Consider the following 57,671-nt stretch of genomic DNA (forward strand, 5'->3'; position numbering starts at 1 on the left):
GTTTGTGGTGATACGATGTTGTTCGGTTTCATCTTATTAATTTGCGGAGCAATTAACTCGCTTCCTTTTTTAATTACATCCGAAATTTTATAATCCTTTTTAGGTTTAATTGGTGGCTGGGGCGGCTGCGGTAATATATTCACTGAAAACTTTGTACTTTCTTTTCCCGCAGGTTTCTCTACTTTTTCTACAACTGGCGGCTTTTCAATTACAGCTGGCTTTTCAACGACAGGAGGCTTTTGAATAGGCACCTCTTTTTGAATTGGTTTTTCTTTTTGTATTGGTACTTCTTTCTGAATTGGCATTTCTTTTTGCGGCTTTATTTGCATTTCTTTTTGTGTTTGCTGCATAGCAGGTTGTTGTGTAATTGGTGCAGTTTGATAAGGAGCCTCTTCTTCATCTTCTATTCCAAGCGGCGTAGGTGTCGCTGCAAATTCTTTTTGTTGAACCTCTTTTACATATTCTTTTGGAGGGACTGAACCAACCCCCTTATTTTTTTTCACATGCACACTGCTAGATGGCACCTTTATTTTCATGCCTGGCATAATCAGATCGGGATTACTAAGTTGTGTGTTCGCCTTTTTTAACGTTTCAAAATCTACTCCGTATTTTTTCGCAATTTTCCAAAGGGTATCCCCTTTTTGCACGATATGAATTTTCAAATTTTCCCCCTCCTGTAAAACAAAAATAATATAAAATGAAGCGGTTCTCTATAGTTTAACACTGCTGTTCTTCTCCTCTAGTCATACGCAATATTACACGAATATGAAAAATACAATGATTCCCTCAACACAATGTATGACTGCAATTTGCTAATTATGTTTAATAAAAAAGCGACGGAAACCCGTCGCTTTTACACACGCTCTAACATACGATTTAAAGCAAGAACTGCTTCTTTTGTCACCTGTTTGTCTACTTGAATAACATTGATTTCTTCTCCGCGTTCTATCGTTTCTAGCGCCCATAATAAATGTGGTAAATCAATACGATTCATCGTTAAACAAGGACACATAAAAGGATTTAATGAAATAATTTCCTTATCTGGGTGCTGATGAATAATTCGATTGACTAAGTTCATCTCTGTACCAATTGCCCACTTACTTCCAGATGGCGCTTGTTCAATCATATCAATAATATATTTTGTTGATCCCGCATAGTCAGAAGCTGCTACTACCTCATAGCAGCATTCTGGATGGACAATAATATTCATATCGGGATGATTTTCCCGCACGCTTTCAATGTTTTTGACAGTAAAATTTTGATGCACCGAACAATGCCCTTTCCATAAAATTACCTTTACATCTTCTACATCCCCATCGTATTCTAATGAATCTGTATGTGGATCCCAAACCGCCATTTTATCTAATGGAATTCCTAAGTCATACGCTGTATTTCTGCCTAAATGTTGATCTGGCAAAAAGACAAGACGCTCCTTCTGCGTAAATGCCCAAGATACCATCTTTTTAGCATTAGAAGACGTTACTGTTGCACCACCATTCCTACCACAAAATGCTTTAATAGCTGCTGTAGAATTGACATATGTCAATGGAATCATCGTATCTCCAAATAACCGCGTCAGTTCTTTCCAAGCTCGCTCTGTTTGTTCAATATCTGCCATATCCGCCATGGAACAACCGGCACGCATATCCGGTAAAATAACAACCTGTTCATCTGTCGTGAGCATATCTGCTGTTTCAGCCATAAAATGCACACCACAAAATACGATATATTTTGCAGCTTTATTACTAGCCGCTACTTGGGCAAGTTGCAATGAATCCCCTGCAGCATCTGAAAATTGAACGACTTCATCCTTTTGATAATGATGACCAGGGATAAATAACGATTCCCCTAATTTTTCTTTAATTTCACGAACGCGCTCTTCCATCTCTTGCACTGACATGGTTTGATAACGCTCTGGTAACATCATTTCAATTGGCTGAACCTTCTCTAAAATACTCATTAAGAATCTCCCCCTCTAACCCTATCGCTTTAAACTTCAATATTAAAGCTAATATCTAATGCTCCTGTAGAATGTGTTAATAATCCGAGCGAAATGTAATCCACCCCTGTTTTACCGTACTCAGATAAGTTTTCAATCGTAATACCACCTGATGCCTCTGTTACAATTGCACTTGGAACAATTTTAGAAAACTCACGCACTTCTTCCGGTGTACGATTGTCAAACATAATAATGTCTGCTCCCGCAGCTACCGCTTCTCGAACTTGTTCTTCTGTCTCTGTCTCCACTTCCACCTTCACCATATGTCCAAGTTTTTCTTTTACAGATGTGACTGCATTTGTAATAGACCCTGCAAAAGCAATATGATTATCTTTAATCATGACACCGTCATATAAACCGAAGCGATGATTATACCCACCTCCGCAAACAACTGCATATTTATCAAACATGCGAAGCCCTGGCATTGTTTTTCTCGTATCACAAATACGTGTATGGTCACTTTCTAACGCCCGAACTGCTCGTTGCGTCATCGTTGCTATACCACTCATTCTTTGAATGACATTTAAAATAACACGTTCTGCTGTTAATAAAGAAGCAATCGGACCTTGTACAGTTGCTAATGTATCGCCTTTTTCTACAAAATCTCCATCTTTTTTATAAAATGAAATTTGAATTCTATCATCTATTAATCGAAATCCTTGCTCAATTACATCTGTCCCCGCAAACACACCTGTATCTTTCACAAGAAATGTTCCTTTTGCTTGTAAATTATCAGGAAAAATAAGTTGCGATGTTACATCTCTTTCCCCAATGTCTTCTAGAAAAAAACTCTCTAATGCTTTTCTTACCTTTAACGCGTTCATAAGATTCCTCTTCTCCCCATTACACAAGCTGTAATTTTTTATTAGCAAAAACAATTTCTTTCGTCATTTTATTTCGTCTTGGGTAATCACCACGATAATGACCACCTATACTCTCTTTTCTTTGCAATGCCGCTTCGATAATGAGCTGGCAGACCGTTAACATATTCATAATTGTTATATCTTCATTTGTAAAATCCCTATATTGCAGTTGAATGCTTTGCACATCATACTGTTCAAACCATTTCTTTGCACACAATAAACTCGTTTCTGTTCGTACAATTCCTACGTATTTCATCATCTGTTCTCGTATCTCTTTTTTCCTTGGTAATTGCGTCTGCGTAAATACTTCATCCACTCTTTCATATTTATTTTCTTTTCTTTGAACTGGATGAGATAAAATATGCGCCCCAATTCGTCTTCCAAACACAAGCCCTTCTAACAGCGAATTACTTGCTAATCGATTTGCACCGTGAACACCGTTACAAGCCACTTCACCTACCGCATATAAATGCGGAATAGATGTTTCTCCATCACAATTTGTTTTTACCCCACCCATATGAAAATGAGCACCCGGTACAACTGGAATTCGATTTTGTTTTACATCTATACCATTCTTTTTGCATAATGCTGATACAGTAGGAAATTTCTCTTCAAAGTGTTGAATAGAAGAAATGTCTACATACACACTTTCACCTGCAAGAAGCTGTTCATGAATCGCACGCGCCACTACATCACGCGGCGCAAGATCATGTTGGGGATGTACGTCCAGCATAAAACGCTGTCCTTTTTCATTTAACAGAACAGCTCCTTCACCTCGTACTGCTTCTGAAACCAACCCGCAGCACCGTCCATCTACATAAAGCATCGTTGGATGAAACTGAATGAATTCTAAATCAACAAGCTCTCCACCAGCTCGGTACACAACTGCTAGTCCGTCACCTGTTATCGTTTCATCGTTAGACGTAAATGCATATACGCCACCAATACCACCTGTCGCTAATACAGTATGTTCAGCATAATAACGTTGTATATTTCCTTCACTATCACGAGTCAAAACACCGTAACATGTTTGATTTTCTATTATTAAATCGAGCACCATTTCTTGTTCCACTACTGTAACGTAAGGGATGACTTCCTGAATCAAATGCTCTAATAAGTTTTTTCCTGTTGCATCTCCCCCGGCATGTAAAATACGTCGTTTTCGATGCGCACCTTCTTTTCCAAGATGGAGTCCTTTTTCATCTCCATCAAATTTCATCCCATTTGCAACGAGCTTATGAATCTCGTTTGGCCCCTCTTCAACTAAATATCGAACCGCTTCTTCGTTGTTATAGCTACAGCCAGCGGCTAGCGTATCTTCATAATGATCATTTGCGTTGTCGTATGTAGCTACAGCTGCTGCAATACCGCCCTGCGCTAAATGAGTATTATTATTTCGTTTTGACTTTTTTGTGATAATCATCACATTCTTTTCGTGACAAATCTCTTTCGCAACACTCAGCGCTGCGACACCGCTTCCGATAATTAAGACATCTGCACTTGGCATAATCATTGCCCCCTAGTTTACACTTTTCAACTGTCTTGACACCTATATTTACATAGTTTTAAAATAATGACAAGAGTTTTTTAGAAAGTAATAGTTTTACGAATTTCTCACGCTATATAAAGTGCAACTTTAATCAGTCGGGGTTTCGCCCCTTAATGTAGGATAAATCACTGCTATGAAGAAGAAAAAGAGGCTTCCACTCATTTTCTCTCTCTGTTTTTACTTGGCATGGGGCAGGAAGAGAATCTGACCGCTTCCATGCATGGCTGGATGCTCTATCCCATCTAAAAAAGGTTTTTCATTTACATTAAAAAACGAATGTAACTCTAATATAGAGGAGACTACACATTATGATATATCTTGACTATGCGGCTACAACACCGATGAGCAAAGAAGCAATTGACACATATACGAAAGCAGCACAGCAATACTTCGGTAATGAACAAAGCTTACACGATATTGGGGGATCAGCTTCATCTTTACTACAAGTTTGCAGGGCATCACTTGCACAAATGATTAGCGGAAAAGAACAGGGCGTATTTTTCACAAGCGGCGGTTCCGAATCTAATTATCTTGCAATCCAATCGCTCTTAAATGCTAAAAGCGGCAAACATATTCTTACAACACCGATGGAACACGCATCCATTCGCAGCTACTTTCAATCTCTAGTACATCGAGGTTACACAATTACCGAAATCCCTGTTGATTCATATGGGCTTATTGACCTAAAAGCATTAGAATCGGCTATTACAGACGATACCGTTTTAGCAAGTATTCAACACGGAAACTCTGAAATTGGAACCATTCAACCGATCTCAGAAATCGGAGCACTACTCAAACAGCACCATATTTTATTCCATACAGATTGTGTACAAACATTTGGTAAACTCCCAATTGATGTAACAGAGATGCAAATTGATAGTCTTTCTGTTTCTGCACATAAAATTTATGGACCAAAAGGTGTAGGTGCTTGCTATATCAACCCGCAAGTACGCTGGGAACAAGTCTTCCCAGGGACATCACACGAAAAAGGATTTCGCCCAGGTACCGTTAACGTTCCTGGCATTGCTTCCTTTCTAACAGCGGCAGAACATATATTAGATGACCGAGAAGAAGAAAGAACTCATTTTAAACAATTACGATCTTATTTTATGGAACAATTACAAGCAATTCCTCTTGAAATTCAAGTAGAAGGACATTCTACTTCTTGTTTACCTCATATTATTGGGGTTACAATAAAGGGAATAGAAGGTCAGTACACAATGTTAGAATGTAATCGCCATGGCATCGCTATTTCAACAGGAAGTGCATGTCAAGTCGGCAAACAAGAACCTTCAAAAACAATGCTTGCAATTGGAAAAACGTATGAAGAGGCAAAACAGTACGTCCGCTTTTCATTTGGACGTCACACAACGAAAGACCATATTGATACAACTATTCATGCACTACAAACAATTGGAAATCAATTTTATAGAGGTGTTAAATGATAATGAAACAAAATGATCGAAAAAAAATTTTAGGAGAAGAAAGAAGACAACTTATCCTACAATGGCTCCTTGCAGCTAATGAGCCTTTATCAGGGAGTGAATTATCTAAAAAAACAAACGTCAGCAGACAAGTCATCGTACAAGATATTTCCTTACTAAAAGCACGAAATGAGCCAATTATTGCAACTGCACAAGGATATTTATATTTAAAACCACAAGCAAAACAACAAGCCTTTGAACGTGTTATCGTCTGTCAACATAAACCAAATGAAGTCCGTCAAGAACTAACAATGCTTGTCGATCACGGAGTTACCATTAAAGATGTGAAGGTAGAGCATCCTGTATATGGAGATTTAACAGCTTCGATTATGGTGAGCAACCGCTTTGATGTTGAACAATATTTACAAAAAATCGAAGATACGAAGGCATCTTATCTATCTCAATTAACTGATGGGATTCACTTACATACAATCGAAGCAGATTCTATTGAAAAATTAAACGCTGCTTGCGAAGCGCTAGACCGCGCTGGATTTCTTGTTTATTGATACAAATCATCCCTCACCGGCCGTAAATGAATAAGTAGAAAGCACAAAGATTACCATTACTCTCTGTGCTTTTTCCTATGAAATGATATAATATTGAAATCAATTATAAGGGGGATAACATATGGGGATTAAACTCGTTCACTTTAGCATCGGTAAACCGAAACAAATGCAATACGGTGAAAATAAAGAAATGACAACGGGCATCTGTAAAGAGCTTACAGAAGAAGCTTTTCTATCAAAAGATGGATTTCGCGGAGATGGTGTAGCTGACTTAAGGTTCCATGGCGGGCCTGATCGCGCTGTTTGTGTCTACCCACATGAACATTACGCACTATGGGAGCAAGAATTTCAAACAGTGCTTCCCCCTTCCACATTTGGTGAAAACATCACCGTAACAAATATGTTAGAACATGATGTTTGCATCGGTGATACATATCAATTAGGAGAGGCGATCATCCAAATTACACAAGGCCGAGTACCATGTAGTACCATCTCAAAAAGAGTCGGCATCCCTAGCATTTTACCTCGCATTGTAGAAACCGGTTATACCGGCTATTTATGCCGTGTTCTTCAAGAAGGTATTGTTCGCAAAGACTCAACAATTCAACTACTAGAACACCATCCAAGTCAAGTTTCTATTCTATTTTCTAACGAAGTATATTTTCATAGACGGAAAGATAAAGAGGCGATGGAGAAAATCCTTGCTGTTCCAGAACTGGCAGAAGTTTGGCGTGAGCAGTTAACAGACCGCTTAGCGAAATTGAAATAACATAAAAAATCCCACCTTATCATCTGGTGGGATTTTTTATGGTTACAACCAATACGAAGAATAACTTCCTAGCACCGTAACAGAAAAGCCAAGCGCTTCAAGCTCCATCGTTACCCCTGGCAATAACACATCATCATATCCCTTATCAACATCAATTAAGAAAAAGTAATTGCCAAGACCGGTTTTCATCGGACGAGATTCAATTTTTGATAAATTTAATTTTCTCCATGCGAAAGCTGATAACACTTGATAAAGCGCTCCTGCATAGTCAGCAGGCAACGTTATCATAAGCGTCGTTTTCTCTCCACGGTTTTCACCATTGTTCGATCGTATCGCTTGTTTCTTTTTATGTAGCACGAGGAAACGCGTATGATTATTTTTATGCGTATGAATATTACGCTGTACAACTGCTAAATCATATTTTTCCGCTGCCGCTTCATTTGCAATTGCTGCAACTCTCTCTTTTGGATGTTCCTTTACATACTGCGCCGCTGCGCTTGTGGATGTCATATCACGAACTGTTACACCCTTTAATTCCCCATTTAAAAACTTATGGCACTGTGCAATCGCATGTGGATGAGAATGCACTGCGTATACCTCTTTCCAATTTTCTTCATGATCTGGATGTACAAGTAAATGTTGCTGAATAGGCACTGTAATTTCTCCTACAATGAAGAGCGGCTGCTCATGCACAAGATAATCAACAGTAATATTGACAGAACCCTCAATTGCATTCTCTAACGGTACAACTGCAAAATCTACATTTCCATTTGCTGCAGCATCTATACAATCTGGAATCGTACGATAGGGTACATGCTCTGCTTCCGGAAAAAAACGACTCACCGCCATATTTGTAAATGTTGCTTCCGGTCCTAAATATCCAACTCGAATCATCGTCTTTTCCCCTCTTTTTCATTTTCTTACTGTTATACCATACTTTTTAATATTCTTCTATGTAAATTTCGAATATTTAAAAAAAGACTAGCATTCGCTAGTCTAAATGTTTCCTATATTCTCTTTGAGCGAAGAAGAAATAAATGATGCATGCAGCGATATAAAACAGAATAAACAAGCCCACTTTTCTTAATGATCCATCCATAAAGACAGTATTATGAAACGTATATAACGCAACTGCACTATGCATACTCCCCACTATAATTGGCGCAAAAAATAGCATACATAATTGCCATCGAGAAATCTTCCACACTTCTCCCTTCGTCATCCCAAGTTTGGAGAGTGCCCCGTACTGCTTTCGATCCGATGCAATATTATGAAACCATTTAAAATATACGATGCTACACGAAGTAAGGAAGAATAATATACTAATGAATGAGCCTACAAATAGAGTAAGATCGCCGAACTCTTTCATATTTACATATAACTCCATATTACTTCGAAATGCATCATTTGTATCTTGTTTCATATGTTTCCGTAAATCTGCATTTAATTCCTTCGTATTTTCGATATTTGGTAACATGTAGCCTCTATATATCATTTTTTCAGAATCCGGCATTTTATGTGCAATACTGTCAAAATCTTCATCATTCATGACGAAAAACAGACCATTAATGTACGAAGGATGATAGTTAAATTGTACTCCTTCTTTCTGAGCGTTAAATGTGAATTGATGTGTTTGATTCATTACTTGTAATTGAATCTCTTTTTGATCATATACATTCGGATGATTACGTTTATTATCATAAACAAGTGTAACTGTTCCTTTTTTAGGATGATACGTTTTCTGTTTTTGTTGTCTTGCCTCTTGATTGTATTCACTTTCTTTTATAAGCGGTGCCACTTCTGTTTCTCCCTTATTGGACTGAAAAGATGCATACACTCCAACAAAACTCATATATTGAAAATCGTCATAGCCATATTGATGCAGTAACTTTTCAACCGTACCCTCCTCAAAGATTTCATGAGAAGAAACACCTTTTTCTATGTACGAAAAAGAGTGTACTCCTCCATCTCGCCACATATCTTGCATGCTAGAAAAATATAAGAATACCGCACCTGTCGCTGTAACTACAAACGTCGTTGCCATAGAAAGCATAAAGAAAAAGCGACCATTTTCCTTCATTCGATGTGACAATTGATTCACTATAAATAAATACGGATATGTATACATAATCTTTTTATTTCGTTTTATCACTTCTAACAATTGGACGATGCCATGTGTAAAAGAAAAGTACGTTCCAAAAAAGATAAGTATAGACACAGGGAAAAAGTATAATGCTATCGTTGGCATCGTCACTTGTAGGGCTAACGCATAACCCGTTCCTAAACAAGCAAAACCGAATAAGCAAAGCCACTTTGATGTTTTCTTCTCTCTTTTATCTGTGCGAAACTCTTTTAATAACCGAATAATTTTTATATTCCATATACGTAAAGCACTTATAAAAGATAAGACAATAAATACGACCATATATGTAACAAACGTTACACCAATCGCTTTCACGTCAAATAGGACAGGGAGTTCCTTCGGAAGACGAAGCAACATACTAAACACCATAAAAAAGAGTTTTAAAAAGATCATACCAAGCCCAATACCGAAAATATTAGCAAAAATCCCTATCAATATTTGCTCGGTCATAATCACTCCTATTACGTTAGATTTCGTCGCTCCCATTAACATATATAATCCTAATTCTTTCTTACGTGCTTCTATGAAAATAGAGGTAGAATACAAAATAAATATGACGAAAAAAGAAATAATTATAACGTTACATACGATAAGTCCCCAGCGTACATTTTGATACCACATCGTCTCTTGCATATACGGATGTACAATGACAGACATGTATGCATAAGAGGCAAATATTGCAAAACAGCTACTTAAGAAAAACACTTTATAATTACGCCAATTTCCCTTTATATTTTGTATCGCTAGCTGTCTAATATTCATCTGCATCCTCCCTGTAACTCGTTACACACGTAAAAAGCTAGAGGCTTCCCTAGCTTTTTACGTGTTTTAAATATCCTCTTTGTGCAATCGCAAAATAAATTGCTGAAGCTAACATATAAGATCCAATTACAATCGCGCCTGATTTCCATAAATCCAAGTAAAGCATTTTCCCTAATGTATGAAGAGCAAATCCACTATGGATCGCACCAATGAGAATCGGGATAAAGAAGATAACTCCCATTTGACGAATTGCAATTTTACGAATTTCTTTATCTGTCATACCGATTCGCTTTAATGACTTAAATTGAATTCGATCTTGTTCTTTATCGTTAAACCATTTAAAGTATGTCATGCTACAAGCGAAGAAGAAGAACAGTACTGCTACGAAGAAACCGATAAACATCGTAATTGCTCCTTGTTCCTTTATCGATTTATACGTAAGAACTGAATTTTGGAAATTCTGTTGTTGTTCTTGAGCAATTCCTTGTTTCAGGTCTACTACGAGGTCCTCTGTTCCTTTCCAGTCCTCAATATAATATCCGTAATATTTCGTCTTTTCTTCATCTGGTACCAGCTTTTCATATTTTACAAAATCTTCATCATTCACAATGAGATACCCTTCATCATTAAAAACAGATTGCGAAGTTGGGTCATTTAGCTTAATAGATTGTTTTTGCCCATTCAGCGTAAACTCAAACGGTTTTGTACGATCTACCTTCACAAAATCATTCATCATATCAATTAAAACCATCGTTGCACTTCCCGGTGCATTATGGACTTCCTCTTTCTTTTGCTTGCGTGCTTCGGCGTTATATTCCTTTTCTGAAATAACCCCTAAAGGCATCTCATGCTCACCATTAAACATCACTAGTTTTTGCTTTCCAGGAAGTTTTACATATGTTACTTTTCTTGCGTCTTCAAACCCGTGTTTTTTCAAAGTTGTTTGCATTTTCTCGTCACTAATGACATTATGCGTATTTACCCCTTTTTCCTCATATGAAATTGCATGAGGAGTACTTGCTACTGTTTTATAGCTCATATCTTGAAAGAATACGTAAAGCGTCCCAGCGGCTGAAGAAACAACAGCCGTAATAATAGAAATAACGAAAAGAAAACGAGCATTATCTTTCATTTTATAAATCAAATTGCTAAGTACAAACATATTTGGATATGTATAGAATGATTTTTTTCGTCTTTGTAACGCTTTTAATACAACTGTACTACCTTGTGTAAATAGTAAATATGTTCCTCCAACTGTTAGTCCTACAATCGGCAAGAAGTACATAAGGAAATTCATAAGCGTCACTTGGAAACAAAGGACATATGCAGCAATAATACATCCTATTCCCGCTACACATAACCACGTAAATGCAAAAGGCTCTACTTTTTGTTTTCTTGCTTCTCTTAATAAATCAATAATTTGTAAACGTCCTACTGTCCAAACACTAAACAATGATAGGATTAAAAAGAGGATGAAATATATGCCAGCTGTAATAAAAACTGCTTTACTATTCCACACAAGCGGCAGTGTTTTATCAATTTTTAGTAATACACTGAGTGCTTGGAAAAATAATTTTGAGCAAAGCATTCCAAGCCCGATACCTACTACAATTGCAATACTTCCTAACATGAGTTGCTCTAATATAATCATTCTGCCAAGTTGAGACTTCGTTCCACCTATTAATGTTAATAAGCCAAACTCTTTTTTTCTTGCTCGTAAAAATGTTGAATTTGCATATAAAATAAAGAGTGCTGAGAAAATGACTACAATATAATTCATTGATTTTAATCCTTCTGTAATCATCGTTTTCATACTAATATTACCGCTTACGACATCTGGATGATAAATGAAGGAAGCATACATGAAAAATACGACAATCGATAAACAACTACTAATCAGGAATGCTTTGTAATTACGCCAATTTCCTTTTACATTATTAAGCGCGAGCTGGCGAAAGTTCATGATATTCTCCTCCTAACATCGCAAGTACGTCTAAAATTTCTTGGAAAAAGGCTTGTTTTGTTTTTCCTTTATGAATTTCCGAGAAAATTTCTCCATCGCGAATAAAGAGAATGCGTTCACAATAACTCGCTGCTACTGGATCATGCGTTACCATCGCAATTGTCACTTTCTTTTGTTCATGTAAATCTTGCAGAGCCCCCATTAACGATTTTGCAGATTTAGAATCTAAGTTCCCCGTTGGTTCGTCTGCTAAAATTAATGTTGGTTCATGAATGATTGCTCGTGCAGCTGCAGCACGTTGCTGCTGTCCACCTGATACTTCATATACTTTTTTATTTAAGATTTCTTCAATGTTTAAGAATTTTGCAATCTCAAGTACCTTCGTATCAATTTCTTTTACAGAGCGTTTTGCCATTACAAGCGGCAAAATAATATTTTCTTTAATGGATAGTGTATCCAGCAAGTTGAAATCTTGGAATATAAATCCTAAGTGCGTCCGGCGAAATTCTGCTAGTTTTTTAGCACGCATTTGACTAATTTCTTCACCATTCACATAAACATGTCCTGAAGTTTGCTTATCAATTGTTGCTAATAAATTTAACAACGTTGTTTTTCCGCTTCCTGAAGGCCCCATAATTCCGACGAATTCGCCTTCTTCTATTTTAAAATTTATATCATTTAAAGCAGTCGTCGCTACTGAACCTTTCGATTGGTACACCTTCGTTAACCCTTTTACTTCAAGAACACTCATTTCTAATCCCCCTATGTGTTTTCTTCTTACATTTACTATAAGAAAAATAAGAAAAAGAAACGAGTGATTTCCCTTACAAAACGTTTTGTTATCTTACAATTTTGTCATTTTTCTCATCAATGCATGGTATTCTGCATCTTTTGCAAATTGGAACGTAAAGGTCGTTCCTTCTCCTTCAACCGATTGAACGTAAATTCCATGATGTAAATTATCGCAAATTTCCTTCGTAATATATAAACCCATTCCAGTCGCTTCTCTCGTTTTACGGCCGTTTATTCCCGTAAAGAACGGATCAAATATACGCTTTACATCTTGCTCTGGAATACCGATGCCATTGTCCTTAATATGTAATAACACCTTTTGATCTTTCTCTTCAATTTGAAATTGAATTTCTTTTTTCTCTGCTTCTGAAATTTTTGTATACTTAATTGCATTTACAACAATTTGACCAATAGCAATGTTCAACCATTTTCTATCAGATGCAACCATACAAGTATCTTCCTCAAACATTACTTTCGGGAATACAGACGATTGAATGAAGGATTTTCGATTTTCATTAATAATACATCGCAGGACCTCTATAACATTTACTACTTCTACTTTATAATCTTTTGCAAATTGCTCTAGCCTTGCCATATGTAACGCTAAATCTAAACCATTAAGTATACGGTTATTTTCTTCACGAATACTCTCAACTGTTCCTCTTGCTTCTCGATGGTCTTTACCAAATTTCTGCAATAGCAATTCAATAACAGATACTGGTGTTTTCATTTGATGAATCCATTGATTCATAAATATCATTTGCTGTTGCTCTTTCGCGTGCTGTTTATGAACTTCATTCATATATTGTTGCCTTAACAACGTAAAAGACTCAACGACCATCTCTTGCTCTGCCGTATACGAAGTATCAATAAGTAAAGAATCATGTAATGTATTTCCGCCAGCAACATATTTTTCGATTCTCTTTAAAAACACACTTCGTTTTCGGTAATCGTAAATGAGGTATACAGTAAAAACAACTACCCCTAATAAAAGTCCATATAACCACGTACTCCAATCAATTGATCTTTTTTCTAAAAGACTTTGCAACTGCAATACGAATCCAAATAAACAAAGGCTTACAATATAAGATAGAATTAAAGAAAAGCGGTCTATGAGGTAATGTTTAACCTTCATGCCCTTCGCCCCACGCTGTAAGAAGCGCATAACCGTATCCGCGTTTCGTTACAATTGCATTTTTAATGCCTAACTCCTCTAATTTCTTCCTTACGCGCTTTACATTTACGGTTAATGTATTATCATCAACAAAAGCCACTTCATCCCATAGCGCCTCTAATAGTTCTTCACGCGTTACATATTGATTCGCTTGTTTCATTAAACACTCTAATAAATAAAATTCATTTTTTGTCAGTTCAGTTTGTTGTCCCTGCCACTCTACTATATGTTGCGATGGGAAAAGTAACAGCCCATTCACACCTAAACAATCACTTTCTGCTACCAGAGCATATTCACCGTATCCACGGCGCAGCGCACTCTTTACCTTTGCCATTACGATATCTAAATGGAATGGCTTTGTAATATAATCATCTCCACCATTCTCAATCGCCATTACTTGATCCATTTCCCCTGTTCTTGCAGAAACAAAAATAATAGGTGCATTCGATGCAGTACGAATTTGACGACACCAATAGAAACCATCAAAATACGGTAAATTAATATCAAGTAACACGAGATGTGGATTTACTTTTACGAACTCATCTTTTATATGACGTAAATCACTTGCTCTAAATGATTGATATCCATACCTTTCTAAATGCTCCTCTAATATTCCCGCAATTTTCTCATCATCTTCCACAATTAATATTTTATACATGTTTTTCTCCCCATAAATATTCTTCTAAAATTACTCCTTTTTCTATTATAAATTGAAATTTTAATTAATGGGGATTTTTTCCTATACTAATCAAACTTTTGCAGAATAAAAAAAAGACCGCCATATTTTGGCAGTCTTAATCGATAAATTCAAACTCATATTCAAGAATTTTTACAATATCTCCATCTTTTGCACCGCGTGCACGAAGCGCTTCATCAATACCCATTCCGCGCATTTGACGAGCAAAGCGACGGACAGATTCATCACGTGAGAAGTCTGTCATCTTGAATGTTTTCTCAATATCGTAACCAGAGATTACAAACGTACCATCGCTTTCACGTGTAATTTCAAATTTAACACCTTCAGTCTCAAATTTGTACATTACACTTGCTTCAGATTCGTCTACAACATCATGTACTGGGAATTCTGGTGTTGTTTCTATTAAGTTTGCTACTTCAAATAATAGATCACGCACACCTTGTTTTGTTACTGCAGAGATTGGGAAGATTTGAACTTCATCTCCTACTTTCTCTTTAAACGCTTGTAAGTTTTCTTCTGCATCCGGCATATCCATTTTGTTTGCAACAACAACTTGTGGACGCTCTGTTAAACGCAGATTGTACTCTTTTAATTCAGCATTGATTGTTACATAATCCTCATATGGATCACGGCCTTCTAAACCAGACATATCAATTACATGCACGATAACACGTGTACGTTCGATATGGCGTAAGAATTGGTGTCCAAGTCCAACGCCGGCGTGTGCTCCTTCGATTAATCCAGGAAGGTCAGCCATAACGAAGCTGCGGTTATCACCCGTTTCAACGACGCCTAGATTTGGAACGATTGTTGTAAAGTGATATTCTGCAATTTTCGGACGTGCTGATGATACAACAGATAATAATGTAGATTTACCTACACTTGGGAATCCAACAAGTCCAACGTCTGCTAGTACTTTAAGTTCTAGGATGACATCACGTTCTTGACCTGGTTCCCCGTTCTCAGCGATTTCTGGCGCTGGGTTTGTTGCCGTTGCGAAACGTGAGTTACCACGACCACCACGGCCACCTCTTGCGATAACTGCCGATTGCTCATGCGTTACTAAATCTGCAAGAATTTGACCCGTTTTTTCATCTTTTACTACTGTTCCTGGTGGGACTTTTACGATTAAATCATCAGATTTACGGCCATGTTGGCCTTTGCTCATCCCATGTTGACCGCGATCAGCTTTGAAATGACGTTGGTAACGGAAATCCATTAATGTACGTAAGCCTTCGTCAACAACGAAAACAACGTCTGCACCTTTACCGCCATCGCCACCTGCTGGGCCACCTTTTGGAACATACTTCTCACGACGATATGCAACCATTCCGTTTCCACCGTCGCCGCCTTTTACATATATCTTGACCTGATCTACAAACATTATTTCACCACACTTTTTTCGATTGGTTGTAATATAACCGAGACTTCATCATCTCGCACTGTATAAGAAATGGAATACCATTTATTGTTTTGGTTTGTAAGCCACGTTTGTAGTTCTTCTACATTCGTTAGCTTGCCACGAAAATCAAAAAAGAAACGAGCATTCTCCGCGTCACATTCAATTGTGATACAAACATAATTTTCAACATAAACGTCTAAACTATGCTGAAGCATTGAGAAAAATTCATTCGTCCACGTACATACTTCTTCATCGTAATGAGATAAGTTATGTAAATTCCCTAATACTTCGTACTCCAATAAGCACGGCTGCTGTTTCCAATTATATGTTAAAATCCACTCTGAAAATAGAGGCATCGATAGCTCCATCAGATAAGATTCTTGTCTCGCTTCTTGGACAAAACGATCGATGAGCCCATGAATCTCTTCCACTCTTCCAAGTGAAAGGTTTCCTTTAATCATCTGCATACGATTAAGCCAATCATGTCTTGAATGGCGCAATGCGTCTATAATTGTCCATTTTTTATTCATCCAGATACTCCTTAATATAGAAAAACTCTAACCTGCACTCAGGTTAGAGTTTTCCGTGAGTTTCTTATGCTTCTTGAGCAACAGGATATACGCTCACTTGTTTGCGGTCACGGCCAAGACGCTCGAAGCGTACTACGCCGTCAACTTTCGCGTATAAAGTGTCATCGCCACCACGACCAACGTTAACACCTGGATAAATTTTTGTACCGCGTTGACGGTAAAGAATTGAACCACCTGAAACCGTTTGACCATCTGCGCGTTTAGCACCAAGACGTTTTGACTGAGAGTCACGACCGTTCTTTGTACTACCTACACCTTTCTTAGATGCGAAAAACTGAAGATCTAATCTTAACATACGTTACACCTCCTGCATTTTTTCTATTAAACGGATATACTTTCCGTAATCAAGTTCGATCGTCTTAAGCGAAACAACCAATCCTTCTAAAAGCGTTTGAGCTTTTTCCATCGTATGAGCATCTAAATCATTAGGCAACTCATACGTTAAGAATCCACCATCACTTCCGAGTTCAATAGTTGCTTGCACATTACAAAGTACTTCCACTGCATTTATAGATCCAAACACGACCGCAGTTGTTCCAGCACAAACAAGGTCTTGTCCATGTGGCGCATAATCGGCATGTCCAGTCATTTTAAATGATTGGATACTTCCTAATTTCGTGCGACTTATCGTAATTTTAATCATCTTAATCAGAATTAAGCGTTGATTGCTTCAATCACTAGCTTAGTGTAAGGTTGACGATGACCTTGTTTCTTACGATTGTTCTTTTTCGCTTTGTATTTGAAAACGATGATTTTCTTAGCGCGACCTTGTTTTTCAACTTTCGCAGTAACTGTTGCACCTTCTACAACTGGGCTACCAACTTTCACGTTTTCGCCACCAACGAAAAGAACTTTGTCAAAAGTAACAGTTTCACCAGCTTCAACATCTAATTTTTCAATGTAGATTTCTTGACCAGCTTCAACTTTAATTTGTTTTCCACCTGTTTCGATAATTGCGTACATACTTGCACCTCCTCATAATTACTAAGACTCGCCAAAACGAGGTAGACATAAAATGCCTTTTTGGAACCTGTCTTGCGCGGTTGTAGCATATAGCAGTTTAGGTGCTATAAACTATAACATAAAGATGTTATCATGAAACATAGACGATTGTCAATAAATGTTCTGCTAACTATTTTTCCGATTCAACATTTCTTTCTTCGTTCCAAATCGAATAATCGCATACTTCTCAGCCTTTTCATCTGTGAAATAAATTTGAAATGGTATATTCTTTGGCAATTCTTTTTGTAAAAATATTTTTTGTACTTCTTTTGGCGCTGCAATTAACACAGCTTCATCCTCTACATGTTTGTACGTAATAAGCTCTCTTTCTAGCTCATATGCAATTGTTTCATTTGAAAGGACATATCCTGTCGTTTTGCAATGTAAACAATCTTCTAGCAATACGTCACGTAGTGAGTGTTTCTTACGCTTACGTGTCATTTCTAAAATCCCGAGCTCTGTAAATCCGAGAACACGTGTATAAGTACGGTCTCCTTGTAAAGAAAAAATAAGTTTCTCTCTTACCTTCTCTTTATTTTCTCGTTTTTTCATATTAATGAAATCAATTAAAATCATCCCACCAATATCACGTAATCTTAACTGACGAGCAATTTCTTCCGCAGCTATTTCATTCGTTTGTAATACCGTATCTTGCAAATTCTGTTTTCCAGTAAATTTACCGGTATTCACATCAATTACCGTCATTGTCTCCATTTGTTCTATGATTAAATACGAACCATTTGGTAACCACACGATTTTTTGTAATGCTTTTTCAATTTCACGCTCAACACCATAGTGGTCAAACATAGACGTTTTTTCATTATGAAGCATAACCTTATCGCTTCCTACTTTATCTTCCACTTCCTTTAAGATAGTATGGGAATCTATTACTACCTTTGAAATGGATTCAACTGGATTTTCTTGAAACACACGATCTAAAAACGTCTCAGGACGGTGTAGGAGTAATGGAGCCTTTCCTTGTTCCTCTTTTCTTTTTAATTTTTCAAATAGCTCCTGCAAATATTTCATTTCGCTCTGCACTTCACTCACAGAACCTTTTTCACATGCTGATCGAAAAATAAAACCACCGGTCCCCTCGACTTGAATATCCATTAATTCTTGTCTTTTCTTATAATTTTTTATTTTCCGGGAAACAGCACGCATCTCATCATATGGCATATAAACGACATATTTCCCGGTAAATTCTATGTTAGCTGTTAGCTTTGGGCCTTTCGTATCAATTGCTTCCTTTACAACTTGCACAAGTAATGCTTGCCCTTCATGTACCCGGTATGATAACGGTACGTCATCATAAGAGAGGTATGCATGCTTTTCTAACCCAATATTTACGAAAGCTGCGTTCATCCCAGCAAGTGTACGTACAACGCGTCCAACGTATATATGTCCGACAATTTCTTGTGCTTCATTTCTTTTCCATAGAAGTTCGACAATCTCTTGATCTTCTTCGACGGCAACTCTCTTTTCTGAGCCAGTATAGTTGATGTATAACGTCTTCAAAATACTTTCCTCACTTTTTTATTTTCTTTTCCTCTTACAATATAAAAGGTTAGTGTCATCGTCAACACTAACCGATTAATTCTTCTACAGATGAAGTTGTTCGTTTCTCAGTAAAATACGCATAAAGCAATTCATTTTCATCTAATGTATAGTGCTCTTTATATTTGCCATGGACGATAATCGAGTGTTTATATCCTCTTCGAAACTTTGTGAAAATCGTATACAGTCGATCATCCGTTTCTACCTCAATTGGAGCAATTTTTTCAATATCTCGCTTATTTCCATAATACCGTTCTAGTAAAAAACGCATAAACGCATAACGCCGTTGCTTCCATTCTTGATATAAAGAAATAGCTAAAAATAAAAGAAGCACCCACATCATAATATTATTACTATTCCAAAGGAGCTGCCATCCTAATATCACACTAAAAAAAACACATGATATTTTCATCATCTTCTCATGCGCCTGTAAATAAGGGAATTGATGTGATAAAACATTAAACAACACTTTCCCGCCATCTAGTGGCCAAATTGGTAATAAATTAAACCCTAGAATAATTAAGTTGTTCCATACAAAAAAATGATACAATTCTTCACTAACCCATCCTGTCCTGGCCAAGACGTATGCTACCCCCAACATCCACACATGCTGAAGAGGTCCTGCTATTACAACGATTAATTCTTCCTTTAATGGTTTATTCCCATGTTCCTCAAGCTCCGCCACTCCGCCAAACGGCAACAACTGGATTTTCTTAATCCTCCATCTATAATGAGCAGCAGCAAAAGCGTGACCGAGCTCATGTATGAGAACAATGCAAAATAACAATAGCAATTCTTTAAAGCGCGCTGTAAAAATTCCAATCGCTATAATTCCCCAAAACAGTGGATGTACTGTAATTTTTGACAATACTTCACTATATTTATTCAAATGAAATCACCTGGATCGGATCGATAAATTTTTCATTCTTTTTGATTGCGAAATAAAATTTACCATTCTTATTATCTGCATTACTCCCAACTGTTCCAACCTTTTGTTTCTTTTCAACATAATCATATAATTTCACAGATGTCTCACCTAAATTTCCATACCAAGATTCCGTACCGTCTGCATGTTGAATCTCAACTATATTCCCAAATCCTTCTTTCTTACCAGCGAAAATGACAATCCCTTCATTTACAGATTCAACAGCTGTATTTGTAGCTGTTTGTACAAATACACCTTGACCATCTTTCTGAAAACTTTGCATGACTTTCCCCGAAGCTGGGACTGCATAATCTTTTTGCTGCACTGTCTGTTTCTTTTCACTTACAGGTAAAAATGATAGTGGTTTTCCAAATTGCCCTTCATACCATTTTGATACAGTAGCAAACTGAAATTCTTCTTGCATCACTTGTTTTACAACCGTTTTTGCTCCAACAAAAGGAGCAGGTGCCTTTTTAAATAAAATAGCTACTGAGAGAACAAGAATTGCTGCTAGTAAAACCTTAAATAAAAATACTTCTTTTCGAAAAAGAGGGTGTACCTCTTTTTCACCTTCTTCAATGAACATCGTTTCTCCATCAAAGTTTCCTTCTGAAAAATACTGCTCTTCCTCAAGCCTCTCTTGCTCTTCTTTTCTTTTTGCAATCCGCTTTTTAATCTCTTCTACACGTCTATTCTTCATCTTGTCCCCTTCCTTTTTCCGCTTCCTCTTGCAGAAAGCGAGTAAAGTGAAACTTCCAGTAAACGAAAGCTCTCTGTTTACCAAAATATAGTTTGTACATATGTATGAGCCTGAAAAGGAAGATATTCATGAGAAGAAAAAAGAAAAGCACCTCGCATACATGCGAAGTGCTTTTAACGAATTCCAAAGAAATTCTTTACTTTTGTAAAAACAGATACTTTTTCTTGTCCAAACGCTTGTAAAGGTACAGACTCACCTAACAAACGTCTTGCAATATTGCGATAAGCTAATGCTGCTTTTCCACTCGGCTGCAAGGCTACAGGCTCTCCTGTATTTGTGGCACGAATGACCTCATCATCATCTTCAACAACCCCAAGTAGATCGATTGAAAGTGTACGCACAATTTCATCTACATCTAACATATCTTGCTCATGCAACATATGACTACGCACACGGTTGATGACAAGTTTTGGTGGTTCGATATCTTCTTTTTCTAAAAGCCCGATAATACGATCCGCATCACGCATAGAAGATACTTCAGGTGTCGTTACAACAATTGCTTTATCCGCACCTGCCACCGCATTTTTGAATCCCTGCTCAATACCTGCAGGACAATCAATTAATATGTAATCATAATCTTGACGTAATACCTGTATTAATTCATCCATTTGTTCAGGTGTTACCGCTGATTTATCACTCGTTTGTGCTGCAGGTAATAAATAAAGCTCATCAAAGCGCTTATCTTTAATAAGAGCCTGAGGTAAACGACAACGACCTTCGACGACATCAACAAGATCAAATACAATACGATTTTCCAGCCCCATTACTACGTCTAAATTTCTTAGACCAATATCCGTGTCAATTAAGCAAATCTTTTTCCCCGATAATGCTAAGGCTGTACCAATGTTTGCAGACGTTGTAGTTTTACCTACTCCGCCTTTTCCAGATGTAATTACTATTGCCTCTCCCACAGCTATACAATTCCCCTTTCTAACTTTGTTAAATTAGGTCTAAGATGAGTGAGAAGTTGCAGGCGATCGACAACAATGTGATTGTTCTCATCAATATACGCACATTCTGCCGTCTCTGCTCCGTCTTCTTTCTCTTCCGGAGCCCGCATTGTCACATCACTAATTCGAAGTTGCATCGGATTCATAACAGATGCCGCAATGACAGCATCTTTATCCCCATGATATCCTGCATGTGCAATACCTCGCAATGCTCCAATGACAAAAATATTTCCCCCAGCGATAACCGTTCCGCCTGGATTAACATCTCCAATTAATAATAAGTTTCCCGTTACATGTAATACTTGACCTGAGCGAACAATTTTGGAAACAGGGACAATTTCTGTTTCTTCTTTCCACGCTATTGCTTCAGCTTTCGTGATAACATCACTCTCGATTGAATCCACAACAAGATTTTTTTTATTGCGAATCAAAGTTCGAATTTCTTCTTGCTGTACATCTGTCAAATAACGATTACCAACTTTAACATGCACTTCAATTAACGAACGTCCATCACCATCGTAATAGTGAGTGGAAAGTTTTTCATCCAGTTCTTTCAGTAACTCAGGAAATGCGCAGCAATCATCTAAATGTAATGTCAGTCCATCTTTTGTCCCTTTTATCGTTACATTCTGTTGCTTTTTTTCTTCCACTAAAGTTCACCCCAACGATTCAATTCGACATAAAATCAGAAAATCCTTTTTTCTTTTTCTTCCATCGCTTTTGAAAGACGTACAAGATATCGTCTCAATGGGAAACAAACTAGCAATAAGAAAATTCCATTTAACAATAAAGTGGCAAGGAGACGATCTGAGAAAAAGATATGCGCTGGTACATGAATGCGACCTAACAAAGTTAAAAATCCATATACATAATATTCTAATACCGCGATACCTGTTAATACAATAAAAGAAACAATGAATAGATTCAATTGCAACACTTTCATCGTACTATACACAAGATACACTAAAATTGGATAGGCAAAGATATACACACCAACAAGCTCTGTATATACGGTATCAAATAGAAAACCAAATAATAATCCATAATAAATCCCTTGCAAAGGACTAAAGTAAACCGTAATAAAACATAACACAATTATAAAGAAGTGCGGAACTGCAATACTATCTTTCCAAAATAATGCTGTTGGAACTACAGTAGAAAACATATTTTCGAATAAGAACACAAAAAGAAGCAGTAGAGGAAGAGTTGCCCTTTTCAAAATAGCCATATCTTCTTCCCCCCTACTGTTCTAACGCCGCTGTGGGCATAACTCTTTTTGCAACCATAACATGGTCCACATCATTTAAATCCGCAGCAGGTTTCACGTAAGCTGTTTGTGTTAATCCGTATTCATCTGGTGTAACATCTACAATGTTACCAATGATTAATCCATCAGGGAAAATACCACCTAATCCTGATGTTACAACCGTTTGATCTTTTTCTACTTTTACGTCAGATGGAATTTTTGTGAAAACAAGTGCTTGTTTTTCTTTGTCGTATCCTTCAATCAATCCGAAAATACGCTTATCTCCCTCTACTACAGCAGAAATACGATTTGTTCGATTTAGTGAGCTCAATAATTCTACAGTTGATGTAAATTGAGACACACTTTTCACTCGTCCTACTAAACCTTTTGAAGTCACAACAGCCATATCCTTTTCGATTCCTTGCTGCGCGCCTCTATCAATCCCGATTAAGTCATACCACTTGTCCGGATTGCGTGCAATCACTGTAGCTTGAATTTGCTTATGGTCACGAAGAGAAGTTTCTTTACCAATCGTTTCGCGAAGCTTCTCATTATCTTTTTCTAAAGCCTTTACTTTCACAGATAAATCCGCATACTTATCTAATTTTTCTTTTAATGTTTTATTTTCTTCATACGTGCGCTTTATATCTTCTACATTCTCAAAGAATCCGGCAACATAATTCGCAGGCTTTTGGAATACACGTTCTACAACACCGACAGTATCTTTTACAAACTGCTCTGGCCATGTTAGACTTTTTCTTTCTTTCAATGAGATTCCAATCAATGCCACGAGAAGAATAATACTAACTAGCAAAACAATTAATCTTTTGTTTAAGAAAAACTGTGGCACGTTCACACCCTCTTAATTTCATTGATTTTTATTTTGAAATATTATCGAGCAGTTTTGAAAAGGTCGATATTATCTAAAGCTTTACCTGTTCCAATCGCTACACAGTCAAGTGGGTTTTCTGCAACAAGAACTGGCATTTTCGTTTCTTCACTAATTACTTTATCTAAGTTACGAAGCAATGCGCCACCGCCTGTTAACACAATTCCACGGTCCATAATATCTGCCGCTAATTCAGGTGGCGTTTTTTCTAATGTATTTTTCACTGATTCAACGATTGCTTCTACTGTATCTTTTAATGCATCTGCAATCTCTTCAGGGTTAATTAATACCGTTTTTGGTAAACCACTTACTAAATCACGACCACGGATTTCCATTGGCTCAACACCTTCTGGCTCGCCAGCAGACCCGATTTCCATTTTTAATGCCTCAGCTGTTCTTTCCCCAATCATTAAGTTGTAGTTCTTCTTAATGTATTGAATGATAGAATCATCCATATCATCACCAGCAACACGAACAGATTGACTTGTTACAATCCCACCTAAAGAAATAATCGCAACTTCTGTTGTACCACCACCGATATCAACAACCATACTACCAGTTGGTTCCCAAACAGGTAAGTTTGCACCGATTGCTGCTGCAAATGGCTCTTCAATTGGATATGCATCACGAGCACCTGCTTGACGAGTTGCATCGATTACTGCACGTCTTTCTACAGCTGTAATACCAGATGGTACACATACCATTACATAAGGCTTACGAGAGAAAAATCCATTTGATTTTTGCGCTTGTTGAATGTAATATTTCATCATTGTTGCTGTTGTTTCATAATCAGCAATTACACCATCTTTCATAGGACGAAGAGCCACTACGTTTCCTGGTGTACGACCAATCATTTGTTTCGCATCGCCACCAACTGCAACGATTTGTTTTGTATCTGTTTGCAGAGCTACAACTGAAGGTTCGCGTAAAACTACACCTTTCCCTTTCACATATACAAGCGTGTTCGCTGTCCCTAAATCAATTCCAAGATCACGAGTAAAACCACCAAATCCAAACATGTCATCTATCTTCCTTTCTCATTTTCACGGACTCATTTTTTTACTTTATATTTATAATAAAACAGTACGTTTTTATAATTTCTATTCTTTATTGTAAGCGAATGCCTACAAAAAACTCATAAATCACATTATAAAACAAAATAAGTAAAAAGAATAGTCTTAAATATGACCTTTTTCTTTTAAACTCACGAATTTATGGTCACCTATAATAATGTGATCAAGGATTTCAATACCAATAATCCTCCCACAATCTACCAATCGTTTTGTTACTTCAATATCTTCGCGGCTCGGCGTGGGATCTCCTGAAGGATGGTTATGTAGACATATAATAGAGGCTGCTGCGCGGCGAAAAGCTTCTTTGAAAACCTCGCGGGGATGTACAATTGAGGCATTTAGACTACCAATAAACACGGTTTGCCGATGCATAACTTGATTTTTCGTATTTAAATATAAACAAACAAAGTGCTCTTGTTGCAAAAAGCGCATCTCTTCCATCATATAACGAGCACAATCTTCTGGACTCCGAATACTGTAGCGATTTTGGTACTCTAAACGCACCATTCTTCTTCCTAGTTCAAAAGCAGAGATTAACTGAGAGGCCTTAGCGATTCCTACACCATGAATACTTGTCATTTCTTCTATTGTGGCATCTTTCAACATTCGTAATCCGTCAAAATGGTATAAAATTCGATCCGCTAATGTTAGAACAGACTCTTCTTTAGAACCCGTTCTAAGTAACACTGCAAGTAGTTCCCGATTCGATAAGTTGCTTGCCCCTTCTACTAATAAACGTTCCCGTGGTTGTTCTTCTTTCAAAACGTCACGAATCCCGTTCATATTCTCACTCCTTTTTCATTTTTTTGCAAAGAAAACCCCATGCAATTTTAAGCATGGGATGCATCACTATCAAATTGTTTTAATTCACGAACAAGACGTGCGATTGGTAATCCAACTACACTGTAGTAATCTCCTTGAATATGTTGAACAAATATAGAACCCTTTCCTTGAATACCGTAACTTCCAGCCTTATCAAGTGGTTCTTTCGATGCAATGTACGCATCAATCTCTTCCTCTGTTAATTCCCAAAACGTAACTTCTGTACGCTCATAGAACGTTACTGTTTTTTCTTTTGAAATAAGTGCAACACCTGTATACACTTCATGTGTTTTTCCTGATAACAACTGCAGCATTTCTTTTGCCTCTTTCTCATCAGTAGGCTTACCAAGAATACGCGATTCATATGTAACAATTGTATCTGCTCCTAATACCACACATTCATCATGATTTTCTGCTACAGCAGATGCTTTTTGCAAAGCAAGTGACATGACAATATCAGCAGGCGATGAATATGCACCAATTGTTTCTTCTATTTCACTTACAACAATTTCAAACGATACATCTGCTAGTTCAAGCAATTCCTTTCGGCGCGGTGACCCAGATGCTAAAATAAGTTTCTTCATATGTTCTCCTTCCTTATATCAAGCAGCAAAATATATCTTGATCGTAACAAACAAATATCTTTCCTACAAATGATGGAAATACCTTTTTCTTTTTAGAAAATAATATTTTCTCACTATATAGTTATATATACTCCAAAAGAAAAGAAAGAAGTATACATACTCCTTTCCCTTTATTTCATTATCCTACTCTTTTGCTTTTTGCGAAACTACTTTTTCATAAGAAAGTAATCCATCAATAATAACTTGGTTCAATTTCACTACTGTGTCTTGATCAGTCTTCCCTTCTTTTATTGTTTGCATAGTTACTGATGCATACGTATATATTTTTTTTACATCCTCACGTTTAATCGATTTTCCTTCTTTTTCAATAGCCTTCCATTCCTGCTCAAGTGCTGCTACTTCTTTAGAATTACTTTTATCCCCAGCTTCTATACCTGTCAAATATTTTACAAAATGCATGTATAAGGGCTGCAACTTACTTAACAATGGACCCACTTCTTTATCGTTCTTCAGTAATGCTTGATCTGTAATTTCCCATTTCTTTTTCAAAACTGATACTCCATCTTTTTTATACTTTCCAACTAATTGATCTATGGATTGCTCATTACTAGAAATTCCAACTACAAGTGAATACTTATCCCCATTTGGTTTAATGGCTGCTATACTCCCATTATCTTTCCACTCCTGAATTGCTGCCTGTCCTTTTTCTTCAGAAGAATAAAGACCTCCTTGCACGAAATATAAGCTAATTGGTTCTAAAGCAGCCCCATTTCCCACTTTTGGTTTTTCTGCTTTTTTCTCTTCGGACGTTACTTCTTTTTGCTCTATTCCATTATTCTTTTCTCCACTTGTGACTGTAGCTTCACGAACCGTACCCTGACCCGTTACAAAGTGCAGCATTCCCATCCCTAACACTGTGCCAATAATAATCGCGGTAGCAACTGTGAAAATGAGTATATTACTCCATTTTTTGCGTTGCTGCTGAATAGACGGTAACTTATGTTTTTGAAACGGAACTACATTTTGCGCTGTTTCACTCTCTACTACCTTCCAATCAAATTCTTCTTTTTCTTTCTTCTTTTCCTTATACTTTGCTTCCGTTCCATTTACTTTAATTGAGATTGTTCGTGATTGCTTGTCCATACCCTCACACCTCACCTCTTATCGTTGTCCGCATCATAACATATTCCCTTCAAAAAAAATCGAGATATTTGTCGGAGAGGTTCGTCAAATTGTCCCATATTGTTATCTTATATGTATGCATTTGACTTCATTTGTAGAACAAAAAACTAGGACAGCAAATCGCTGTCCTAGTTTTTTTCACGAATATATTTTCGAACTTCTGAAATGAAGTAAAGAGAGCCTGTTATGATGAAAACATCATTTTCTTGCAGCGTGTTCATTTTTATATCAATCGCTTCTTTCCAGTTCTCAAAAACTTGTTTTGTTTCTTTACTTGAATGAGCAGCCAGTTCCTTAGCAGAAATCGCACGATCAAATGTAAATGTTGTGAAAATCATTTCATCTGCTACAGTTTCAAGTGGGCCAACCATGTTGTCTAATTGCTTATCACCAAGAGCCGTAAATAAAACGATAACATTTTTGTCATTATAATGAGCCTTCACCGTTTTCACAAGACTTGCAATTCCTTCTGGATTATGAGCACCATCTATAATTACATCCGGTTTACTTTGCAATTGTTCAAATCGACCAACCCAATATGCTTCACTTAATCCTACGCGAATACGCTCTTCCTCTAGTAAGAATGATAGGTATGTTTTCAGATACATAACCCCCATCAACGCTAATGCCGCATTTCCTACTTGGTGACTTCCTTTCATCGAAATCCGAATTTCTTCAAACGAAGCGAATGGACAAGAAAAATCAAAGTGTTCTCCATCTTCATCGGATCGCTGGTGAATTGCTGTAAATTGCTTTCCGAGTTCGTAAAGATTTGCATTTTTCTCTTCAGCAATTTTTTGAATAACATGAAGCGCCTCTTCATCCTGCACCCCCGTAATAATAGGAACACCTGATTTAATAATCCCTGCTTTTTCATACGCAATTTCCCCTAGCGTATTCCCTAAAATATGCATATGATCATGGCCAATATTTGTAATCATTGTAAGAACTGGATGAATAACATTTGTAGAATCAAAACGACCTCCAAGCCCTGTTTCAAACAAGACGATATCGCAGAAGTTGATTTTACCAAAATAGTAGATTGCCATTACCGTAATAATTTCAAATTCTGTCGCCTCTCCTAAATTTGTTCCATCTAACTTTTCAACAACCGGTTTTACCATCTTTACAAGCTCGGTAATTTCTTTATCTGTAATTGGTGCGCCATTCACACCAATTCGTTCATTGAATGTTTCAATATACGGAGACGTAAATGTCCCCACCTTGTATTTTTCTGCCTCTAGCATATAACGCATATATGTTAAGGTTGAACCTTTTCCATTTGTTCCTGCAAGATGAACACATTTTATATGACGCTCTGGATTACCAAGCTCTTCTAGCATCCACTGCATTCTTTCTAATCCTGGTTTAATGCCAAACTTTAATCGGCTATGAATCCAACCTATCGCTTCTTCGTATGTATGTATCACGTATGCCTTCCCCTTTCAAAAACAACCTTCTTAAACCCTATTATACGCAAATAAAAGAGACTCACCAATATGGTAAGTCTCTTTAAAAAGATTTTTATTTTTGAAGATCAGCTAGACGTTGGCGAACTGCTTCGCGTTTTTCTAAGTAATCTTGCTCTTTCGCACGCTCTCCCTCAATAACTGCTGCTGGAGCTTTTGCTACGAAACCTTGGTTTGCAAGTTTCTTCTGTACACGTTCTACCTCTTTATCGAACTTCTCAAGTTCTTTTTCAAGGCGTGCTTTCTCTTCATCAAGATTGATTAGATCAGCTAACGGTAAGAATAACTCTGCACCTGATACGATTGCAGTCATCGCTTTTTCTGGTGCTTGTAAATCCGTTTGAATTGTTAATTCACTTGGATTACAGAAACGCTCAATGTAAGAACTATTTTTCGTAAGTTGAGCAAGTACCGTTTCGTCTTTTGCTTTAATTTGCATTTGAACTTTTTTGCTCATTGGTGTATTTACTTCAGCACGAATGTTACGAACAGAACGAATGATATCAACAAGAAGGTGCATTTCTGCCGCCGCTTCTTTGTCCTGTAAATCTTCGCGAACTGTTGGCCACGCTGCTACTGTAATAGATTCACCTTCATGAGGTAAGTGCTGCCAAATTTTCTCTGTTACGAATGGCATGAATGGGTGTAATAGACGCATTGTTCGGTCTAATACGTAAGCTAAAATAGAACGCGTTGTTTTCTTCGCCGCTTCATCTTCACCGTATAGTGGAAGTTTCGCCATTTCGATGTACCAGTCACAGAAATCATCCCAAATGAAGTTGTATAATGAACGACCAGCTTCACCGAACTCATATTTATCCATGTTACGTGTTACACTTTCAATTGTTTCATTTAAGCGAGTTAAAATCCACTTATCTGCAACTGATTTTTCACCAGTTAAATCGATTTCTTCGTACTTCATGTCATCCATGTTCATTAATACGAAACGTGATGCGTTCCAAATTTTATTAATGAAGTTCCAAGTAGATTCTACCTTTTCCATGCTGAAACGTAAATCTTGTCCTGGTGCACTTCCTGTTGATAAGAAGAAACGCATTGCATCTGCACCGTACTTCTCGATAACTTCCATTGGGTCAATACCGTTACCAAGAGATTTACTCATTTTACGTCCTTGCTCATCACGAACTAAACCATGAATTAATACATCTTTAAATGGACGCTCTCCTGTAAACTCTAAGCCTTGGAAAATCATACGCGATACCCAGAAGAAGATAATGTCATAACCAGTTACTAAAGCATCTGTTGAATAGTAGCGTTTGAAGTCTTCATCATTTTCATTTGGCCAGCCAAGTGTTGAGAATGGCCATAATGCTGAACTGAACCATGTATCAAGTACGTCGTTATCTTGGTTCCAGTTTTCGATATCTGCTGGAGCTTCTGTACCTACGTATACTTCACCAGTTTCTTTATGATACCAAGCTGGAATGCGGTGTCCCCACCATAATTGACGAGAAATACACCAGTCATGAATGTTTTCCATCCAGCGTAAGTATGTGTTCTCGAAACGTTCTGGTACGAATGTTACTTTTTCTTCTTCTTTTTGTTGAAGTTCTACAGCCTTTTCTGCAAGTGGTGCCATTTTTACGAACCATTGTGTTGATAGGTAAGGCTCAACAACTGCACCGCTACGCTCACTATGACCTACTGAGTGCATATGAGGTTCGATTTCTACTAATACGCCAGCTTCTTGCAAGTCTTTTACTAACTCTTTACGACATTCGAAACGATCCATACCGTTATACTTACCAGCTTTTTCGTTCATTGTTCCATCTTCGTTCATTACTAAAATGCGTGGTAAATCGTGACGGTTACCTACTTCAAAATCATTCGGATCATGAGCTGGTGTAATTTTTACAACGCCTGTTCCAAAGTCTTTTTCTACGTACTCATCAGCAATAATCGGAATCTCACGACCTACGATTGGAAGTGTAACTGTTTTTCCGATTAAATGTTTGTAACGATCATCTTCCGGATGAACTGCTACCGCTGTATCACCAAGCATCGTTTCTGGACGAGTTGTTGCAAGACGAATGTGACCAGAGCCATCTGTTAACGGATAGTTCATATGGTAGAATGCACCTTGAACTTCTTTATGAATTACTTCAATATCAGAAAGAGCTGTGCGTGTTGCTGGGTCCCAGTTAATGATATACTCACCGCGATAAATTAAGCCTTTTTCATATAATTGAACGAATACTTTATTAACCGCATCAGATAAACCTTCGTCTAATGTGAAACGCTCACGAGTATAATCTAACCCTAGACCAACTTTTCCCCATTGCTCGCGAATGTGAGAAGCATATTCTTCTTTCCATTCCCATGCTTTTTCAAGGAATTTCTCACGGCCAAGATCGTAGCGTGAAATACCTTCTTCACGAAGTTTCCCTTCTACTTTCGCTTGCGTTGCGATACCCGCGTGGTCCATACCAGGAAGCCACAATACATCGTATCCTTGCATACGCTTCGTACGTGTTAAAATATCTTGAAGTGTTGTATCCCAAGCATGACCTAAATGCAGTTTACCGGTTACGTTTGGAGGCGGGATTACAATTGTATACGGCTGTTTTTCCGCATCTCCTTTTGCCTCGAAATATTGGCCTTCAAGCCACCATTTATAACGTCCTTCTTCAACGGACATATGATCATATTTAGTTGGTAAATTATTTTCCGTATTTGACATTATTTTCCCTCCTTAAAATAAAAAATGCCCCTCATCCAAAAAGGACGAGGGACATCGTGGTACCACCTTTATTTACAAACAAATTTAAAATTTGCTTATACTCTTAATTTGATAACGGACAGATCCGTCTTTTCCTAATGAGAATGACTCTGTTCAGAAAAGATGCTCCAGGGCTACCTTCTAACATGACTATCTAGAGAACCTCACAGCCAATGATTCTCCTCTCTGCAGACGTTTAATGTTATACTCTTCCCCTTCAATGCATTTATATAATTGTTATTTATTATATACAATAGTGTAAAAAACGAAACCCTATTCGTCAAGATAAAAATATTTTTCCGCAATTTTCTACAATTGATAGATTCCTTATTTTTTCATCATCCAAAAATCAGTGTGTAATCATCAATTAGCGTAAGCATTTTTTGTAACCTATGTACGAAAAATGAAAAAAGCAGCACAAGCACCCTAGGTACTTATCCTGCATATTATATTTTAAGATTTATCCCGTACTAACGGGCAGTAAAGGCTCGATTGGTTCAAATAATAATCAGCAGGAGATGAAGAACCCCCACTGATTAAAGTTTCACTTTATGTGTATATGGAGGAATGATTGATTATGCGACGATACCGACGCACCTACAATTTTTCAGCCCCTTCATGGGTTAGAAATTTGCAAACGATCTTTTCTGATTTTGCCATTCCACTTACTATTTTCCAAGGGATTCGTACATTGCTACTTCCAACCTTCTTAGATTTTATCATCCTTATCATCTTTGTTGTAGCAACCATCCGCTTACATTTTCAGCCGTAGCCTCACATTGCTTTGAGACTACGGCTATTATTCATTCCCTTGCTGTGCTGCTTGTAATTGTGAAATAAAATACTCTATATTACTTACAAGCCAATGTGCTTGCTGTAACATTTTCACACCTTGAAGTTCTTTTTTTTCATCCCGTTTCTGCTGTTTACTCGTATAAGATTGAATTTGTCTAATAAACGGGGACGGATATGTTAGATAGGCAAACATCAGGAGTTGTTCTTCTTTCGTAAATGGAAAATTCTTTTGATACACCTGATACCATTCAAAGCGATCACTTCTTGCAATTGGGTATGTGTTCAATGAGCGGGAATAAAAACGGACAAGATCTTGAACTGGCGTTGCAAACCCTGACCTTTCTAAACTAATAAAATACCCGTTTCGTTCATAATCAAATAAAAAATGATTCATTGATACATTTCCATGAATAAAAGAAACGCGTGTTTTTTCTTTCTCCTTCATCGCTTCATGCCACTCCGAAAGCTGTTTTGTGGCAAATTCACGTGCCCTCATCACATGATGAAAATACGTACAGTACTGTAGTTCAAATGGAGACATATACCACTTCGCCTCAGACTCTACAAGAAATTCCTCTAAGAGTTCCCCATCCTTCTCCCAACGATCAGAGATATTTGTATAATGATCCTCCAGTGCTTCTTCCGTATACTTCTCTTCTTTTACCGTCCTTTGATGAAGTAGTGCTAGCGTTTGAAACATTTTATGATATTGATCATTGTCCTCTCCATTTCCCTCGTCTCTTTCTAGCCAAGGCATTAAATAATAACTATATGTTTCGTCGCTCAAAATATGATTTCCATCTGTCGCATGATAAATCGGGGCATAATGTGTAAATCCCTTTTCACGCAAAAATTGAACATAATACATTAAATTATTTCGTTTCAATCGATAAGATGGTAACTTTTTCAATGCATATGGACCTTGATTCGTATAAATTTTTATGACACTTCCATGCTCTTCCATATGGTGAACATCCAATTGATACCGCTGTACGATCGGCGCGTAACGATTTCGCAATTCTATATCCATACGAATGATCCTTTCTCATTCAAAAACGTAAGATAAAGTGAAACTTTAATCAGTGAGGATTTTCCTCCTCCCCCACTGATTATTAGCCCCCCGCCTATCTTCCTCATCTTTCTTTGAATCTTAAGATACAGGGCTTACTGCCTAAAATTTGATTACAAGAAAAGAGATGAGTGGAGAAAATCCCCCACTCACTTTGTCTTCACTCTTGACACAGGTATATATATAATTTGCCCTGCAGTTAAATATACTTCATCCGTTTGATTCACGCGGTGTAAATGCTGAACAGACGTTTCATATCGCTCCGCAACTGATTCAATTGTATCCCCTTCTTGAACGAAATACATACGTAATTTCGTGAACTCTTCTTCCGGCTCTTTCGTAAACAATTTTGTTAAATATAATGCATTTTCATCCCGTTGTGAGTACGCTGCTTCGGCCTCCTCCTCTGCTTTCTTTTCCTTCTCTTTCTTAAAATCTTTTCGACCAAACAATTCAAACTGCGGTGTAATCTCTTTTACCGCTTCTTCTCTTGCTTCCTCTTCCTGTTCTTCTAGATCTTCTATTTCTTCTAACTCTTGTTCTTTACGCTCCTCTAATTGGAAAGGCTCAAATGCATAATCCTCCCATCCATCTGATTCTGGATGAGCTACCGCTTCTTCCACTAGTGTATCATCCTCATCCACCGCTTTTACTTCCTCTATTCTATCCTCTTCTACATCCTCTAGCTCTTCCTCATATGCTTCATTGTGTATTCTTTCATCCTCACATAATCCAGATATCGATATATCTGCTAATAATTGTAAACAACCGTTTTCCTTTAATTCATAATCAAATTCCTCAATGGACACATATAACTCTTCAACTTGTTTCACTCTGTTTCGTGGAATCGAAATTTCTAACGGAAAAGAATGTACAAGTTCATTTACACCATCTTCTCTCATTTCTACATAATCAATCGCTTTCGCCGGAGATAAATCTCGTAATGAAAATGCAGAATCATCTTGCCTTGCAACATATTCCCCCGTTAAGTCCAATTGCCCTCTCACAATTACTTCGTATTCAAGCTCTTCTATCTCAACGTCTGGATCTAACGAAATTGACAAAAGTTCTTCGACTTCCTGTCCTTTTTGGAACCAAACCGATTCTTTTAATGAAAAACGTAACGAATGATCAGTCGCCACTTCTTTTCCCCCTCCCAAACTGTATGTCATTACAGATTTATGTGCATGAGGGTTATTTTATGAGTAAAAAATCAAACTACACATGCAGGCTCTCTATTCATTTTTCATATAGCAGCGGGATATCATTACATCTATTGGCATTTTTATCCCGCACTAACGGGCAGTAATACTCCCACCTCAAAATTCGATACAAGCAATGTCCAGCTCTAGCGGCTAGAAACTCCGGTCGTTTCACCCCTTCGGACGAGGCAAAAAGCGCCTCTCTGTCAGGTGCGCGGGCCGCCTGCGATTCTGAATGAGCCGCTTCCACTTTTCTAAAGAAGTTAGGTGGGAGATAAACTGCCCGTAAAGGCCCGATTGGTGAGGGCTAATAATCAGTAGGGGATGAAAAAACCCCACTGATTAAAGCTTCACTTTATATCTCGACCATCAGGCGCTACTTATCAGCACTTCAACAATATGTAGCATAAAGTAAAAAGGTTGNNCAACCTTTTTACTTTATGCTTTTAATTTTGACATTGCAATTTCTGCCGCTGCAATTGTTGCTTCAATATCTGCATCACTATGTGCTGTTGATAAGAATAATCCTTCAAATTGAGAAGGTGGTAAAAATACACCTTGTTCTACCATTTCACGATAGTAAGCTGCAAAGAATTCTAAGTTTGAAGTTTTTGCTGCATCATAGTTAATAACTGGTTCATTCGTGAAGAAAATACCAATCATTGAACCTGCACGGTTTATATGATGCGGAATGCCATGTTTTTCAGCCGCTTTACGTAGACCGTTTTCTAACATTTCTGCTTTACGTTCAAACTCTTGATAACATTCTGGTGTTAATTGTACTAACGTTTCATAACCCGCTGTCATTGCAAGGGGATTACCAGATAAAGTACCTGCTTGATAAATTGGTCCACTCGGTGCAACTTGGCGCATAATTTCAGCTTTACCACCATACGCACCTACTGGCAGGCCACCGCCGATTACTTTTCCTAAACAAGTTAAGTCAGGCGTTACACCGTAATAGCCTTGTCCACAGTTATAAGCAACGCGGAATCCTGTCATTACTTCATCAAAGATAAGCAGTGCACCATTTTGCTCTGTTACTTCACGAAGCCCTTCTAAAAATCCTGGCTGTGGTGGTACAACACCCATATTTCCTGCTACTGGCTCTACAATCACACAAGCAATATCTTCACCAAACTGTTCGAAAGCATATTTTACACTCTCTAAATCGTTGTAAGCTACTGTAATCGTATTTTGCGCTACACCTTCAGGTACTCCAGGGCTATCTGGTAAACCAAGCGTCGCAACGCCAGAACCAGCTTTAATCAGTAGAGAGTCACCATGCCCATGGTAACAACCGATAAATTTCAAAATTTTATTACGCCCTGTATAACCACGTGCTAGACGAAGTGCACTCATTGTCGCTTCTGTTCCGGAGTTTACCATACGCACAATTTCAATCGATGGCACACGTTCGATTACAAGCTGTGCTAATTTATTTTCAATTTCTGTTGGCGCACCAAAGCTCGTTCCTTTTTCCGCAACAGCTTTTAATGATTCTACAACACGGTCATTTGCATGTCCGTGAATAAGAGGTCCCCATGATAATACGTAGTCGATATATTCATTCCCATCAATATCGTACACTTTAGAACCTTTTCCGCGTTCCATAAAGAGCGGGTTCATCCCAACAGATTTAAACGCACGAACTGGACTATTTACTCCTCCAGGCATTAAATCTTGCGCTGTTTCAAACGCTTCAATCGATTTATCGAACTTTTTCATTATTGTGCGCCTCCTTCTTGTAACCATCGTGCTGCATCTTTCGCATGATACGTAATAATTAAATCTGCTCCTGCACGTTTCATGCTTAATAGTTTCTCAAGCACAATGTCCTTTTCATTAATCCAACCATTTTGCGCCGCTGCTTTAATCATTGAATATTCTCCGCTCACATTATAAGCAACGATTGGCAAATTAAAATTATTTTTCACATCACGAATAATATCTAGGTAAGAAAGAGCCGGTTTTACAATTAAAAAGTCTGCTCCTTCCTTTACATCTGATTCAGCTTCACGGAATGCTTCCATGCGGTTTGCTGGATCCATTTGATATGTTTTACGATCACCAAATTGCGGCGCACCGTGCGCTGCATCGCGGAATGGACCGTAAAATGCAGATGAATATTTCACCGCATATGACATAACCGGTACATGTGCAAAAGCATTTTCATCTAATGCATGGCGAATCGCAGTTACAAATCCATCCATCATGTTAGATGGTGCGATAATATCAGCCCCTGCTTTCGCTTGACTCACTGCTGTTTTTGCAAGGACTTCTAATGATTCATCATTTAAAATGATGCCATCCTCAATAACGCCGCAATGTCCATGGCTTGTAAATTGACATAAACATGTATCCGCAACTACTACTAACTCTGGGAACTGTTCTTTAATTTGTTTAATTGCACGTTGTACAATGCCGTGCTCACAAAATGCAGACGATCCAACTTCATCTTTCTCAGCAGGTAAGCCAAATACGATAACAGAACGAATACCTAAATCTACAACTTCTTGCATTTCAGCTTGCAAAAGGTCTAAAGACATTTGATATACATCTGGCATAGAAGGAACTTCGTTACGAACATTTTCTCCCTCTAATACAAAAATAGGATATATAAAATCTTCTGTATGTAAAAATGTTTCACGCACAAGCGCACGCATATTTCCACTTTGTCTTAAACGACGGTGACGATTGAATTGTAAAGAACTCATAGATTTCTATCTCCCATTCTTTTATTGATTATGCATTTTGATTATATAAATCCAATTCGAGTTTCTAACAGCTACGTTATGGCTATGGAGAACAGACAGAGACTTTCACTCATTTTTCCCTTCTGTTTTCACATGGCATGGGGCTAAAAAAGGCACTGACCGCTTCTATGCATGGCCGGATGCTCTCACCCCTCTGAAAAGAATGGTTTGATGTTAGTTTTTTAATTTGGATTTATATGTTGAAATGCACTGTATTAACGCTTCTATTGTATATTCTTTTGGAACGATTACATCTGCAAAATAACGCCTTGCCTCCTGCTCTGTTATCGGTCCTATACAAGCAATTGTACATTTTTTTATCCATTCTCTCCAGTTTGTACCCTCAAGTAATTTCACAAAGCTTCTAACAGTAGATGGACTCGTAAATGTAACCACATCTATCTTACCAGATTCTAAAGCTACGATGAGATCTTGTTGTTTCGTATCATTTGTCTTTGTTTCATATACAACAAATTCCTCTAAGAGTACTCCTAATTCTCGGAGTTTAGTAGGAATCACATCTCTAGCTAAATTCCCTTTCGGAAATAAAATGTGTTCCTTTCCACTTAATTTTCTCCCAAATTCTTCTGCGAATGTTTCAGCAACAAACGATGTGGGAACAAAACAAACCTCATAACCCCTCTTTTTTAATTCTTGACCTGTTTTCACACCTACTGCAGCAATGCGAACCGTGGAAGGGATCCGCTCTCCTAAACCATCTAAAAAGAAACTTACCCCGTTCTTACTCGTAAAAATAATCCAGTCATATAAGTGTATCTGCTGCGATACACTTTGAAACACTTGCTGTGATACACCTTCCATACGCAAAAGCGGAATTTCCATTGGAATTCCGCTCTCTTTCTTCACTGCTACACTCATTTGTCTTGCTTGATGCTTTGCACGCGTAATCAGTACTGTTTTGCCAGCAAGAGCCTCCATGATTACTGTTGCTCCTTATTTGCAGCGAGAATGAGCTCTTTTGCTCCTTGCTTAATTAAACGATCAGCTGCTTCTAAGCCAACTTGCTCTGGATCCATACCTGTAACTGTTTCTTTTAACAAAACAGAACCTTCCACCGAACCGACAAGCGCTGTTAATTCAATTTCATTATTCTCCTGAAGTGTTGCATATCCAGCAATCGGTACTTGGCAGCCACCTTCAAGTTTATGAAGGAATACTCGTTCAGCTGACACTGTTCGTTCTGTTACACCATCATTTATATGTGATAATAATTGCAATAAGTCTTCATCATCTCCGCGACATTCAATCGCTAAGGCACCTTGTCCTACAGCAGGTACGCATAATGTTTCATCTAAATGCTCTGTAATCACATCATCATCCCAGCCCATTCTCTGTAATCCAGCTGTCGCTAAAATGATTGCATCGTAGTCTTCTTCTTTTAATTTACGTAATCTCGTATCAATATTTCCACGAATCCATTTCACTTGTAAGTCTGGTCTAGCAGCTAATAGTTGCGCACTTCGTCTTAAACTACTTGTCCCAAGTGTTGCCCCTTCTGCTAACTCTGCAAAAGATTCCCCGTTTTTTGAGATAAATGCATCACGCGGATCGACACGCTTTGGTATACAGCCAATTGTTAATCCATCTGGAAGCACAGCTGGCATGTCCTTCATACTATGTACAGCCATATCAATTTCTTTCGTAAGCAATGCGTGCTCAATTTCTTTTACAAACAAGCCTTTCCCGCCTACCTTTGAAAGAGTTACATCTAAAATAACATCACCTTTTGTAACAATTTCTTTCACTTCAAATTCATAGGGTAAACCAAGCGCTTTTAACTGATCAATAAACCAATTTGTTTGCGTTAACGCTAGTTTGCTCTTTCTTGAACCGACAATAATTTTGCGCATAATTTTCTCTCCTCATTATAAATACCAAAAGTGGAAGTTGGATAAACTGCTTAATAGGAAAATATTGATTAGCATAACGAGAAAGGAAGCAATGTTCCAATTTATAATCTTCTTACCTTGCAATATATCTGACCCTCGTAAATACAATCCCATACAATATACAAATAAAACAACAAAAGACCCGATTACTTTCGTGTCATACCAATGGAAATTATCTAGCTTTGTATATCCCCATATACATCCAAGTAAAATAGCTAACAAGAAAAATGGAACCGAAAATAGATTGAGTCCATAAGACATTGACTCTAGCTTCGGTAAATTCCCCAATCTTCTTAATCTCGCATTCCATTTTTTCTGTTTTAATAATCGATATTGCAGCAAGTACATAATAGAAAAAATAAACGATACCGTAAATGCCGCATAGGAACTAATCGCCATTCCTACATGTACATATACAAGTTCTGAAACTAATTGATCCGCAAGTACCGGCGACATTTTTCCAAGCGGAGTAAAAATAGAAAAAGCGCTTACGCCAAATGCAATGACATTTGTAAAAAAGACTAAAAAGTCAATGCGCATAAATCGATTGATTACGAGCGACATTGTAATTAACAGCCACACATAAAAATAAATCCCTGACAATAATGTTAAAATGGGATTCGTCTCTGATTCCGTAGCCCGAAGTAACATAAAAATAGACTGTAATATCCATACAATTGCAAGTAACCAAAAAGCAATTCGATTCGCCTTTCGGTTACTTTGGAAATAATCTATAAAATATAAACTAATGCTGCAAGCATATAAAATAATTGCGATATGATAAATAATACTATTATTTAAAAAGTCCATCCGATCATCCTTTCGGGTTATAAAGATGGAACGGATGCTGTCCACGCTCTTTTATGTTCTTGTTCTTCCGTTTGTTTCGCTTCCTCTTCTTGCACTTCTAAATCAAAAATTTTCGCGAACAAAGCGAGTTTTTCTGTAGCTTCCTCTTCAGTTGCCAATTCTTTTGCTACTAAAATTGGATCCTTGAGCATTTGATTGATAATGCTTTTCGTATGCTTACTAATCACTTTTCTCTCACGTTCACTCATCGTTGGAATTTTCCGTTCAAGACTTTGCATCGTCTCACTTTGAATGGCCAATGCCTTATCACGAAGAGCTGATATTAATGGAACAACACCAAGCGTATTTAACCACGCTTTAAATATAACAATTTCCTCTTCAATCATAAGCTGAATTTTTTCTGCCTCTTTTAAACGCTCTGCACGATTTGCTTCTACTACACCCTGCAGGTCATCAATATCGTACAGAAAAGAACCTTCTAACTCATCGATTGCCGGATCGATATCACGAGGTACTGCAATATCCACCATAAATAGCGGACGACCACAGCGCATCCGTTCCACTTTTGTCATCATTTCTTTCGTAATTACATAATCTGAAGCACCCGTTGAACTAATTAAAATATCTGCCTCTAACAGCGCGCATTGCAATTCACTTAACGGCTTTGCATGCCCCATATACTTCTCGGCCATTGTTTCCGCTTTCGTAAAAGTACGGTTCATAACAGTTACTTTACGCGCTCCACTTCCATATAAGTTTTGCAATGCCAGTTCACCCATTTTTCCAGCGCCAAGAATTAAAACATGACAATCTGTTAAATCACCAAAAATTTTCTTTCCAAGTTCAACAGCGGCATAACTAACAGACATTGCACTTTCACCAATTGTTGTTTCTGAATGCGCACGCTTTGCTAACGTAATGACTTGTTTAAACAATTCATTAAAAACTGTTCCTGTCGCTTTCACTTCTTGCGCCTCTAAGAAGCTATTGCGAATTTGACCTAAAATTTGCGTTTCACCAACTACCATAGAATCTAATCCGCACGTTACGCGGAATAAATGTTCAATCGCACCATCTTGCTCAAAAATAGACAAGTACGGCGAAACCTCTTCTATCTCAAGCTGAAACCAATCAGCTAAAAATTTCTTAATGTAATATCGTCCCGTGTGTAATTGATCGACAACAGCATAGATTTCTGTGCGGTTACACGTTGATACAATGACATTTTCTAACACGCTCTTTTGATTTTGTAATGTTGTCATTGCCTGCTCTAACTCTGCTGCTTGAAATGTTAGTTTCTCACGAAATTCTACAGGGGCTGTTCGATAATTTACACCAACAACAAGAATATGCACGCAGCATGTCCCCCTTCAACCGTTTTATCACCTTATCTACTATCATAATACAACTTTCCTGTTATGAATCTGACAATCGTGTGAACATCGATAAAATATTTTTTCTGATTCACACACCGAGTAGAAAATCAGTTTATGATCTACAGAAATATCTCACTTTGTAATCATTATAAAATAATAAGTCTATTTGTACGTTACCAAAAAAAATTGTCAGAATCAAGTGATGGAAACTATTCCATAAGAATTGAAAGGCTATCTTTTTTATCTTCTTTCATAATACAGAAAAATATGTATGATTGTTCCAAAATGTAACAAATTCTTTCGTGTGACACATTCCTCAAATTTTTTCGTTGCAATGTATTTGACATCTTATTTCTTTTTCGTTATATTGATTTTACAAAATTAAATTGTGCACAATTTAAAAAGGAGGTACTTATGCACGAGAATCCTTTACATCTTGATAATCAACTTTGCTTTTCTATTTATGCCTGCTCTAGAGAAGTAACACGCTTTTATCGACCTTATTTAGAAGAAATAGGTATTACGTATCCGCAGTACATTACATTATTAGTACTTTGGGAGCAAGATGGATTAACTGTAAAAGAAATTGGCGAACGTCTATTTTTAGATTCTGGTACATTAACGCCTATGTTAAAACGTATGGAAACATTAGAATTAGTTAAACGTGTTCGCTCTAAGGAAGATGAACGCAAAGTGTGCATTGAATTAACAGAACAAGGACACGCTTTAAAAGAAAAAGTATGTTCATTACCAAAAACTATGGCTACCAATTTAGGAATTACAGAACAAGAATATCGATCATTATTAATTCAATTAAATAAATTAATTGAAACCATGAAGACAATCAATGATAGAAAAGGGGAATAAACATGGAAAAATTATATACAGCAACTGTAACTGCAACAGGTGGAAGAAATGGAAAAGTTATTTCAGAGGACGGCATTCTCAATCTTGATGTAAAGATGCCAAAAGCATTAGGCGGTATGGGCGGCGAAGCAACGAACCCGGAACAATTATTTGCAGCTGGTTACGCAGCATGCTTTGATAGCGCTCTACAGCTTGTAATTCGTACAAAACGTGTAAAAGTAGAAAGTACAGAAGTGACAGCTCACATTTCAATCGGAAAAGATACAGATGGTGGTTTTGGATTATCCGCTGTACTTGATGTACGTGTAGCTGGCGTTTCACATTCTGAAGCACAAGAACTTGTTGAAGCTGCACATGGCGTATGTCCATATTCAAAAGCGACTAGAGGGAATATGGAAGTTACATTAAACGTACTATAAGAGAATGTTCAAAAAGTCCCATATTATAAGTAAACAAAAAACGTGTGACGAATCGTCACGCGTTTTTTGTTTTTGTAAATTTATGAATGGCTTTCCAAGCTTCTTCTTTTCCAAGCCCTGTTTCTGATGAGAATAAAACGACTTCATCGCCAGCTTCTACATCAAGTGTTTCCTTTACAACCTTCAAATGCTTTTGCCATTTCCCTTTCGGAATTTTATCAGCTTTCGTTGCAATGATAATGGTTGGAATTTCATAGTGCTTTAAGAAATCATACATCATTACATCATCGTTTGTTGGCGGGTGACGTAAATCAACTACTAATACAGCCGCATCTAATTGCTCACGCGTTGTAAAGTAAGTTTCAATCATTTTTCCCCATGCCGCTCGCTCTGTTTTTGATACTTTCGCATATCCGTAACCTGGAACATCGACAAAGTGCATCATTTCATTAATTAAGAAAAAGTTCAATGTTTGCGTTTTTCCTGGTTTAGAAGAAATACGCACTAACTTTTTACGGTTTAAAATTTTATTAATAAAAGAAGACTTCCCAACATTAGAACGACCTGCTAATGCAATTTCTGGTAAATCACTATCTGGATATTGTTCTGGTTTAACAGCACTAATGACAATATCTGCTTTTGTTACTTTCATTGTTTCACTCCTACTAATGCGTGCTCCAATACTTCATCCAAATGAGATACAGGCACAAACGTAAGGTTTTCTTTTACGCTCTCTGGAATATCATCTAAATCTTTTTCATTTTCGGCTGGCAAAATAATTTTTGTTAAGCCTGCACGATGAGCACTTAATGTTTTTTCTTTTAAACCACCGATTGGTAATACACGACCTCGAAGCGTAATCTCACCTGTCATACCAACTTCTTTACTTACAGGTACACCTGTTAGTGCGGAAATAAGCGCCGTTGCCATTGTAATACCAGCTGATGGGCCATCCTTTGGAACCGCCCCTTCTGGAACGTGAATATGGATGTCATTCTTTTCATGGAAATCTGGATCAATATGAAGCTCTTCTGCACGAGAGCGAATATAACTAAATGCAGCTTGTGCGGATTCTTTCATAACATCCCCAAGTTTCCCTGTTAAAATTAACTTTCCTTTTCCTGGTGATACAGACACTTCAATTGCAAGCGTATCACCACCAGCAGCTGTATACGCTAAACCAGTTGCCATTCCAACTTGATCTGTCGTTTCAGCTTGCCCATAACGGAATATGTGTTTACCAAGTAAATCTGTAATATTTTTTTCCGTTACAATAATACGTTTACGCTCTTCTGTAACGATGATTTTTGCTGCTTTACGACAAATCTTTGCAATTTGACGTTCTAGCGTACGAACACCAGCTTCGCGTGTATAATAGCGAATCATTTCAAGTAACGCGTCATCACGCACTTGGAGATTCCCTTTTCGTAAGCCATGTTCTGTTAATTGCTTCGGTAATAAATGTTCTCGAGCAATATGCACCTTTTCAATCTCTGTGTAACCAGCAATCGAAATAATTTCCATACGATCAAGAAGTGGACCTGGAATACTTGCAAGTGTATTTGCAGTTGCAACAAACATTACTTTTGATAAGTCATAAGGCTCTTCAATATAATGATCGCTAAAATTATGGTTTTGCTCTGGATCTAATACTTCAAGTAACGCCGCAGATGGATCACCACGGAAATCATTAGACATCTTATCAATTTCATCTAATAAAAAGACTGGATTGATTGTTTTCGCTTTTTTCATTCCTTGAATAATACGTCCTGGCATTGCACCAACATATGTACGACGATGACCACGAATTTCAGATTCATCACGAACACCACCGAGAGAAACACGTACAAAATTACGATTTAACGATGTTGCAATAGAACGTGCTAAAGATGTTTTCCCCACGCCTGGAGGGCCAACTAAGCAAAGAATTGGTCCTTTTAAAGAATTCGTTAGCTTTTGAACAGCTAAATACTCTAGCACACGCTCTTTCACTTTCTCAAGACCGTAATGGTCTCGATTTAAAATTGTTTCAGAATGTGCTAAGTCAATCATATCTTCTGTTGCTTCTGTCCACGGAAGTGCTAATAACCAATCCAAATAATTGCGAATAACACCGCTCTCCGCAGAACTTGTCGGCAACTTTTCATAGCGATCTAATTCTTTTAAAGCAGCTTTTTTCGTTTCTTCTGGCATTCCTGCCTCTTCGATTTTTTCACGAAGTTCTTCTACTTCGCCGCCCTTACCTTCTTTATCACCAAGTTCTGTTTGAATTGCCTTCATTTGTTCACGTAAGAAATATTCTTTTTGTGTACGTTCCATTGAACGTTTCACTTTTTGGCCAATCTTCTTTTCTAAGCTAAGTAATTCTTGTTCATCTTGAATGATAGCAATAAGTGTATGTAATCTTTCTGTTACAGATAGAATCTCTAAAATCTCTTGCTTTTGTTTTGTCTTAATTGGCAAATGAGAAGCGATTAAATCAGCTAATCGACCAGGCTCTTCCACGTCCACTACTGTTGCAAATGTTTCATTCGATACTTTTTTCGAAACTTTAATATATTGCTCAAAATGTTCTAGCAACGTGCGCATAAGAGCTTTTTCTTCTAGCGTGCCCTCTTCTTCTTCTGTTACTGTTTGAATAGAAACCTTTACTACATCTTCTTCTTCAATAAACTCTACTACTTCTGCTCTATGTAAACCTTCTACAAGGACACGAAGCGTACCGTTCGGCAGTTTTAGCATCTGCTTTACTTTCGCTACTGTACCCACACTATATATGTCATCTTCTTTTGGATCATCGATATTCATTTCTTTTTGCATCGCTAAAAAGATGATATTTTCATCCATTGCTGCCTGCTCTAGTGCTTGTATCGATTTATCACGTCCTACATCAAGATGCAGAACCATCGTTGGATATACGAGAACGCCTCTTAATGGTAGGAGGGGCACAATTCTTTCGTTCGTATTCATACTAGACATAGCACCTCCATAATAAATTAAACTCCTGTTCAACTATTTTATATTACAATACCTCTTGATGCAATTGCAGAGATTCCTTACAATTACAAATTCCTTACTTTTTTGTTCCATAAAAGAAAAAGGGACCTCGCTTAAGCATACAAACTTAAACGAAGTCTGGCAAATATTATTATATTCTAGTTTATGCTCAGCTTACATGAAGTCGTCTATTAGAGACTAATCCAGCTTTACCTTACATAGATTGTACATCACCTTCATCAACCTGATGACGTACATCGATTTCACGATGCAAGTTTTTCTGTACAAACGTTAACTCAAAGACTTCCTTCAATTTTCGAACAGGTATAATTTCAATACCTTTTATCGTATATAAAAATGGTTGCATATTTTCAGCAGGAATAATTACCTTCTTCGCCCCCGCTTTTTTTGCAGCTTTCACTTTTGCATATACGCCACCTACCGGCTTCACTTCACCATGAATACTTATTTCACCCGTCATTGCAATTTCATTATTCACATACACTTTGTGCAGTGCTGAGTATACTCCCGTTGCCATTGCAATTCCTGCTGAAGGCCCATCAATAGGAATACCACCAGGGAAATTAATATGTATATCATACCCTTCTGGCAATAAATCAAGAGAGCGAAGTACAGTTAATACATTATCAACTGAACCTTTCGCCATACTTTTACGCCGAATGGATTTCGTTTGACTACCAATACTCTCTTCTTCTACAATCCCTGTAACATTAATCGTACCTTTTTCTACAGCTCGTATTGCTGTTACTTCAATTTCTAATAGTGCCCCTGTATTGGGTCCATATACAGCAAGACCATTTACAAGACCAATCTTCGGAATTGGATAAATACGCTTTTCATATTTTGGAGTAAGTTGGCTAGAATGAACAACCCATTCAATATCCTCATCTTTAATGAATGAGCGTCCCTCGTTTATCGCCATCCCTGCTGAAATTTGCACAAGATTAATCGCTTCTCTTCCATTCCTTGCGTACATTCCAATTAATTCAATACCTTGCTCCCCAATTTCCATCTCCACTTTTTCTGCCGCATTCTTCGCTACTTTTTGAATTTCTTCTGTATCGAGTTCACGGAAGAAAACTTCTAAACAACGAGAACGAATAGCAGGAGGTATTTCATCTGGAGAACGAGTTGTTGCTCCAACTAGACGGAAATCCGCTGGTAAGCCTTTTTGAAAAATATCATGTATGTATGTTGGAATCATTGAATTTTCTTCACTATAATATGCACTTTCCAAAAATACTTTGCGATCTTCTAATACTTTTAACATTTTATTCATTTGAATCGGATGCAATTCACCAATTTCATCAATAAATAAAATACCGCCATGCGCATCTGTTACAGCACCCTTTTTCGGTTGCGGAATCCCCGCTTGTCCCATTGCACCCGCACCTTGATAAATCGGGTCATGCACGGAGCCAATTAGCGGATCCGCAATACCACGCTCATCAAATCGAGCCGTTGTTGCATCCAGTTCAATAAATGTCGCATTCATCCGAAATGGTGATTTTTGATTTTTCTTCGCTTCCTCTAACACAAGACGGGCCGCTGCCGTTTTTCCTACCCCAGGAGGACCATATATAATAACATGCTGTGGATTCGGTCCACAAAGTGCCGCCTTTAATGATTTAATCCCGTCCTCTTGCCCAACAATATCCAAAAACGATGTAGGACGTACCTTTTCAGCAAGTGGTTCTGTCAAAGAGATCTCGCGCATTTTACGAAGTTGTTCTAATTCCTTTTTCGATTCTCGATCAATTGAAACTTTTTGTGTTCGCTGATTTCGAAGTAAATGCCAAAAGTATAATCCAACAATTACCCCAAAAACAAGTTGAACAAGTAAGAATATATTTGTCCAGCTCATGATTCATTTCCTCCTGCTATGTTTTACCATTTAGTATTTCCTAGGAGGAAAAGTGCTAAACATAATAAAAAACAGCAATTATAAAAATTGCTGTTTCTCATGTACACTATGCAGATGTTTTTGTATCGAGTACAGTACCGTCTTGTAACACCAATTTTGGCGGTGCGTTATCCACTACTGTTTCTTTTGTAAGAATACACTTCTCAATATCTTTACGAGATGGAAGTTCGAACATTACATCTAGCATTAAGCCTTCAATAATAGAGCGAAGTCCACGAGCACCTGTTTTACGTTCAATTGCTTTCTTCGCAATTTCAATCAGTGCTCCTTCTTCAAATTCAAGCTCAACATCGTCAAGTTCCAATAGTTTTTGGAACTGTTTTACAAGTGCATTTTTCGGTTTTGTTAAAATATCAACAAGAGCACCTTCATCAAGTGGTTCTAGGTTTGCAATAACCGGAAGACGACCAATAAACTCTGGAATTAAACCAAATCGTAAAAGGTCTTCTGGTAATACGTGAGATAAAACATGCTTTTCATTTACATCAGCATTTTTCTTCTCTGAACCAAATCCAATTACTTTTTCACCAAGGCGACGCTTAATAATAGGCTCGATGCCATCAAACGCACCACCACAAATGAATAGGATGTTCGTTGTATCAATTTGAATAAACTCTTGATGTGGATGTTTACGACCACCTTGAGGTGGAACGCTCGCTACAGTACCTTCTAAAATTTTCAGAAGGGCCTGCTGCACACCCTCACCAGATACATCACGTGTAATTGATGGATTTTCTGACTTACGCGCCACTTTATCAATCTCATCAATATAAATGATTCCTTTTTCCGCTTTTTCTACATCGTAATCAGCAGCTTGAATAAGTTTTAGTAAAATGTTTTCTACATCTTCCCCTACATACCCAGCTTCTGTTAAAGATGTCGCGTCCGCGATTGCAAATGGAACATTTAAAATACGTGCTAACGTTTGTGCCAATAGCGTTTTACCACTACCTGTTGGCCCGATAAGCGCGATATTACTTTTCGACAATTCTACATCATCAATTTTGCTGTTAGAATTGATGCGCTTGTAATGGTTATATACCGCTACCGCTAGTGCTTTTTTCGCATTATCTTGTCCGATGACATACTCATCTAAGATTTCACGAATTTCTACCGGTTTCGGTACATCTTTGAATTCTACTTCTTCATCTTTTGCAAGCTCCTCTTGCACAATCTCTGTACAAAGCTCAATACACTCATCACAAATGTAAACACCTGGACCAGCAACAAGCTTTCGAACTTGCGTTTGTGTTTTACCACAGAAAGAACATTTTAATTGCCCTTTTTCATCATTAAATTTAAACATATTTTCACACCCCTTACAAAGTGCTAATCTCTTGCCTTCGTATGTACACGATAAATGTATCGTATGTAAATACATATTATGTCACTACGTGGCGAGAAATACAAATAATATGACTAGTTATGTACAAATAAAAATTTTTAAAACTTTTGAAATATGTATATTCGACTTTAGAAGGTACTTTTCCTTCTTCATCGAAAAGTTTTATAAATATATTTATATCTATATTTATAAAACAAGGCACGATTAAAATCGCGCCTTGTTATTTTATTATGCAGCTTTGCTGTTATCTACTAAGAAGTCTACAGCTTTACGAACTTTAAGATCTTCAGATAAAGCGTCTACGCTTCCAAGAGCTTGCTTGATAGCATCTACTGGCATACCGTACATTTCAGCCATTTTCTCAACTTCTGCAGTTACTTCTTCTTCAGTAACTTCGATGTTTTCAGCTTCAATGATAGCTTCAAGAACAAGGTTGATTCTTACACGTTTTTGTGCATCTTCTTTCATTTGTTCTTTTAACTTGTCAGCATCAGTACCTGTGAATTGGTAGTAAAGCTCAAGGTTCATACCTTGTTGGCTTAAACGTTGCTCGAATTCACGAACCATACGATCTAACTCAGTTTCGATCATAGCTTCTGGGATTTCGATTTCAGCGTTAGCAGCAGCTTTTTCTACTACTTCGTCACGAACTTTGTGCTCAGCTTCGTGCTTTTTGCCTTCTTCTAAGTTTGTGCGAAGTTTCGCTTTTAACTCATCAAGAGTTGCAACTTCTTCGTCTGCATCCTTAGCGAACTCATCATTTAAAGCAGGAAGTTCTTTTGTTTTAATTTCATGAACTGTTACTTTAAATGTTGCTGGTTTACCAGCAAGTTCTTCTGCATGGTACTCTTCTGGGAATGATACTTCAACGTCTTTTGACTCGCCAGCTTTTAGACCAATTATTTGCTCTTCAAAACCTGGGATGAATGTACCAGAACCGATTGCTAGAGAGTAGTTCTCGCCTTTTCCGCCTTCGAATGCTTCGCCATCAACGAAACCTTCAAAGTCGATTACAGCTGTATCGCCGTTTTCAGCAGTACCTTCTTCTTTAACAACTAGTTCAGCTTGACGCTCTTGTAAAGATTTTAATTCGTTCTCTACATCTTCGTCAGTTACAGTTGTTTCAACTTTTTCTACTGCTAGTCCTTTGTATTCACCTAATTTAACTTCAGGCTTTACAGTAACTTTTGCAGTGAAGATTAAGTTTTCGTTCTTCTCGAATTTCTCGATGTCGATTTCAGGATGAGCAACTGGGAAGATACCAGTTTCATCGATTGCTTCACCGTATGCTTTTGGTAAGATAATATCTAAAGCATCTTGGTATAAAGATTCAACACCAAAGCGTTGTTCGAATAACGGACGAGGCATTTTTCCTTTACGGAAACCAGGTACGTTAATTGTTTTTACTACTTTTTTGAACGCAGCGTCGATAGAGTTGTTTACTTCTTTAGCATCAACTTCAATTGTTAAAACGCCAACGTTACCTTCTAATTTTTCCCATTTTGCAGCCATTTTATTCTTTCCCTCCAACTATAATAATGTATGCACATACCTCTACAGATTGAGATTTCCATTATTTCTTTTTTGGAAATAATAAAAACGTGAAAACCCATTGATTCAAGATTTAAACCACGTAATTCTCAATCTTTTATTTGTCTATAAGACAAACACGGTATATTTTGTTCGAGAATAATATGAAACATATTAAGTAAGAGAATTATACTTCTCTCCTCTTACAAACAGGCATAATTCAGCCTTTTGCAACCCTTACATTATAACATAGAATATTCTCGTTTCAATAACTGAACGATTCTTTTTCGTAATTATACTGGTAAATGCCCTTCTCTTTCCACACGTAAAAACCATTGATAAGCAATATGGAACTCTTCCACGGTAATATTATATACCGCCATCAGTTCCTCTTCATCAATTATCAATCCAAAACGTTTTCTTCCGATTCTCTCTAAAACAGCAGCCCATACTTCATGCTTGTCCATTGGTAACGGAAACGGAAAGATACTCGTTTGCATTTCTCTCCAATATGTAATAATTGCCTCAAACATATTTGGATTATCACTTTCTAAACGATTCGATAATATATGTATAACTTTCTTCGAATACTCATCATTATGACCTAAATGATCTGGAATAACCACTATTCTTTCGCCAAATTTCTCTATTTCTATTTCTTCTTCCACACGCTTCTCTACCATTTTGTATATAATGGAAGTTTTTAAATACGGATGTCGCGTATCATCAATAAGAAATTTCTGTAAAGCTGGCAAAGCTTTTTCAAGGTTTTTAAGTAATAGAGCATTAATCACTTGCAATTGTTGCCCAAAACTTTCCACAAACAGATTCTCCGAAAATTCTTCTAAATCAAAATCTGATTCTATCGGTGTTACATCCTCACCACTTAGCATACTCTCGGCAAATTGGGCAAGTTGCGCTAATTTTTCTCTTTGCTCTACGGTCAATTCTTTTCTCTGCAAAACCTCTTCAACAGTTTCAATTACACCTACATAATCATTTGTTTGAACTAAAATTGTCACGTACGTTTCAAGAATATCGCCAAACAAAACAGTTCCTGTTTCAAGCAACTGTTCACATCGTTCTTTCGCTTCTTCCATTCGCTTTAATTCTAATAAACAAATAACCGAAGCCAATTCTGTTTGTTCTGTTTCTCCGTTATACTGACGCAATACTTCAAAACAGCGCAATGCATCTTCGAACTTCCGCTCCCGCAGCGCCATGAACCCTTGATCAATATAACGCTCTGACAACTGTGGAAACAATACGACCGTATTTTCTTTTTTATCCATACGTCCGCCTCTTTTTTTAGATTTTATATCTCTTCAAAGTAAATATAACAAATGACTGTTAAGAAAACAACATTCCAAATATATTTATTTGAAATATGAAAATATTCAACTTTTCTAATTAAAATCAAAAATCACACTAGAAATTTCTCTTTATACACATAAAAACCCTCAGCAAATATCGCAGAGGATTTTCTCATCAATGGAAAGCTTTTATAATTGTAGGATATACGAAAAGAGTAATCATTTGGAGAACAATAATTGTAACAACAATCATGCTAAAAAAGAAGATTGGCTTACTTTGTTGCATCAAAAACATAATAATAAGCATAATACAGGCGAGTAAACACAAAAAAACTAAACTTGTAGTAGAACTTAATATTCCACTTGGGACAAATAACAATAGTATAACACTACAAACACCTATTATTCCGAATAAACGTTCCATTCATCTACCCATTCCCTTTCCCTCACATAACAAATCATCTCTACGCTACTAAATGTTTTACGATATCAATCACATCTGTTAATTTCTCATATGCAACAAATCCAAAAGCTACCGTTAAAGCTGTTACAACTAATCCTTTCATCTTTTCTTCCTCCTCGTTTCATCTTCGTTACCTTCATTATAAAGAACTCATATTTTGTTACCATCGAACTTCCTTACATCTACCTTACAGAATTGTAAGATTTCAAAACAAAAGAAAAACCACCTAACATTATTACAAGTGGTTTTACGGGAGTTCTCTATACTCGTTCGCCAATTTAATGTTCTTTTCTTGCTGATTTTTCGGAGGATCTATTCGTAAACTAATTGATTTACTAAATAATTTCGGATTTAAATAGTAGCACAAATCCGTTTGAGGGCAGTATACACAGTAAATATCTATTTCTTCTTTATCTACACTCTTTATAGCTACCCCGCTACTCGTTGAATAACTAGAGCGAAACCTGATTTCAATTATCCCCTTCTCATTTAACTCTCGATATTTAACTTGGACTCTCTTAAATACCCCATCCTTGTAGATCACGAGATCAAATGGAGAATGTTCTGTATGAGGAACTAAGATCATATATCCCTTTTCATACAAATCCACCTGAGCTTTTAAAACACCTAAATCACCTTTTGTTTTTGTATGATGATACATATATCGATCCAACACCTTTACACTTATTCGCTAAATTAGATTCGGCAACTCACTCCCAATCCCTCCTTCAAAATTTTCATTTAAAACATATAAATTTTTCGCAAAAAATGATAATATATTTTCGTACAATTCAGAATACAAAAGGGGATGAAATATATGTTCAAAAAAGTAGCAGCTGATGTTCTTGGACTAAGCGATGTAGGTTCTGTAATTACACCGAAAGATTATGATAAAGTCGATGCGGATGATTATGTGATGCATGAAGATGGAGAGAAAATTTATTTCCTAATTAAATCAAAATCAGATGAATATTGCTTTACAAACAAAGGGCTGCTTCATTTAGATGGAACGAGTGCAGCGAGTAAAAAACGTACGCTTCGCCGCTTTAGTTATAGTAAATATCCAATTAGAAATGTTGCGTTAGAAACTGCTGGTACAATCGATTTAGATGTAGAAATTAAATTCCATATGGGTGATGAATATTACTCAATTGATGTGCATAAAAAACATATCGAAGAATTAAAAGACTTGTATAAAGCGCTTCTCAAAATCGAGGAAATTTCATACGAGAACGACATTACATTACAATACGCTCATAGAAGTTTAGATATGGCCTCTAACACATTTAGCCGCATTACAAATGCACAAGTTAATTTAGCAGAACAATTTAAAGAAATGAACCAAATTGCGTTTAATTGGCTTGTAGATACGAAAAAGCAATATAACGTGAAAGATTATGGGTTTGTGTTTGAAAAGTTTATTAATAACTAATTGAAAACAAATAAAAAACCTTGTTATCAAAAGATAACAAGGTTTTTTTAGCGTCCCAGGAGAGATTCGAACTCCCGATCCGTCATTTACCTACGATATATAAACGATTCTTTTCTTCGCTTGCTGAGCGTTCATTTGTGCGGTCAACTGACCGTTTTTATTAATTAATATTATACGCTATATAGTAGTTCTACGTCAATGTTGAATGCCTTTTTGTTCTATCAATTCCCTATCGAAAATTCTGACGCATTTAGATGCATCCCTTATCCACGGAATAAAAAATAATCGTCTTAAAATGCGAATCTCGGCGTACCTTTCCGCACTATTTTATATATTTTGATCGCAGTCTTAATATATCTTCCTCTTCGCGAATACCTGCCGATCCTTTCCTCATATTTTTTACGACAGTCCAATTCGGGTTAGTTTCATCACCGATATTCTGTACTGTAAAGTTGCCGTCACCATATTTTCGGTGACCTTCTGCCAATTTCTCCGTTAAATCATTCTCATTTGATCTCGCCATCTTTGCGCCATCTCCCTTTTTTATACAACCTTCTTAAACTGTCCAACCAATCACACGTCCAGTCAATTGGAGATTCTCGTTTTCCGCTTCTATTAAGTGTAACACACTGTCGGGGATAAGTTCCGATAATAGCTGCTTAATCGCACTAGAAACGTTATTTTCTTCGAATGTGAATGAGCCAACGGCAGTTACGCTAAACGATGCGATTCCTTGCCGCTGCATTTTGTTTGTATGTGATTTATCTAACGCTTGTTTTACGGCTCTAGCTCTATCGTATTTATCTTCATAGCATCGCTTGCAAATCGGCTTAAATCCCCCACGCCCATTTCGATAATAGCTATCTAGCGGAAACTTTTCAGCGCAGGATTTACATTGCTTTACTTCGGTTTCCTTACCGTCTATCTCGATAAATTCCGTCACGGTATATTCGCCCGTTGTGCGTGTCTTTCCGTTACAGATTTTACAGCGTGCCTGTAGCCCGTCGGGTGATTTCGTCTCTTTGTGGAAACCATCCGCAGCTGATTTCATCTTTCTACAGTATGTACATCGTTTCATCCATAGCTTCTTCATTTTAGTTCTCCCTCTCTCTTCATAAATAGATTAGTACAAACTACGAAGCCTATTAAGCCCCGCCATGCCCTCGTTAGTCTACTAATTCTATTCGGCTGATTGCGTCGAATCCGATTTTGATATCTTCTAACATACATTGTAAGTATTGCACTTCACTTTGTAGCGCTAGGATACGTTTTAATGCTTCCGCTAGTGCTTGTTCGCTTACGGTTGCCCCTTCATCGCTATTTACAATCGTAGCCATTTCGGCAACCTCGCTGTACATTTCTTTTCCCGCGTGTAACTTCTCTTTGATTACTCCGACTTTCTTCGCATTTTCCTTCGATAACATAAATACATCGCTCCTTTTAGTTTAGTTTAGTAAGGTGAAGCTATTGCACTCCGCCAAAAAGTACGCTATCTTCATCGCAGCCGTTTCGAGCTACATAAGCAGTCATGCCGCCGTCACCTTTCACAACCTTTTTATGTGACTTCCACTCTTGCGCGTTGTGATCATACGTGATTAAGTACCCGTTTTCTCCGAACTCTTCACGAGCCTTTGCAATAATCTCGGGTAATTGTTTATGTACATTTGGCGCTTTAGTTTTAGTAGTTGTTGTCGTTGTCATTTTCCTTCGTCCTCTCTTCGCTTATGTTTATGAATACATGAAACTGGCGGGCAAAGTCCGCTAAGACCTCGCCCAGTTATCTAGCCTTTTCTTCCTGTCCCTTGCGTTGTGATAAATATGTCGCATAAGTCGTCATGTGTTTTCTGATCTTTTTTCATATTCGCTTGCCCCCTATCGCTCGAATTGTACAGCCTGCGCTACTTCTTCGATGCGCTTCGTATGTACTTGCTCGTATCTCTCGATATCATTCGCATACTCTAGCGTATCTTTTGAGATTTCCATTAGTGCATTTCCTAGCACGCCAGTACGAACGAACTCATGCTGTAATCTTTGTTCCGCCGATTCTAGTAACTCGCGCACTTCGTGCATATCTTCGCCCACTTCTGTGCGTTTTGTAAGGTCGGCGTGAATGCTCCCTAATGTGCGGCGAACCTTTTTCGATGCTTCTGCGCTTCCTGCGACTTGACTTAATACACCTTGCGATAGCTGCATAACCATTTCGTTAATTTGTCGAGCTAGTGCAGGCTCGTCCGCTAGTGCTACTAATTCATTTAGATGTCTTAGAGCCGTGTCGGGATTAGTTGCGAATGCAATCTTTCCGCGTAGCGCATCTAATTTAGAATCGAATAGTTTCTGCTTTAATGCATCGACCTTCGCAGGCTCACGAGTTAATTCAAGGTGTGCCATGCTTCGCACCTCTTCGAGTAACTTCGTAAATTCTCGTTTTTGCTCCGAAATATGATTAAGTAATAACACTTCTTGCTTTCTTCCTAGCTTGTCACGCTCGCCTTCTTTACCGATTTTTGTTAGATTGAGATTTCGCTCAATCTTCGCTCGGTCTTCACGTACCTTAGGTAAGTATTCTTTAGCGAGATAGCTAGTTAATCCATTTTGGATATCTACAGCTTTCATAATTTTTTCTTTCATAGTAGTTTTAGTATTTGTCATTTTAGTTTCCCCTTTGAGTTAGTTTAGTGTTTTATATAAACGGCAATGCCGTCAGTAACTTGCCTTATTGTTTGGCTGGTAAGCCCAGTCGGCGCATAAATCCCGCTACCTTATCGCGCATTGTTTTAAAGAGTTGCTTTAACTTTTCTCGCGCTGATCTTTCTTTTGTTTCTTGTTTGTCTTGCTCTTTCTCGCTCTCGACCTCGTTAATATAGATATCGTCTAGCGCCTCCTGTGTTCGCTTATCGTCCATAATTACGGCACATTCGTTACACGCTGATTTAGGTTTCATTTGTGCTAGTACATACGCACTGGATAGCGTTTCTTTATAGATATCGTTATTGCAGGTATGTAAGTCATATGCAACGGGCGATTTTCTATCACAGCTCGCTTCGACTATTTCGGTAATCTTTCCAGCTAGGCTCGTGATTTCTTGCATAGGCGCTATAATCTGCCCCACTGTTTTGCCCCCATCATATATATGCACAACTAAAAACGTATGCTCGCGATAATCTTTTAAATCAGCTATTACTAGCGGTCGATTGACTCTATTTAGCTGTATGCCCGTCTTTCCTTGTGCTGCGTCTTGAATCGCATCGTTTATCATTTCCTCATTTCCCCTCTCTTTTCTCTTCGACTCTTCTTCGTAGGTCGTCCGATGCTTCTAGCAACGGTAAATCGTATAGTAACTTTGATTGAATAACGCGAAGGTTATCGTATCCTACTAATCTTTCTAGCTTCTTTATGTTCTCTTGCTTCGGTTGCGTGTGTCCTCGCTCCCACTTATTTACAGTGAGAAGAGAAACGTCTAATAGCCTACCGAACTGAGTTTGACTAAGTCCCGCTAGTTGTCTAACTGCTTTGATATCCTGCGGACGCATTTGTATCACCCTTTCTTAGT

58 protein-coding genes and 2 other annotated features are annotated in these 57,671 nt (G+C 37.5%); of the genes, 7 read left to right on the top strand and 51 right to left on the bottom strand.

Translation table 11 applies throughout. The annotated features are described in order from the left end of the window. The 4 genes from safA to nadB form a co-directional block, all read right to left on the bottom strand. Positions 1-662, bottom strand: a 662-nt coding sequence (gene safA, locus CN373_RS06760) for a SafA/ExsA family spore coat assembly protein (RefSeq protein ID WP_133116033.1), incomplete at its 3' end; no start/stop codon positions are given. Positions 663-853: 191 nt separating this feature from the next. Further along, a complete protein-coding gene (gene nadA, locus CN373_RS06765) occupies positions 854-1,960 on the bottom strand; it encodes a quinolinate synthase NadA (RefSeq protein WP_000025281.1) in 1,107 nt (368 codons plus the stop codon). A 29-nt stretch (positions 1,961-1,989) separates the two neighbouring features. Beyond that, complete coding sequence (gene nadC, locus CN373_RS06770) at positions 1,990-2,823, bottom strand: carboxylating nicotinate-nucleotide diphosphorylase (RefSeq protein WP_098358978.1); 834 nt, start codon at positions 2,821-2,823, stop codon at positions 1,990-1,992. A 19-nt stretch (positions 2,824-2,842) separates the two neighbouring features. After that, positions 2,843-4,369 (bottom strand): L-aspartate oxidase, encoded by a 1,527-nt coding sequence (gene nadB, locus CN373_RS06775; RefSeq protein WP_001138573.1) that lies wholly within the window; start codon positions 4,367-4,369, stop codon positions 2,843-2,845. A 347-nt stretch (positions 4,370-4,716) separates the two neighbouring features. Between nadB and CN373_RS06780 the strand changes: the two genes are divergently transcribed. From CN373_RS06780 to CN373_RS06790, 3 genes are all read left to right on the top strand, one after another. Further along, on the top strand, positions 4,717-5,856 hold the full coding sequence (locus tag CN373_RS06780) for an IscS subfamily cysteine desulfurase (protein ID WP_098358979.1): 1,140 nt from the start codon (positions 4,717-4,719) through the stop codon (positions 5,854-5,856). A 2-nt stretch (positions 5,857-5,858) separates the two neighbouring features. Beyond that, positions 5,859-6,401 (top strand): transcription repressor NadR, encoded by a 543-nt coding sequence (locus tag CN373_RS06785; RefSeq protein ID WP_002057884.1) that lies wholly within the window; start codon positions 5,859-5,861, stop codon positions 6,399-6,401. A 121-nt stretch (positions 6,402-6,522) separates the two neighbouring features. Next, positions 6,523-7,170: an MOSC domain-containing protein gene (locus CN373_RS06790; RefSeq protein ID WP_098358980.1), complete on the top strand. Its 648-nt coding sequence runs from the start codon at positions 6,523-6,525 to the stop codon at positions 7,168-7,170. A gap of 42 nt (positions 7,171-7,212) precedes the next feature. Here CN373_RS06790 and pheA read toward each other — a convergent pair whose 3' ends face one another. From pheA to CN373_RS06910, 24 genes are all read right to left on the bottom strand, one after another. Further along, positions 7,213-8,064, bottom strand: coding sequence for a prephenate dehydratase (gene pheA, locus CN373_RS06795; protein ID WP_000621714.1), 852 nt, complete (start codon positions 8,062-8,064; stop codon positions 7,213-7,215). Between the two features lie 97 nt (positions 8,065-8,161). After that, entirely contained in the window at positions 8,162-10,075 is a 1,914-nt protein-coding gene (locus CN373_RS06800; RefSeq protein ID WP_098358981.1) for an ABC transporter permease, read from the bottom strand. A 49-nt stretch (positions 10,076-10,124) separates the two neighbouring features. Next, positions 10,125-12,038 carry an ABC transporter permease gene (locus tag CN373_RS06805; RefSeq protein ID WP_001011388.1) on the bottom strand — a complete coding sequence of 638 codons (1,914 nt, stop codon included), beginning with the start codon at positions 12,036-12,038 and terminating at the stop codon, positions 10,125-10,127. Then, positions 12,013-12,789 carry an ABC transporter ATP-binding protein gene (locus CN373_RS06810; protein WP_000114536.1) on the bottom strand — a complete coding sequence of 259 codons (777 nt, stop codon included), beginning with the start codon at positions 12,787-12,789 and terminating at the stop codon, positions 12,013-12,015. The genes CN373_RS06805 and CN373_RS06810 overlap by 26 nt, the downstream gene beginning before the upstream one ends. Before the next feature lie 93 nt (positions 12,790-12,882). Continuing rightward, the gene (locus CN373_RS06815) at positions 12,883-13,965 is read right to left on the bottom strand and encodes a HAMP domain-containing histidine kinase (protein WP_098358982.1); all 1,083 of its coding nucleotides are present in this window, start codon (positions 13,963-13,965) and stop codon (positions 12,883-12,885) included. Then, positions 13,955-14,662 carry a response regulator transcription factor gene (locus tag CN373_RS06820; RefSeq protein WP_000276714.1) on the bottom strand — a complete coding sequence of 236 codons (708 nt, stop codon included), beginning with the start codon at positions 14,660-14,662 and terminating at the stop codon, positions 13,955-13,957. Before CN373_RS06820 ends, CN373_RS06815 begins: the two co-directional genes overlap by 11 nt. Before the next feature lie 136 nt (positions 14,663-14,798). After that, positions 14,799-16,085 carry a GTPase ObgE gene (gene obgE / locus CN373_RS06825; protein ID WP_098358983.1) on the bottom strand — a complete coding sequence of 429 codons (1,287 nt, stop codon included), beginning with the start codon at positions 16,083-16,085 and terminating at the stop codon, positions 14,799-14,801. Continuing rightward, complete coding sequence (locus CN373_RS06830; RefSeq protein ID WP_001037002.1) at positions 16,085-16,633, bottom strand: Spo0B C-terminal domain-containing protein; 549 nt, start codon at positions 16,631-16,633, stop codon at positions 16,085-16,087. Before CN373_RS06830 ends, obgE begins: the two co-directional genes overlap by 1 nt. Before the next feature lie 64 nt (positions 16,634-16,697). After that, entirely contained in the window at positions 16,698-16,988 is a 291-nt protein-coding gene (rpmA, locus tag CN373_RS06835; RefSeq protein ID WP_000944957.1) for a 50S ribosomal protein L27, read from the bottom strand. A 3-nt stretch (positions 16,989-16,991) separates the two neighbouring features. Continuing rightward, positions 16,992-17,336 carry a ribosomal-processing cysteine protease Prp gene (locus CN373_RS06840; protein ID WP_002057922.1) on the bottom strand — a complete coding sequence of 115 codons (345 nt, stop codon included), beginning with the start codon at positions 17,334-17,336 and terminating at the stop codon, positions 16,992-16,994. Positions 17,337-17,347: 11 nt separating this feature from the next. Further along, positions 17,348-17,656 (bottom strand): 50S ribosomal protein L21, encoded by a 309-nt coding sequence (gene rplU / locus CN373_RS06845; RefSeq protein ID WP_000270909.1) that lies wholly within the window; start codon positions 17,654-17,656, stop codon positions 17,348-17,350. Between the two features lie 14 nt (positions 17,657-17,670). After that, positions 17,671-17,748: a sequence feature (ribosomal protein L21 leader region), on the bottom strand. Positions 17,749-17,821: 73 nt separating this feature from the next. Then, positions 17,822-19,213, bottom strand: a complete 1,392-nt coding sequence (locus CN373_RS06850) for an Rne/Rng family ribonuclease (protein ID WP_000855421.1) — start codon at positions 19,211-19,213, stop codon at positions 17,822-17,824. Between the two features lie 67 nt (positions 19,214-19,280). Further along, positions 19,281-20,141: a M50 family metallopeptidase gene (locus CN373_RS06855; protein ID WP_001046410.1), complete on the bottom strand. Its 861-nt coding sequence runs from the start codon at positions 20,139-20,141 to the stop codon at positions 19,281-19,283. Then, the gene (locus CN373_RS06860) at positions 20,134-20,877 is read right to left on the bottom strand and encodes a M23 family metallopeptidase (RefSeq protein ID WP_000797478.1); all 744 of its coding nucleotides are present in this window, start codon (positions 20,875-20,877) and stop codon (positions 20,134-20,136) included. Before CN373_RS06860 ends, CN373_RS06855 begins: the two co-directional genes overlap by 8 nt. A 173-nt stretch (positions 20,878-21,050) precedes the next feature. Further along, positions 21,051-21,848, bottom strand: coding sequence for a septum site-determining protein MinD (gene minD / locus CN373_RS06865; RefSeq protein WP_000503306.1), 798 nt, complete (start codon positions 21,846-21,848; stop codon positions 21,051-21,053). A gap of 2 nt (positions 21,849-21,850) precedes the next feature. After that, positions 21,851-22,537 (bottom strand): septum site-determining protein MinC, encoded by a 687-nt coding sequence (gene minC / locus CN373_RS06870; protein ID WP_000391527.1) that lies wholly within the window; start codon positions 22,535-22,537, stop codon positions 21,851-21,853. Between the two features lie 35 nt (positions 22,538-22,572). Beyond that, complete coding sequence (gene mreD, locus CN373_RS06875) at positions 22,573-23,115, bottom strand: rod shape-determining protein MreD (RefSeq protein WP_000996200.1); 543 nt, start codon at positions 23,113-23,115, stop codon at positions 22,573-22,575. Between the two features lie 13 nt (positions 23,116-23,128). Then, the gene (gene mreC, locus CN373_RS06880; RefSeq protein ID WP_001135468.1) at positions 23,129-23,983 is read right to left on the bottom strand and encodes a rod shape-determining protein MreC; all 855 of its coding nucleotides are present in this window, start codon (positions 23,981-23,983) and stop codon (positions 23,129-23,131) included. A gap of 41 nt (positions 23,984-24,024) precedes the next feature. Beyond that, positions 24,025-25,041 (bottom strand): cell shape-determining protein MreB, encoded by a 1,017-nt coding sequence (gene mreB, locus CN373_RS06885; protein ID WP_000466734.1) that lies wholly within the window; start codon positions 25,039-25,041, stop codon positions 24,025-24,027. Between the two features lie 159 nt (positions 25,042-25,200). Then, positions 25,201-25,878, bottom strand: a complete 678-nt coding sequence (radC, locus tag CN373_RS06890) for a RadC family protein (protein WP_098358984.1) — start codon at positions 25,876-25,878, stop codon at positions 25,201-25,203. Positions 25,879-25,925: 47 nt separating this feature from the next. Next, entirely contained in the window at positions 25,926-26,501 is a 576-nt protein-coding gene (locus tag CN373_RS06895; protein ID WP_000733534.1) for a Maf family protein, read from the bottom strand. 183 nt (positions 26,502-26,684) lie between these two features. Further along, entirely contained in the window at positions 26,685-27,644 is a 960-nt protein-coding gene (locus CN373_RS06900; protein WP_000360973.1) for a hypothetical protein, read from the bottom strand. 167 nt (positions 27,645-27,811) lie between these two features. Then, positions 27,812-29,113, bottom strand: coding sequence for a bifunctional folylpolyglutamate synthase/dihydrofolate synthase (locus CN373_RS06905; protein ID WP_098358985.1), 1,302 nt, complete (start codon positions 29,111-29,113; stop codon positions 27,812-27,814). Between the two features lie 94 nt (positions 29,114-29,207). Continuing rightward, positions 29,208-31,853 (bottom strand): valine--tRNA ligase, encoded by a 2,646-nt coding sequence (locus CN373_RS06910; RefSeq protein ID WP_098358986.1) that lies wholly within the window; start codon positions 31,851-31,853, stop codon positions 29,208-29,210. Positions 31,854-31,890: 37 nt separating this feature from the next. After that, positions 31,891-32,122: a binding site (T-box leader), on the bottom strand. A gap of 347 nt (positions 32,123-32,469) precedes the next feature. On the opposite strand from CN373_RS06910, the gene CN373_RS06915 reads away from it, so the two are divergent. After that, entirely contained in the window at positions 32,470-32,664 is a 195-nt protein-coding gene (locus CN373_RS06915) for a hypothetical protein (protein ID WP_079999563.1), read from the top strand. Positions 32,665-32,691: 27 nt separating this feature from the next. Here CN373_RS06915 and ysxE read toward each other — a convergent pair whose 3' ends face one another. From ysxE to hemA, 8 genes are all read right to left on the bottom strand, one after another. Beyond that, positions 32,692-33,717: a spore coat protein YsxE gene (gene ysxE, locus CN373_RS06920; protein WP_033664279.1), complete on the bottom strand. Its 1,026-nt coding sequence runs from the start codon at positions 33,715-33,717 to the stop codon at positions 32,692-32,694. 188 nt (positions 33,718-33,905) lie between these two features. Then, positions 33,906-34,928, bottom strand: coding sequence for a stage VI sporulation protein D (gene spoVID / locus CN373_RS06925; protein ID WP_111901873.1), 1,023 nt, complete (start codon positions 34,926-34,928; stop codon positions 33,906-33,908). Between the two features lie 468 nt (positions 34,929-35,396). Next, a complete protein-coding gene (gene hemL / locus CN373_RS06930; RefSeq protein WP_098358988.1) occupies positions 35,397-36,686 on the bottom strand; it encodes a glutamate-1-semialdehyde 2,1-aminomutase in 1,290 nt (429 codons plus the stop codon). Further along, positions 36,686-37,675, bottom strand: a complete 990-nt coding sequence (gene hemB / locus CN373_RS06935; RefSeq protein WP_098358989.1) for a porphobilinogen synthase — start codon at positions 37,673-37,675, stop codon at positions 36,686-36,688. The genes hemL and hemB overlap by 1 nt, the downstream gene beginning before the upstream one ends. Positions 37,676-37,888: 213 nt before the next feature. Continuing rightward, positions 37,889-38,653: a uroporphyrinogen-III synthase gene (gene hemD, locus CN373_RS06940; RefSeq protein WP_000387660.1), complete on the bottom strand. Its 765-nt coding sequence runs from the start codon at positions 38,651-38,653 to the stop codon at positions 37,889-37,891. A gap of 2 nt (positions 38,654-38,655) precedes the next feature. Beyond that, positions 38,656-39,585: a hydroxymethylbilane synthase gene (gene hemC, locus CN373_RS06945; RefSeq protein WP_098358990.1), complete on the bottom strand. Its 930-nt coding sequence runs from the start codon at positions 39,583-39,585 to the stop codon at positions 38,656-38,658. Between the two features lie 15 nt (positions 39,586-39,600). Next, a complete protein-coding gene (locus tag CN373_RS06950; RefSeq protein ID WP_000346915.1) occupies positions 39,601-40,434 on the bottom strand; it encodes a cytochrome c biogenesis protein in 834 nt (277 codons plus the stop codon). A 17-nt stretch (positions 40,435-40,451) separates the two neighbouring features. Then, positions 40,452-41,789: a glutamyl-tRNA reductase gene (hemA, locus tag CN373_RS06955; protein ID WP_000547840.1), complete on the bottom strand. Its 1,338-nt coding sequence runs from the start codon at positions 41,787-41,789 to the stop codon at positions 40,452-40,454. 435 nt (positions 41,790-42,224) lie between these two features. Here hemA and CN373_RS06960 point away from each other — a divergent pair, with 435 nt between their 5' ends. Further along, the gene (locus tag CN373_RS06960; RefSeq protein ID WP_000545035.1) at positions 42,225-42,677 is read left to right on the top strand and encodes a MarR family winged helix-turn-helix transcriptional regulator; all 453 of its coding nucleotides are present in this window, start codon (positions 42,225-42,227) and stop codon (positions 42,675-42,677) included. A gap of 2 nt (positions 42,678-42,679) precedes the next feature. Next, positions 42,680-43,096: an organic hydroperoxide resistance protein gene (locus tag CN373_RS06965; RefSeq protein ID WP_098358991.1), complete on the top strand. Its 417-nt coding sequence runs from the start codon at positions 42,680-42,682 to the stop codon at positions 43,094-43,096. 55 nt (positions 43,097-43,151) lie between these two features. Here CN373_RS06965 and ysxC read toward each other — a convergent pair whose 3' ends face one another. From ysxC to CN373_RS07005, 8 genes are all read right to left on the bottom strand, one after another. Then, on the bottom strand, positions 43,152-43,748 hold the full coding sequence (gene ysxC, locus CN373_RS06970) for a ribosome biogenesis GTP-binding protein YsxC (RefSeq protein WP_000869120.1): 597 nt from the start codon (positions 43,746-43,748) through the stop codon (positions 43,152-43,154). Next, the gene (lon, locus tag CN373_RS06975; protein ID WP_098358992.1) at positions 43,745-46,075 is read right to left on the bottom strand and encodes an endopeptidase La; all 2,331 of its coding nucleotides are present in this window, start codon (positions 46,073-46,075) and stop codon (positions 43,745-43,747) included. Before lon ends, ysxC begins: the two co-directional genes overlap by 4 nt. 232 nt (positions 46,076-46,307) lie before the next feature. Then, positions 46,308-47,978 carry an ATP-dependent protease LonB gene (gene lonB, locus CN373_RS06980; RefSeq protein WP_000119164.1) on the bottom strand — a complete coding sequence of 557 codons (1,671 nt, stop codon included), beginning with the start codon at positions 47,976-47,978 and terminating at the stop codon, positions 46,308-46,310. Positions 47,979-48,084: 106 nt separating this feature from the next. Further along, positions 48,085-49,344, bottom strand: coding sequence for an ATP-dependent protease ATP-binding subunit ClpX (gene clpX / locus CN373_RS06985; protein WP_000472287.1), 1,260 nt, complete (start codon positions 49,342-49,344; stop codon positions 48,085-48,087). Between the two features lie 267 nt (positions 49,345-49,611). Beyond that, the gene (gene tig / locus CN373_RS06990; protein WP_000729260.1) at positions 49,612-50,895 is read right to left on the bottom strand and encodes a trigger factor; all 1,284 of its coding nucleotides are present in this window, start codon (positions 50,893-50,895) and stop codon (positions 49,612-49,614) included. Between the two features lie 311 nt (positions 50,896-51,206). Continuing rightward, positions 51,207-52,205 carry a hypothetical protein gene (locus tag CN373_RS06995; protein ID WP_000358286.1) on the bottom strand — a complete coding sequence of 333 codons (999 nt, stop codon included), beginning with the start codon at positions 52,203-52,205 and terminating at the stop codon, positions 51,207-51,209. Between the two features lie 196 nt (positions 52,206-52,401). Beyond that, positions 52,402-52,650, bottom strand: a complete 249-nt coding sequence (locus CN373_RS07000) for a hypothetical protein (RefSeq protein WP_000440269.1) — start codon at positions 52,648-52,650, stop codon at positions 52,402-52,404. Between the two features lie 286 nt (positions 52,651-52,936). Continuing rightward, positions 52,937-53,350 carry a group I intron-associated PD-(D/E)XK endonuclease gene (locus CN373_RS07005; protein ID WP_000274743.1) on the bottom strand — a complete coding sequence of 138 codons (414 nt, stop codon included), beginning with the start codon at positions 53,348-53,350 and terminating at the stop codon, positions 52,937-52,939. A gap of 156 nt (positions 53,351-53,506) precedes the next feature. Between CN373_RS07005 and CN373_RS07010 the strand changes: the two genes are divergently transcribed. Then, positions 53,507-54,121 (top strand): PH domain-containing protein, encoded by a 615-nt coding sequence (locus tag CN373_RS07010; protein ID WP_098358993.1) that lies wholly within the window; start codon positions 53,507-53,509, stop codon positions 54,119-54,121. 322 nt (positions 54,122-54,443) lie between these two features. On the opposite strand, the gene CN373_RS07015 is transcribed toward CN373_RS07010, so the two are convergent. From CN373_RS07015 to CN373_RS07045, 7 genes are all read right to left on the bottom strand, one after another. Beyond that, positions 54,444-54,644: a cytoplasmic protein gene (locus tag CN373_RS07015; protein WP_098358994.1), complete on the bottom strand. Its 201-nt coding sequence runs from the start codon at positions 54,642-54,644 to the stop codon at positions 54,444-54,446. A 33-nt stretch (positions 54,645-54,677) separates the two neighbouring features. Further along, positions 54,678-55,214, bottom strand: a complete 537-nt coding sequence (locus CN373_RS07020) for a hypothetical protein (RefSeq protein ID WP_098358995.1) — start codon at positions 55,212-55,214, stop codon at positions 54,678-54,680. Between the two features lie 73 nt (positions 55,215-55,287). Next, positions 55,288-55,545: a hypothetical protein gene (locus CN373_RS07025; RefSeq protein WP_098358996.1), complete on the bottom strand. Its 258-nt coding sequence runs from the start codon at positions 55,543-55,545 to the stop codon at positions 55,288-55,290. Between the two features lie 40 nt (positions 55,546-55,585). Further along, positions 55,586-55,822, bottom strand: coding sequence for a hypothetical protein (locus tag CN373_RS07030; protein WP_098358997.1), 237 nt, complete (start codon positions 55,820-55,822; stop codon positions 55,586-55,588). Between the two features lie 171 nt (positions 55,823-55,993). After that, on the bottom strand, positions 55,994-56,770 hold the full coding sequence (locus CN373_RS07035; protein WP_098358998.1) for a hypothetical protein: 777 nt from the start codon (positions 56,768-56,770) through the stop codon (positions 55,994-55,996). A 64-nt stretch (positions 56,771-56,834) separates the two neighbouring features. Beyond that, on the bottom strand, positions 56,835-57,377 hold the full coding sequence (locus CN373_RS07040; protein ID WP_098358999.1) for a hypothetical protein: 543 nt from the start codon (positions 57,375-57,377) through the stop codon (positions 56,835-56,837). 4 nt (positions 57,378-57,381) lie between these two features. Continuing rightward, the gene (locus CN373_RS07045) at positions 57,382-57,651 is read right to left on the bottom strand and encodes a helix-turn-helix domain-containing protein (RefSeq protein ID WP_098359000.1); all 270 of its coding nucleotides are present in this window, start codon (positions 57,649-57,651) and stop codon (positions 57,382-57,384) included. Positions 57,652-57,671: the final 20 nt, after the last annotated feature.

This window comes from Bacillus cereus (genome assembly GCF_002561295.1).
Classification (GTDB): Bacteria; Bacillota; Bacilli; order Bacillales; family Bacillaceae_G; genus Bacillus_A; species Bacillus_A cereus_S.

Coding starts and splice junctions, on each gene's coding strand:
- CN373_RS07030 (WP_098358997.1), bottom strand. CDS start 55,822: ATGACAACGACAACAACTACTAAAACTAAAGCGCCAAATGTACATAAA.
- spoVID (WP_111901873.1), bottom strand. CDS start 34,928: ATGACATACAGTTTGGGAGGGGGAAAAGAAGTGGCGACTGATCATTCG.
- hemD (WP_000387660.1), bottom strand. CDS start 38,653: ATGGAGGCTCTTGCTGGCAAAACAGTACTGATTACGCGTGCAAAGCAT.
- CN373_RS06860 (WP_000797478.1), bottom strand. CDS start 20,877: ATGAAGAATAGACGTGTAGAAGAGATTAAAAAGCGGATTGCAAAAAGA.
- radC (WP_098358984.1), bottom strand. CDS start 25,878: ATGAACGGGATTCGTGACGTTTTGAAAGAAGAACAACCACGGGAACGT.
- rpmA (WP_000944957.1), bottom strand. CDS start 16,988: ATGTTAAGATTAGATCTTCAGTTTTTCGCATCTAAGAAAGGTGTAGGT.
- CN373_RS07035 (WP_098358998.1), bottom strand. CDS start 56,770: ATGACAAATACTAAAACTACTATGAAAGAAAAAATTATGAAAGCTGTA.
- CN373_RS07015 (WP_098358994.1), bottom strand. CDS start 54,644: ATGGCGAGATCAAATGAGAATGATTTAACGGAGAAATTGGCAGAAGGT.
- mreB (WP_000466734.1), bottom strand. CDS start 25,041: ATGTTTGGATTTGGTGGTTTTACTCGTGATCTTGGAATTGATTTAGGG.
- obgE (WP_098358983.1), bottom strand. CDS start 16,085: ATGTTTGTAGATCAGGTCAAGATATATGTAAAAGGCGGCGACGGTGGA.
- CN373_RS06995 (WP_000358286.1), bottom strand. CDS start 52,205: ATGGATAAAAAAGAAAATACGGTCGTATTGTTTCCACAGTTGTCAGAG.
- CN373_RS06965 (WP_098358991.1), top strand. CDS start 42,680: ATGGAAAAATTATATACAGCAACTGTAACTGCAACAGGTGGAAGAAAT.
- ysxE (WP_033664279.1), bottom strand. CDS start 33,717: ATGGATATAGAATTGCGAAATCGTTACGCGCCGATCGTACAGCGGTAT.
- lonB (WP_000119164.1), bottom strand. CDS start 47,978: ATGAGCTGGACAAATATATTCTTACTTGTTCAACTTGTTTTTGGGGTA.
- CN373_RS06960 (WP_000545035.1), top strand. CDS start 42,225: ATGCACGAGAATCCTTTACATCTTGATAATCAACTTTGCTTTTCTATT.
- pheA (WP_000621714.1), bottom strand. CDS start 8,064: ATGATTCGAGTTGGATATTTAGGACCGGAAGCAACATTTACAAATATG.
- CN373_RS06785 (WP_002057884.1), top strand. CDS start 5,859: ATGAAACAAAATGATCGAAAAAAAATTTTAGGAGAAGAAAGAAGACAA.
- CN373_RS06950 (WP_000346915.1), bottom strand. CDS start 40,434: ATGGACTTTTTAAATAATAGTATTATTTATCATATCGCAATTATTTTA.
- clpX (WP_000472287.1), bottom strand. CDS start 49,344: ATGTTTAAATTTAATGATGAAAAAGGGCAATTAAAATGTTCTTTCTGT.
- CN373_RS07000 (WP_000440269.1), bottom strand. CDS start 52,650: ATGGAACGTTTATTCGGAATAATAGGTGTTTGTAGTGTTATACTATTG.
- CN373_RS06800 (WP_098358981.1), bottom strand. CDS start 10,075: ATGAATATTAGACAGCTAGCGATACAAAATATAAAGGGAAATTGGCGT.
- mreD (WP_000996200.1), bottom strand. CDS start 23,115: ATGGCTATTTTGAAAAGGGCAACTCTTCCTCTACTGCTTCTTTTTGTG.
- hemB (WP_098358989.1), bottom strand. CDS start 37,675: ATGAGTTCTTTACAATTCAATCGTCACCGTCGTTTAAGACAAAGTGGA.
- CN373_RS06840 (WP_002057922.1), bottom strand. CDS start 17,336: ATGATTAAAATTACGATAAGTCGCACGAAATTAGGAAGTATCCAATCA.
- rplU (WP_000270909.1), bottom strand. CDS start 17,656: ATGTACGCAATTATCGAAACAGGTGGAAAACAAATTAAAGTTGAAGCT.
- CN373_RS07010 (WP_098358993.1), top strand. CDS start 53,507: ATGTTCAAAAAAGTAGCAGCTGATGTTCTTGGACTAAGCGATGTAGGT.
- nadA (WP_000025281.1), bottom strand. CDS start 1,960: ATGAGTATTTTAGAGAAGGTTCAGCCAATTGAAATGATGTTACCAGAG.
- CN373_RS06820 (WP_000276714.1), bottom strand. CDS start 14,662: ATGTATAAAATATTAATTGTGGAAGATGATGAGAAAATTGCGGGAATA.
- CN373_RS06805 (WP_001011388.1), bottom strand. CDS start 12,038: ATGAACTTTCGCCAGCTCGCGCTTAATAATGTAAAAGGAAATTGGCGT.
- tig (WP_000729260.1), bottom strand. CDS start 50,895: ATGGCTGCAAAATGGGAAAAATTAGAAGGTAACGTTGGCGTTTTAACA.
- nadB (WP_001138573.1), bottom strand. CDS start 4,369: ATGCCAAGTGCAGATGTCTTAATTATCGGAAGCGGTGTCGCAGCGCTG.
- CN373_RS06830 (WP_001037002.1), bottom strand. CDS start 16,633: ATGAATAAAAAATGGACAATTATAGACGCATTGCGCCATTCAAGACAT.
- lon (WP_098358992.1), bottom strand. CDS start 46,075: ATGTCTAGTATGAATACGAACGAAAGAATTGTGCCCCTCCTACCATTA.
- CN373_RS07045 (WP_098359000.1), bottom strand. CDS start 57,651: ATGCGTCCGCAGGATATCAAAGCAGTTAGACAACTAGCGGGACTTAGT.
- CN373_RS07005 (WP_000274743.1), bottom strand. CDS start 53,350: ATGTATCATCATACAAAAACAAAAGGTGATTTAGGTGTTTTAAAAGCT.
- hemL (WP_098358988.1), bottom strand. CDS start 36,686: ATGAAAAAGTTCGATAAATCGATTGAAGCGTTTGAAACAGCGCAAGAT.
- CN373_RS06815 (WP_098358982.1), bottom strand. CDS start 13,965: ATGAAGGTTAAACATTACCTCATAGACCGCTTTTCTTTAATTCTATCT.
- hemC (WP_098358990.1), bottom strand. CDS start 39,585: ATGCGCAAAATTATTGTCGGTTCAAGAAAGAGCAAACTAGCGTTAACG.
- CN373_RS06895 (WP_000733534.1), bottom strand. CDS start 26,501: ATGAAGAAACTTATTTTAGCATCTGGGTCACCGCGCCGAAAGGAATTG.
- CN373_RS06790 (WP_098358980.1), top strand. CDS start 6,523: ATGGGGATTAAACTCGTTCACTTTAGCATCGGTAAACCGAAACAAATG.
- CN373_RS07020 (WP_098358995.1), bottom strand. CDS start 55,214: ATGAAGAAGCTATGGATGAAACGATGTACATACTGTAGAAAGATGAAA.
- nadC (WP_098358978.1), bottom strand. CDS start 2,823: ATGAACGCGTTAAAGGTAAGAAAAGCATTAGAGAGTTTTTTTCTAGAA.
- CN373_RS06810 (WP_000114536.1), bottom strand. CDS start 12,789: ATGAGTGTTCTTGAAGTAAAAGGGTTAACGAAGGTGTACCAATCGAAA.
- CN373_RS07025 (WP_098358996.1), bottom strand. CDS start 55,545: ATGTTATCGAAGGAAAATGCGAAGAAAGTCGGAGTAATCAAAGAGAAG.
- ysxC (WP_000869120.1), bottom strand. CDS start 43,748: ATGAAAGTAACAAAAGCAGATATTGTCATTAGTGCTGTTAAACCAGAA.
- CN373_RS06915 (WP_079999563.1), top strand. CDS start 32,470: ATGCGACGATACCGACGCACCTACAATTTTTCAGCCCCTTCATGGGTT.
- CN373_RS06900 (WP_000360973.1), bottom strand. CDS start 27,644: ATGGACAAGCAATCACGAACAATCTCAATTAAAGTAAATGGAACGGAA.
- CN373_RS07040 (WP_098358999.1), bottom strand. CDS start 57,377: ATGATAAACGATGCGATTCAAGACGCAGCACAAGGAAAGACGGGCATA.
- CN373_RS06910 (WP_098358986.1), bottom strand. CDS start 31,853: ATGTCAAATACGGAAAATAATTTACCAACTAAATATGATCATATGTCC.